General features: G+C 45.1%; 57 protein-coding genes (2 of these 57 only partly in view). 23 read left to right on the forward strand and 34 right to left on the reverse strand.

Annotated elements, in window-relative coordinates; translation table 11 throughout:
* Positions 1-955 carry the 5' portion of a cell division protein ZapE gene (zapE, locus tag BZA03_RS07855; protein ID WP_110288460.1) on the reverse strand. Its footprint begins 143 nt before the window's first position, so the window shows 955 of its 1098 coding nt (coding positions 1-955); its start codon is at positions 953-955; its stop codon lies beyond the left edge, outside the window.
* Between the two features lie 255 nt (positions 956-1210).
* Between zapE and BZA03_RS07860 the strand changes: the two genes are divergently transcribed.
* The 3 genes from BZA03_RS07860 to BZA03_RS07870 all read left to right on the forward strand — a co-directional run bounded on the left by BZA03_RS07860 (position 1211) and on the right by BZA03_RS07870 (position 4585).
* Positions 1211-1645, forward strand: a complete 435-nt coding sequence (locus BZA03_RS07860; RefSeq protein ID WP_014948358.1) for a ZapG family protein — start codon at positions 1211-1213, stop codon at positions 1643-1645.
* Positions 1646-1733: 88 nt separating this feature from the next.
* Positions 1734-3095: a DegQ family serine endoprotease gene (locus BZA03_RS07865; protein ID WP_014948357.1), complete on the forward strand. Its 1362-nt coding sequence runs from the start codon at positions 1734-1736 to the stop codon at positions 3093-3095.
* A 419-nt stretch (positions 3096-3514) separates the two neighbouring features.
* A complete protein-coding gene (locus tag BZA03_RS07870) occupies positions 3515-4585 on the forward strand; it encodes a trypsin-like peptidase domain-containing protein (protein ID WP_014948356.1) in 1071 nt (356 codons plus the stop codon).
* A 145-nt stretch (positions 4586-4730) separates the two neighbouring features.
* Here the strand turns inward: BZA03_RS07870 and murA are convergent, their stop codons facing one another.
* The 7 genes from murA to mlaF form a co-directional block, all read right to left on the reverse strand.
* Complete coding sequence (gene murA / locus BZA03_RS07875; protein ID WP_014948355.1) at positions 4731-5993, reverse strand: UDP-N-acetylglucosamine 1-carboxyvinyltransferase; 1263 nt, start codon at positions 5991-5993, stop codon at positions 4731-4733.
* A gap of 12 nt (positions 5994-6005) precedes the next feature.
* Entirely contained in the window at positions 6006-6263 is a 258-nt protein-coding gene (locus BZA03_RS07880; protein ID WP_012517351.1) for a BolA family protein, read from the reverse strand.
* A 29-nt stretch (positions 6264-6292) separates the two neighbouring features.
* Entirely contained in the window at positions 6293-6601 is a 309-nt protein-coding gene (locus tag BZA03_RS07885) for a lipid asymmetry maintenance protein MlaB (protein ID WP_014978399.1), read from the reverse strand.
* A complete protein-coding gene (locus BZA03_RS07890; RefSeq protein ID WP_014948352.1) occupies positions 6598-7263 on the reverse strand; it encodes a phospholipid-binding protein MlaC in 666 nt (221 codons plus the stop codon). Before BZA03_RS07890 ends, BZA03_RS07885 begins: the two co-directional genes overlap by 4 nt.
* 118 nt (positions 7264-7381) lie before the next feature.
* Positions 7382-7855: an outer membrane lipid asymmetry maintenance protein MlaD gene (gene mlaD / locus BZA03_RS07895; protein ID WP_014948351.1), complete on the reverse strand. Its 474-nt coding sequence runs from the start codon at positions 7853-7855 to the stop codon at positions 7382-7384.
* A 9-nt stretch (positions 7856-7864) separates the two neighbouring features.
* The gene (gene mlaE, locus BZA03_RS07900) at positions 7865-8641 is read right to left on the reverse strand and encodes a lipid asymmetry maintenance ABC transporter permease subunit MlaE (RefSeq protein WP_014948350.1); all 777 of its coding nucleotides are present in this window, start codon (positions 8639-8641) and stop codon (positions 7865-7867) included.
* Positions 8638-9438 carry a phospholipid ABC transporter ATP-binding protein MlaF gene (gene mlaF, locus BZA03_RS07905; RefSeq protein WP_014948349.1) on the reverse strand — a complete coding sequence of 267 codons (801 nt, stop codon included), beginning with the start codon at positions 9436-9438 and terminating at the stop codon, positions 8638-8640. Before mlaF ends, mlaE begins: the two co-directional genes overlap by 4 nt.
* A 583-nt stretch (positions 9439-10021) precedes the next feature.
* Between mlaF and BZA03_RS07910 the strand changes: the two genes are divergently transcribed.
* The 12 genes from BZA03_RS07910 to mgtE all read left to right on the forward strand — a co-directional run bounded on the left by BZA03_RS07910 (position 10022) and on the right by mgtE (position 19401).
* Positions 10022-10978 carry a calcium/sodium antiporter gene (locus tag BZA03_RS07910; protein WP_014948348.1) on the forward strand — a complete coding sequence of 319 codons (957 nt, stop codon included), beginning with the start codon at positions 10022-10024 and terminating at the stop codon, positions 10976-10978.
* Between the two features lie 2 nt (positions 10979-10980).
* Entirely contained in the window at positions 10981-11961 is a 981-nt protein-coding gene (locus tag BZA03_RS07915) for a KpsF/GutQ family sugar-phosphate isomerase (protein WP_014948347.1), read from the forward strand.
* Positions 11962-12510 (forward strand): 3-deoxy-manno-octulosonate-8-phosphatase KdsC, encoded by a 549-nt coding sequence (kdsC, locus tag BZA03_RS07920; protein WP_110288461.1) that lies wholly within the window; start codon positions 11962-11964, stop codon positions 12508-12510.
* Entirely contained in the window at positions 12507-13085 is a 579-nt protein-coding gene (gene lptC / locus BZA03_RS07925) for an LPS export ABC transporter periplasmic protein LptC (RefSeq protein ID WP_014948345.1), read from the forward strand. The genes kdsC and lptC overlap by 4 nt, the downstream gene beginning before the upstream one ends.
* Positions 13054-13608, forward strand: a complete 555-nt coding sequence (lptA, locus tag BZA03_RS07930; RefSeq protein ID WP_014948344.1) for a lipopolysaccharide transport periplasmic protein LptA — start codon at positions 13054-13056, stop codon at positions 13606-13608. The genes lptC and lptA overlap by 32 nt, the downstream gene beginning before the upstream one ends.
* A gap of 2 nt (positions 13609-13610) precedes the next feature.
* On the forward strand, positions 13611-14336 hold the full coding sequence (lptB, locus tag BZA03_RS07935) for an LPS export ABC transporter ATP-binding protein (protein ID WP_014948343.1): 726 nt from the start codon (positions 13611-13613) through the stop codon (positions 14334-14336).
* 73 nt (positions 14337-14409) lie between these two features.
* A complete protein-coding gene (locus tag BZA03_RS07940; RefSeq protein WP_014948342.1) occupies positions 14410-15891 on the forward strand; it encodes an RNA polymerase factor sigma-54 in 1482 nt (493 codons plus the stop codon).
* Positions 15892-15921: 30 nt separating this feature from the next.
* Positions 15922-16209, forward strand: coding sequence for a ribosome hibernation promoting factor (hpf, locus tag BZA03_RS07945; protein ID WP_012517338.1), 288 nt, complete (start codon positions 15922-15924; stop codon positions 16207-16209).
* Positions 16210-16222: 13 nt separating this feature from the next.
* Entirely contained in the window at positions 16223-16666 is a 444-nt protein-coding gene (gene ptsN, locus BZA03_RS07950; protein WP_014975727.1) for a PTS IIA-like nitrogen regulatory protein PtsN, read from the forward strand.
* 84 nt (positions 16667-16750) lie between these two features.
* On the forward strand, positions 16751-17596 hold the full coding sequence (gene rapZ, locus BZA03_RS07955) for an RNase adapter RapZ (protein WP_014948340.1): 846 nt from the start codon (positions 16751-16753) through the stop codon (positions 17594-17596).
* Positions 17596-17868: an HPr family phosphocarrier protein gene (locus BZA03_RS07960; protein WP_014948339.1), complete on the forward strand. Its 273-nt coding sequence runs from the start codon at positions 17596-17598 to the stop codon at positions 17866-17868. Before rapZ ends, BZA03_RS07960 begins: the two co-directional genes overlap by 1 nt.
* Positions 17869-18042: 174 nt before the next feature.
* The gene (mgtE, locus tag BZA03_RS07965) at positions 18043-19401 is read left to right on the forward strand and encodes a magnesium transporter (RefSeq protein ID WP_039219653.1); all 1359 of its coding nucleotides are present in this window, start codon (positions 18043-18045) and stop codon (positions 19399-19401) included.
* A gap of 51 nt (positions 19402-19452) precedes the next feature.
* Here mgtE and BZA03_RS07970 read toward each other — a convergent pair whose 3' ends face one another.
* On the reverse strand, positions 19453-20205 hold the full coding sequence (locus tag BZA03_RS07970) for a response regulator transcription factor (RefSeq protein ID WP_110288462.1): 753 nt from the start codon (positions 20203-20205) through the stop codon (positions 19453-19455).
* A gap of 222 nt (positions 20206-20427) precedes the next feature.
* Between BZA03_RS07970 and BZA03_RS07975 the strand changes: the two genes are divergently transcribed.
* Together BZA03_RS07975 and BZA03_RS07980 are read left to right on the forward strand one after the other, a co-directional pair.
* Positions 20428-21243, forward strand: coding sequence for a spondin domain-containing protein (locus BZA03_RS07975; protein WP_110288463.1), 816 nt, complete (start codon positions 20428-20430; stop codon positions 21241-21243).
* Positions 21244-21255: 12 nt separating this feature from the next.
* Complete coding sequence (locus BZA03_RS07980) at positions 21256-22104, forward strand: spondin domain-containing protein (RefSeq protein WP_110288464.1); 849 nt, start codon at positions 21256-21258, stop codon at positions 22102-22104.
* Positions 22105-22287: 183 nt separating this feature from the next.
* Here BZA03_RS07980 and BZA03_RS07985 read toward each other — a convergent pair whose 3' ends face one another.
* The 12 genes from BZA03_RS07985 to rplM all read right to left on the reverse strand — a co-directional run bounded on the left by BZA03_RS07985 (position 22288) and on the right by rplM (position 34929).
* Positions 22288-22761, reverse strand: a complete 474-nt coding sequence (locus BZA03_RS07985) for a ClpXP protease specificity-enhancing factor (protein WP_014948334.1) — start codon at positions 22759-22761, stop codon at positions 22288-22290.
* Positions 22758-23390 (reverse strand): stringent starvation protein SspA, encoded by a 633-nt coding sequence (gene sspA, locus BZA03_RS07990; protein ID WP_012517332.1) that lies wholly within the window; start codon positions 23388-23390, stop codon positions 22758-22760. Before sspA ends, BZA03_RS07985 begins: the two co-directional genes overlap by 4 nt.
* A 167-nt stretch (positions 23391-23557) precedes the next feature.
* Positions 23558-24292, reverse strand: coding sequence for a cytochrome c1 (locus tag BZA03_RS07995; RefSeq protein ID WP_110288465.1), 735 nt, complete (start codon positions 24290-24292; stop codon positions 23558-23560).
* The gene (locus BZA03_RS08000) at positions 24289-25554 is read right to left on the reverse strand and encodes a cytochrome bc complex cytochrome b subunit (RefSeq protein WP_110288466.1); all 1266 of its coding nucleotides are present in this window, start codon (positions 25552-25554) and stop codon (positions 24289-24291) included. Before BZA03_RS08000 ends, BZA03_RS07995 begins: the two co-directional genes overlap by 4 nt.
* Positions 25555-25559: 5 nt before the next feature.
* Complete coding sequence (petA, locus tag BZA03_RS08005; protein WP_110288467.1) at positions 25560-26189, reverse strand: ubiquinol-cytochrome c reductase iron-sulfur subunit; 630 nt, start codon at positions 26187-26189, stop codon at positions 25560-25562.
* A gap of 352 nt (positions 26190-26541) precedes the next feature.
* On the reverse strand, positions 26542-27984 hold the full coding sequence (locus tag BZA03_RS08010) for an amidohydrolase (RefSeq protein WP_110288468.1): 1443 nt from the start codon (positions 27982-27984) through the stop codon (positions 26542-26544).
* Entirely contained in the window at positions 27977-29155 is a 1179-nt protein-coding gene (locus tag BZA03_RS08015; protein WP_075176009.1) for a M14-type cytosolic carboxypeptidase, read from the reverse strand. The genes BZA03_RS08010 and BZA03_RS08015 overlap by 8 nt, the downstream gene beginning before the upstream one ends.
* A 75-nt stretch (positions 29156-29230) precedes the next feature.
* Positions 29231-32350: a TonB-dependent receptor gene (locus BZA03_RS08020; protein WP_110288562.1), complete on the reverse strand. Its 3120-nt coding sequence runs from the start codon at positions 32348-32350 to the stop codon at positions 29231-29233.
* A 68-nt stretch (positions 32351-32418) separates the two neighbouring features.
* Entirely contained in the window at positions 32419-33399 is a 981-nt protein-coding gene (locus BZA03_RS08025; protein WP_110288469.1) for a FecR domain-containing protein, read from the reverse strand.
* Positions 33399-33965, reverse strand: a complete 567-nt coding sequence (locus tag BZA03_RS08030) for an RNA polymerase sigma factor (protein ID WP_075176633.1) — start codon at positions 33963-33965, stop codon at positions 33399-33401. Before BZA03_RS08030 ends, BZA03_RS08025 begins: the two co-directional genes overlap by 1 nt.
* Positions 33966-34095: 130 nt before the next feature.
* Positions 34096-34488, reverse strand: a complete 393-nt coding sequence (gene rpsI / locus BZA03_RS08035; RefSeq protein ID WP_014948330.1) for a 30S ribosomal protein S9 — start codon at positions 34486-34488, stop codon at positions 34096-34098.
* A gap of 12 nt (positions 34489-34500) precedes the next feature.
* The gene (rplM, locus tag BZA03_RS08040) at positions 34501-34929 is read right to left on the reverse strand and encodes a 50S ribosomal protein L13 (RefSeq protein WP_014948329.1); all 429 of its coding nucleotides are present in this window, start codon (positions 34927-34929) and stop codon (positions 34501-34503) included.
* Between the two features lie 278 nt (positions 34930-35207).
* Here rplM and BZA03_RS08045 point away from each other — a divergent pair, with 278 nt between their 5' ends.
* On the forward strand, positions 35208-36095 hold the full coding sequence (locus BZA03_RS08045; RefSeq protein ID WP_258364608.1) for a hypothetical protein: 888 nt from the start codon (positions 35208-35210) through the stop codon (positions 36093-36095).
* Between the two features lie 85 nt (positions 36096-36180).
* Entirely contained in the window at positions 36181-36831 is a 651-nt protein-coding gene (locus BZA03_RS08050) for a hypothetical protein (protein WP_110288471.1), read from the forward strand.
* Positions 36832-36987: 156 nt separating this feature from the next.
* On the opposite strand, the gene BZA03_RS08055 is transcribed toward BZA03_RS08050, so the two are convergent.
* Positions 36988-39000 (reverse strand): TonB-dependent siderophore receptor, encoded by a 2013-nt coding sequence (locus BZA03_RS08055; protein ID WP_110288472.1) that lies wholly within the window; start codon positions 38998-39000, stop codon positions 36988-36990.
* 254 nt (positions 39001-39254) lie between these two features.
* Between BZA03_RS08055 and BZA03_RS08060 the strand changes: the two genes are divergently transcribed.
* Complete coding sequence (locus BZA03_RS08060) at positions 39255-40421, forward strand: hydroxymethylglutaryl-CoA reductase (RefSeq protein WP_110288473.1); 1167 nt, start codon at positions 39255-39257, stop codon at positions 40419-40421.
* A 5-nt stretch (positions 40422-40426) separates the two neighbouring features.
* On the opposite strand, the gene BZA03_RS08065 is transcribed toward BZA03_RS08060, so the two are convergent.
* Positions 40427-40840, reverse strand: a complete 414-nt coding sequence (locus BZA03_RS08065) for a YbaN family protein (protein ID WP_375342583.1) — start codon at positions 40838-40840, stop codon at positions 40427-40429.
* A gap of 340 nt (positions 40841-41180) precedes the next feature.
* On the opposite strand from BZA03_RS08065, the gene BZA03_RS08070 reads away from it, so the two are divergent.
* Together BZA03_RS08070 and BZA03_RS08075 are read left to right on the forward strand one after the other, a co-directional pair.
* The gene (locus tag BZA03_RS08070; RefSeq protein ID WP_110288475.1) at positions 41181-43337 is read left to right on the forward strand and encodes a TonB-dependent siderophore receptor; all 2157 of its coding nucleotides are present in this window, start codon (positions 41181-41183) and stop codon (positions 43335-43337) included.
* A 185-nt stretch (positions 43338-43522) separates the two neighbouring features.
* Entirely contained in the window at positions 43523-44731 is a 1209-nt protein-coding gene (locus BZA03_RS08075) for a PepSY domain-containing protein (RefSeq protein ID WP_110288476.1), read from the forward strand.
* A 92-nt stretch (positions 44732-44823) separates the two neighbouring features.
* Here BZA03_RS08075 and mazG read toward each other — a convergent pair whose 3' ends face one another.
* The 11 genes from mazG to djlA form a co-directional block, all read right to left on the reverse strand.
* Entirely contained in the window at positions 44824-45774 is a 951-nt protein-coding gene (gene mazG, locus BZA03_RS08080; RefSeq protein WP_110288477.1) for a nucleoside triphosphate pyrophosphohydrolase, read from the reverse strand.
* The gene (gene relA / locus BZA03_RS08085; protein ID WP_110288478.1) at positions 45752-47935 is read right to left on the reverse strand and encodes a GTP diphosphokinase; all 2184 of its coding nucleotides are present in this window, start codon (positions 47933-47935) and stop codon (positions 45752-45754) included. Before relA ends, mazG begins: the two co-directional genes overlap by 23 nt.
* Positions 47936-47947: 12 nt before the next feature.
* Positions 47948-49408, reverse strand: coding sequence for a 23S rRNA (uracil(1939)-C(5))-methyltransferase RlmD (gene rlmD, locus BZA03_RS08090; RefSeq protein WP_110288479.1), 1461 nt, complete (start codon positions 49406-49408; stop codon positions 47948-47950).
* A gap of 101 nt (positions 49409-49509) precedes the next feature.
* Entirely contained in the window at positions 49510-49890 is a 381-nt protein-coding gene (acpS, locus tag BZA03_RS08095; protein ID WP_014948318.1) for a holo-ACP synthase, read from the reverse strand.
* A 27-nt stretch (positions 49891-49917) separates the two neighbouring features.
* Positions 49918-50655, reverse strand: coding sequence for a pyridoxine 5'-phosphate synthase (gene pdxJ / locus BZA03_RS08100; RefSeq protein ID WP_014975702.1), 738 nt, complete (start codon positions 50653-50655; stop codon positions 49918-49920).
* A 165-nt stretch (positions 50656-50820) separates the two neighbouring features.
* On the reverse strand, positions 50821-51534 hold the full coding sequence (recO, locus tag BZA03_RS08105) for a DNA repair protein RecO (RefSeq protein WP_069943768.1): 714 nt from the start codon (positions 51532-51534) through the stop codon (positions 50821-50823).
* A gap of 55 nt (positions 51535-51589) precedes the next feature.
* Positions 51590-51871 (reverse strand): hypothetical protein, encoded by a 282-nt coding sequence (locus BZA03_RS08110; protein WP_014975700.1) that lies wholly within the window; start codon positions 51869-51871, stop codon positions 51590-51592.
* Between the two features lie 81 nt (positions 51872-51952).
* On the reverse strand, positions 51953-53674 hold the full coding sequence (gene recJ / locus BZA03_RS08115) for a single-stranded-DNA-specific exonuclease RecJ (protein WP_110288480.1): 1722 nt from the start codon (positions 53672-53674) through the stop codon (positions 51953-51955).
* A gap of 243 nt (positions 53675-53917) precedes the next feature.
* Complete coding sequence (gene dsbC / locus BZA03_RS08120; RefSeq protein WP_014948313.1) at positions 53918-54640, reverse strand: bifunctional protein-disulfide isomerase/oxidoreductase DsbC; 723 nt, start codon at positions 54638-54640, stop codon at positions 53918-53920.
* 359 nt (positions 54641-54999) lie between these two features.
* The gene (gene xerD / locus BZA03_RS08125) at positions 55000-55926 is read right to left on the reverse strand and encodes a site-specific tyrosine recombinase XerD (RefSeq protein WP_110288481.1); all 927 of its coding nucleotides are present in this window, start codon (positions 55924-55926) and stop codon (positions 55000-55002) included.
* A complete protein-coding gene (djlA, locus tag BZA03_RS08130; RefSeq protein ID WP_110288482.1) occupies positions 55927-56787 on the reverse strand; it encodes a co-chaperone DjlA in 861 nt (286 codons plus the stop codon).
* Between the two features lie 407 nt (positions 56788-57194).
* Here djlA and lptD point away from each other — a divergent pair, with 407 nt between their 5' ends.
* Positions 57195-57671: the 5' end (the start) of an LPS assembly protein LptD gene (gene lptD, locus BZA03_RS08140; protein ID WP_014975696.1), read on the forward strand. The gene runs 1776 nt beyond the window's last position; only the first 477 of its 2253 coding nucleotides appear in the window; the start codon lies at positions 57195-57197; its stop codon lies off the right edge, out of view.

The raw sequence follows: 57671 nt of genomic DNA on the forward strand, positions 1-57671 counted from the left end.
TTCGCTCGTAAAATTCGTCCACCATCGCAATAAAACGACGCGCCACATCGTCATTATGCTGGCCCATTTCCTTAACATTGGCTAAAAGCACGGAGTGATAGCAACGGCTTAACTCAATGTAGTCGCTCTGGCTACGGGGCCCCCCACACAGGGCATTAAAATCTATCATCAATACTCCGTCAGCGTTTCTAAGCGTCGGTATTTTTCGGTTGTTCACCTCAATATCCTCGCCTTTAGAGCCTTCTTCCGGAGCTAATTGAGAAAAGTAGCTATGCAAGTTTTCGGTGGCTTCGCCATCAAGTGGGTAGTGATAAATTTCGGCTTGCTCTAACGTTCTAAGACGATAATCAATACCGCTATCAACATTTACTACGCGGGTATTCTGATTGAGTAGATCGATAGCAGGTAAGAACCGCGCACGCTGCAATCCGTTTTTATACAAATCGTCAGGGACTATGTTCGACGTCGCCACCAGCACAATTCCGTGACCAAACAGCTCTTCCATTAACGTGCCTAAGATCATAGCATCGGTTATATCAGACACGAAAAACTCGTCAAAGCATATTACCCGCGCTTCTTTTGCTAACTTAGCCGCTACCAGCTTTAGCGGGTCTTGTGCGTTTTTAAGCTGCTTTAGTTCATCGTGCACACGGTACATAAAGCGGTGAAAATGCACGCGCATTTTCTTTTCGAAAGGCAAACAGTCGTAGAATGTATCTACTAAATAGGTTTTGCCTCGCCCTACACCACCGTAAAAGTAAATGCCCTGGATACCAGGCTTCGCATGGCCTTTCCCAAACGCTGCTTTTAACTTTACCCGCCACGTCGTTTTCTTTTCTGGTTGGGTAAGTTCATCAAACAAACGTTGAAGTTCTTTTACTGCATTTTCTTGCGCCGCGTCGTAATGAAAGTCAGACGACTGAAGATCTAGCTGATATTTTTCCCATGGCGTCATCGCCGAAACCACTCCGTACAAAAGTCAATAGCGGCGCTTGCTGCACCGACCTGCTTGAATTTCTCAATTATGACCTTAATTTTAATGGAAATCACGGTAGAATCTCACATTGAAATTCGACATACACCGAATAAATGTCACGATGTATGCGCTTTTCGGGTTCGACCTTGCTATATTCAGCGTATGGTCGAAAGCAGCTTTTAGATCGTAGAAGTAAAGGTCGGCTGCAAGATGTAGATTGATTCGGAGAATATAATGGAATTGTTAGTATCTCTTGCTTTGTTAGTAGTTGGGTTAATTATTGGCTTTTTCGCAGGTCGCTTTTTTCAACAAAAGCAGGGCGCAGGCAATACTGCACAAACTGAGAAGCAAGTTAAAGAGATCCTCGCACAGCAGGCGCAACACCACATTCATCAAACTCGTCAAAGCTTAGAGAGCATTGAAAGCCAGTGCGAAACCTTAAAGCAACAAATTGAAGAGTATGAATTGCTGCTTGAGCAAGGCAGCGATGATGACAGCAAAGTTCCTTTTTATGGGGAACAAGCAACGACGTATTTACGTAACAACCTAAAAGGGTCTGACAAATCGAGAGTTCAGCGTGTATCTGACACACAGCCAAGAGACTTCGCTAACTCGGGTTCTGGGCTGTTCGTCGGCGGATCTGATAAGAATACCGCAGAAAAACAGTAACATCGGGAACTTTATCACGACCTCGGACTCTTTTAGTGAAACCATGCTATGTCGCATATAACATGAAGGAGTGTAAGCGAACATGAAAATGTCTTTCCGCCATTGTCTATTGGCGTCTGCCGTTGTTGTAAGTTCATTGGGCTTTACTGCTAGCACACAGGCGGCGTTACCGTTCTTTTCTGATAAGAAAGATGAAGTTCCCTCTTTAGCCCCTATGCTAGAAGAAGCTACCCCAGCGGTAGTGAGCATTGCGGTAGAAGGAACACAAACCTCTACGCAGCGTGTACCCGAGATGTTTCGCTACTTCTTCGGCGCCCCGCAAGAGCAGGTTCAAGAACGCCCTTTCCGAGGTCTTGGTTCTGGTGTCATCATTGATGCCGATAAAGGTTATGTCGTTACCAATAACCACGTTGTTGATAATGCAGATGAAATCACTGTTAAGTTAACTGACGGTCGCGAGTTTAAAGCGAAAAAGCTAGGCTCTGACGAGCAAAGCGATATCGCGCTACTTAAAATAGAACCTGATGATTTAAAAGCGTTACCACTTGCCGATTCTGACGCGCTGCGCGTAGGCGACTTTGTAGTAGCTATTGGTAATCCGTTTGGTCTTTCTCAAACGGTTACCTCTGGTATTGTAAGCGCTCTGGGTCGCTCAGGTTTAAACATTGGTGGCTATGAAGACTTCATTCAGACTGACGCGGCAATTAACCGAGGTAACTCAGGTGGCGCATTGGTCAACCTTCACGGTGAACTGGTTGGTATCAACACCGCTATTTTTGGTCCTAACGGCGGCAACGTCGGTATTGGGTTTGCTATTCCTGCCAATATGATGAAAAGCCTAATTGATCAAATTGCAGAATTTGGTGAAGTTCGCCGTGGCCTTCTAGGCATTTTAGGTAGCGATATTGACGCGGGCCTTGCCGAAGCCATGAATGCGGAAGTGAACATTGGTGCGTTCGTGAGCGAAGTGCAGCCAGACTCGGCTGCTGAAAAAGGTGGTCTGCAAGCCGGTGATATTATTACTGCCATTAATGGTCGTAAACTTCATAGCTTCCAAGAACTGCGCGCAAAAATTGCGAGTATGGGCGCGGGCGCTGAAGTTGAGCTCACCGTTATGCGCAAAGGTAAGAAAATGAATGTAGATGTTGTCTTAGATGACGCTACAGACACGACAGTGACGGCTGCTCAAATTCACCCAGCCCTAGAAGGTGCAACCCTGTCTAACGGCACTGACGATGCAGGTAATGCTGGTGTAGTGGTTTCTGATATTGAGCGTGGTGCGCCTGCGGCGCGAATTGGTCTTCAATCTGATGATGTGATAATTGGCGTTAATCGCGTACGTACGTCTACGGTTGCAGAGTTTAGAAATGCACTAGACGAAGCCAAAGGCGTTATCGCACTCAATGTAAAACGTGGAAACTCTACGCTTTATTTGGTAATCAGACAGTAGCAATTTAGCTCTTCAATTACATCCTCCGCTCAGACGCGTTGGTGTCCAAGCTGAGGGTTAGCATAAAAACGGCGCTTTATAAGCGCCGTTTTTGTTTTCAAATGATAACCGTTGAAAACAGTGTGCTCCTAGCTTCCTAACGGGGCTTCTTTTCGGACTCCTCTGATAAGCCGCATTCTCGAGCTACACCTATGTCCACGTAAATAAGGCTGTATGAACAGCATGAAAGGTTTTGAAGTACATGCTAGTGCAAATTGAGTTGCACAAAATTTGCGTTTCATTACGGTAGTTTATTAAATAAAGTGATATCCTTTGCCGTAAGATGATAATTTAAGAATGTTGCGCTTTAAGATTGTGAAGTAGTGCTGAGTTAACGGCACGTATTAATTAAGTGCGACAGATAACAAAAAGTGTGATTTGTGACTGGCCGCTCAATTTTTAACTTCTTACTAAAATCTGTATTTCTTGGCGTAGCTGTTGCTGCATTACTGTTAGTTTTCCTACCCGATCTACGTCAAGGCAAAGGCCTTGCTCAAGGGTTCTTTAACTCCCCCTCAGTAAGCGCTAGTCGCGAAAGCTATTTTACTGCTCTAAGTCGCTCTGCGCCTGCAGTAGTCAATATCTACAGCGTCAGTATTGAGAACGGTTCAGGCCTATTCAGAAATCAATCTCGTGGGCGCACCAATTTGGGTTCTGGCGTTATCATGACAGAAAATGGCTATTTGCTTACCTGTCACCACGTAGTTGCAGATGCAGATAGCATTTACGTAGCGGTTCAAGATGGACGTATTTTGGAAGCGCAAATTGTGGGCACCGACCCACTGACCGACCTTGCCGTGTTAAAAGTCACCGCTGATAACCTGCACATTATTCCTCAGGTGTCAGAACCTGACACCCATGTGGGTGATGTGGTGATGGCGATTGGTAATCCTTTCGATTTGGGACAAACCATTACTCAAGGCATAGTAAGCAGAGCCGGACGAAATGGTCTATCTAATTATGTTGATTTCATTCAAACCGACGCAGTTTTGAACCAAGGTAATTCTGGTGGTGCGCTGGTAGATAGCAATGGTATTTTGCTGGGTATCACTAACGCCAACTTCCAGGTGCTAGATTCAAATAATCGCGCTCGCAATGTAGACGGCATTAACTTTGCCGTGCCTTACGAATTAGCTAAGCGAGTCATGGATGAAATTATCAGCAATGGACGTGTTGTTCGCGGGCAGCTTGGTTTTGTTGGCGGTGAAAACCGCAACCGACCAGGCATAGACGTTTCAGCAGTAGCTAAAGGCAGCCCTGCCGATATCGCGGGTATCCGCCCTGGCGACATCATAGTAGCCATAGACGGCGTACGTTTAGAAAGCGCATCAAAAACGTTGGATATGATTGCCGAAACCGAGCCCGGTACAGAACTTGAAATTGAGCTCAGCCGCGACGGGCGTTCAATTACTCTTACGGCAACGGTTGCAGAGCTTCGCGCTGGTCAATAAGTATTGTTGGAGCTGGCAGATTAGTTCGGCTTCCCAAGTTTAGAACGTGAAGATTTAATACCAGCCCGCATAGATAATAGACACAAAAAAAGCGCCAGATAGATATTCTATCTGGCGCTTTTTCGTAGAAGTGCGAAACCTTGAGTTATTCTTTCACTCTTTCAATGATGGCACCCAAGCCACCCAGCTTCTCTTCAATTGCTTCATAACCACGGTCTAAGTGATAAATGCGATTCACGTGAGTCTCACCTTCTGCGATGAGCCCAGCTATCACCAAGCTTGCCGACGCGCGCAGGTCAGTAGCCATTACCGGAGCTCCTTTAAGGCTTGAGCTGCCTTTAGACACTGCTGAGTTCGCTTCTAACGCGATTTCTGCGCCCATACGTTGTAACTCTGGCACGTGCATGAAGCGGTTTTCAAAAATGGTTTCTGTAATTACGCCCGTGCCTTCGGCAACACAGTTTAAGGTAACAAACTGCGCCTGCATATCCGTAGGGAATGCTGGGTGTGGTGCGGTTTTAACTCGCACAGCCTGTGGTTTGCGCCCTTCCATGTCTAGCTCTATCCAGTCATCACCAGTGGTGATTTTAGCTCCGGCTTGCTCTAGCTTATCTAGCACTGCATCTAATGTATCTGGCGCCGCATGAGTACAGCGTATTTTCCCACCTGTCACAGCAGCCGCTACCAAGAAAGTACCGGTTTCTATACGGTCAGGCAGTACTGCATAATCGCAACCGTTTAAGGTTTCCACGCCCTCAATGGTTATTTTATCGCTCCCTGCACCGCTAATTTTCGCGCCCATCTGAATAAGACAGTTTGCTAAATCAACGATTTCGGGCTCGCGTGCCGCGTTTTCAAGAATGGTTGTTCCGTCAGCCAGCGCCGCTGCCATCAGTAGGTTTTCAGTGGCACCCACGCTTACCATATCCATGAAAATACGCGCACCTTTCAGACGCCCATCGACTTCGGCTCGAATATAGCCTTCGTCTACTTCAATCTTCGCGCCCATCTTTTCAAGGCCAGTTAAATGAAGATTTACCGGGCGCGCACCTATAGCACAGCCACCGGGCAAAGAGACATTCGCTTTACCTTGCTTAGCTAACAGTGGGCCAAGTACCAAGATAGACGCACGCATAGTACGTACTAACTCATAGGACGCTGTAACGCTTTGTAGCGTACTCGCATCGATAACGATATCGTTAGGTGCGGGTAGTGCGACTTCAACACCTAATTCACGCAAAAGTGCCGTCGTAGTATTGATGTCACGAAGACGAGGAACGTTGGTGTAACGACAAGGAGAGTCGGTCAGCAAGCTTGTCATCAACAATGGCAAGGCCGCGTTTTTAGCGCCAGAGATGCGCACGGTACCGTTGAGCGCAGGGCCCTTTTTAATTACGAGTTTATCCACGTGCTACGCCTATTATTGAGGAATATTAAACTGGCGCTCACGCTCCCAGTCTTTTACTGAAAACGTCTTGATGGTAATTGCATGCATGCTGCCGTCTGCAATTTTATCAGCCAAAGGCGCATATACCGCTTGCTGGCGCTTCACACGGCTCATTTCGTTAAAAGCATCGCTTACCGCAATAATATTAAAATGCGAACCTTCGCCCTTTACATGGACTTCGTGAAGGTCTAACGCATCTTTCAAGATTTTTTCAATTTCAGACAATTCCATAACTTACTTCTTAATTCGCTAACGGGTGTTTATTCTACGGGTAAAAAGCTATCTGCGTCGCTTATTTTAGCAAGCTTACGTAGCTTCTCAGGCATTTTATATAGGCTCATGCTAACACCATTTTGCTTTGCATCCCTAACGGCATTAATAAGCCAAGCCAAACCTGCACTGTCTGCGCGCTCAACATCACTTAAATCAACAAGACATCTTTTATTGTTAATCAAGGTACTACGCTCATTTCCGTTCAAACTATCCCAGAAATTCTTCGACAGCGTTTCACGGTCAAGATGACCGTGAACCACTACATTGCCTTTGTCGTTTACCTCGAATAGGCTCACTCAGCCTCTCCTTCGATTTCGATTGGCTCGCCTTGCTTAAGCTCAACTGGCTTACCAATTTTGTCGCGCATTAGTGCGATAACTGCATCGATACCGTCTTGACGAAGGATTGATTCAAATTCGCTACGCTTGCTGTTTAGCATGCTGATGCCTTCAGCAACCATATCGTAGGCTTTCCACTCGTTCGTTTTACTATCTTTACGAACTTTAAAAGCAATTTTGATTTCAGGGCGGTTTGGATCTTGAACCACTGCACGCACTGTTACTGATTTTTTATCATCAAAAGATGATTCAGGCTCAAAGATGACTTCTTGGTTGTCGTAGTAGCCCATTGCCACAGCGTAGGTTGTTACCAAATATTGACGAAATACGCTGATGTACTCGCCCATCTTCTCTTGAGGTACTGACTTAAAGTGTTTACCTAATACCATAAAAGCAGCGAATTTGTAGTCGATATGAGGTACTAATTCTTCTTCCATAATAGTGCGTAGCATTTCAGGATCAGCTTTGATCGCTGCTTGGTTCGCTTTGATGCGCTCAAACGTGCGGTTTGCTACGTCTTGAACCAATTCATACGGGTTTTGTTCATTAACTTCTTGTGCATTCGCTATGCCCGCTACAGACATCATGAAGATGCCAAGTGCTACCATAAACTTTTTCAAAATTACTCTCCTAACTTAAAACTCTATTTAGCAGACCTGATGGCAATCTAATAAGTTTCATCACGCCGCTGGAATAAATTAAAGACCTGGTAATATACGTCTGGCCGTAATACTGCGATTAGTCTTCGTCGCTTCCGCGATTAAATAAGAACTGACCAATGAGATCTTCAAGAACCAAAGCTGACTTAGTATCCTGAAGGTAATCGCCATTCTGTAAATTAGCGACACCGTCGAAAGAGAAGCCAGGTTGGAAGCCAACATACTGTTCGCCTAGCAAACCCGAGGTCAAAATAGACACAGAGCTGGTTTCTGGAAAGCCGTTGTATTCATTTAAAATTGACAGCTCAACCACTGGCGTAAAATCTTCTTGGTCTAGCGTAATCGATGACACACGGCCAACCGTTACCCCACCAACCTTTACTGCCGATCTCGGCTTTAAGCCGCCAATATTGTCGAATTTTGCATATAACGTGTAGGTATCGCCTTCGGTGGCTACCGTTTGGTTTGCTACTTTCAGTGCCAATAACAACAACGCACCGATTGTAAGCATGACAAACACACCAACCATTACTTCCGTTTTATACTTACTCATTCCGCTCCCCTACTCGATACCAAACATAAGGGCGGTTAGCACGAAGTCCAGCCCTAATACTGCTAATGATGAATAGACCACCGTTTCGGTAGTCGCTTTGCTGATCCCTTCCGATGTTGGAATAGAATCGTAACCTTTAAATATGGCAATCCACGTCACAACCAAGGCAAACACGAGGCTTTTTATTACGCCGTTTATGACATCCTGGTTCCAATCTACTGTCGATTGCATAATTGACCAGTAGCTGCCTGCATCAACGCCTAACCAATCAACACCCACTAAGTGGCCGCCTAAAATACCAATGGCACTGAAAATAATGGCAAGCATAGGCATCGCTAACATTCCCGCCCAAAAACGCGGTGCGACAATACGTCGTAGCGGGTCTACCGCCATCATCTCTAAACTACTCAGCTGCTCAGTGGCTTTCATTAAGCCTATTTCAGCTGTTAAGGCTGAGCCAGCTCGCCCAGCAAAAAGCAATGCGGTCACAACCGGACCAAGCTCTCTTAACAATGAAAGTGCGACCATGGGGCCTAAGCTACCTTCTGCGCCATAATCAACCAAAATGGTGTAGCCTTGTAGCGCCATTACCATGCCGATGAATAACCCCGACACCATAATAATGAGTAGCGACTGAACGCCCACTACATACAATTGCTTAATCACCAGCGGTACATTTTTAAGCCGAGGAACAGCGATTAACGCACCGAATAACATAAGAGCTGCTCGACCAACCGCAGTGACCTTCCCTATCGTTTTAGCGCCTATTGATTGGAAGAACTTCATTTATCTGCCCCCAAGAAGCTTGCTTTCAAATCAGGTGCAGGATAATGAAATGGTACCGGACCATCTGCTTTTCCTTTCAAGAACTGTTGGACTAATTCAGAGTCACTTTCTTTGATTTGCTGCGCCGTTCCTTCACCGATAACCCGCTTGTCAGCTAAGATATAAATATAATCGGCAATGGTCAGTACTTCAGTGACATCATGAGTCACCACAATACTGGTTAGATTAAGTGCGTCGTTTAATTCACGAATAAGCTTAACCAGCACACCCATTGATATAGGATCTTGTCCGGCAAAGGGTTCGTCGTACATGATCAAATCTGGATCTAGTGCAATCGCCCTAGCCAAAGCAGCCCTGCGCGCCATACCACCAGACAATTCACTAGGCATTAATTGAGCTGCACCACGCAATCCTACTGCCTGTAGCTTTAAAGCGACAATTGTCGCAATGACGTCTTCAGAAAGTTTTGTATGTTCGCGAAGTGGAAACGCCACGTTATCGAACACACTCATATCGGTAAAAAGCGCTCCACTTTGAAAAAGCATGCTCATTCTACGACGTGTCTCATATAGCGTTTTTCTCGACATAGAAACAATCGAATCGCCGTCGAATCTAACGTCACCTTCATCTGGCGTTAACTGCCCGCCAATAAGGCGCAGCAGCGTGGTTTTACCTATACCACTTGGCCCCATTACCGCAGTAATTTTGCCTTTGGGTACCTTTAGCGATATCCCATCATAAATGATGCGATCAGCGCGCTTAAAGGTAAGGTTATCTACTTCAACTAAATGATCCATAGTTACTTAAATGTCGACCCCTGACGTTGGATTGAGACCTTATAAAATAACGCGTTCAATCCACTTAGAAAATTTTAAAATTATAAGAGTAAGTGAGTATTCAATTTCTGTGCCTTCACTTGATCCCCTCTTAAGGTTTACTGCACAGTTTACTTTATGAGCGCATAAAATCAAAAAAGTTTACTCTCCAGTGTACTTTTTTGAATTTCTATCGCCAGACACGGTATAGAACACCTTGTCTGGGCGGTGTGATTTAAGGGCATTGTACGCTTTTTCAAGCCCCTCGCCAAAGTCAAAAAGTTACAAGTTATGTTCGATTAAGACGAATGTTAGGTATCTCACGCCCAAGTGCCCATCTAGTATCCTACAAGCCTCCCAAATCAATCCTAATACCATCCTATTTTGTTGTTTCTTAACTGAAACTGAATATGAAGTCTTGTGTGTGTAAGTGCGACCTAATTTGCGTATTCAGCGGAAATTTACGTCAATTGACAGTATTTGGCGAAAATAAAACGCTGCGAGCATAGGCAAATGGCACTCTTTTTGCGACAATCTAGCGAAATACTTTCTATTACAGGTTGTTGTGCTTTTAAACATTGTCATTTTTCTTGTTGGGCTGATTGTACTGAGTTGGAGCGCTGACCGGTTTGTATATGGCGCCTCAGCTTTAGCAAAAAACATCGGCATTTCTCCAATGATGATCGGACTAACGATTGTCGCTATGGGATCTTCGGCACCTGAAATTGTGGTTTCCGCCATAGCCTCCGCAAATGGCAATATGAACACCGCCGTGGGTAACGCGCTAGGTTCTAACATCACGAACATCGCGCTAGTTTTAGGTATAACCGCGCTAGTGAAACCATTGCTTGTTTCATCAACAACATTAAAGCGCGAGCTTCCAGCACTCCTTATCATCTCATTGATTGCTATTGGCTTTATGTTTGACGGTGAACTTAAGTCTTATGAAGGCATTATCCTACTAGGCCTGTTCATTTTCGTACTGGCAATGATGGCGTGGTTGTCGCTACAGGTAGATAAAGAAGACCCTCTGGTTGCGGAAACCGCAGATGAAATCCCCAAAGGCGTTTCAAATACGTCAGCCCTCATTTGGATTGGTGTAGGCCTTGTAATACTGCCATTAAGTGCTCACTTTTTGGTGAACTCAGCAGTAGAAATTGCCAGATACATGGGCATTTCGGATTTAGTTATCGGACTAACAATTATTGCGTTTGGTACAAGTCTACCTGAACTAGCAGCAAGTGTTGCGGGTGTACTGAAAGGTGAAGACGATTTAGCACTGGGTAATATCATCGGGTCAAATATCTTCAACCTACTTGCCGTTCTTGGCATGCCCGGCTTAATCGCGCCTGGTATCCTGGACCCTGACGTCTATAACCGAGATATGTACGTAATGCTTGGTTTAACATTATTATTGTTCTTGTTCAGCTTCGATTTAATCGGCAAACGTACAATATCAAGAACAAATGGATTCATACTTCTGGCTTGCTTTATCGGCTATCAATTCTGGCTATTCGGATAATCATGAATACACAAACTCAGATGAACTATATCGACTCAGCGAAGCGCGTTATTGAAATTGAAACACAGGCTATTGCTAATCTGGCAGAACGCTTAAACAATGAATTTATCGCTGCCTGTAATATTCTCTTTGCCTGCAAGGGTAAAGTTGTCGTGAGTGGTATGGGAAAGTCTGGGCATATCGGAAATAAAATTGCCGCTACGCTTGCCAGTACAGGGACTCCTGCATTTTTCATGCACCCTGGTGAAGCCAACCATGGCGACTTGGGCATGCTAAGCAAAGGCGATGTCTTACTCGCCATCTCTAATTCTGGCGAGACTAACGAGCTAGTTAACTTATTGCCCGTAGTTAAGCGCTTAGGCATACAGGTGGTCGCCATGACCAACAGTGCTTCCAGTTCATTGGGGCAACACGCAGATGTCGTACTTGATATCAGCGTTGAAAAAGAAGCGTGTTCGCTAGGTCTTGCTCCTACGTCAAGCACAACCGCCACACTGGTTATGGGTGATGCGCTTGCGGTAGCACTGCTCGACCAAAAAGGTTTCACCTCAGATGACTTTGCGCTTTCGCACCCAGGCGGTAGTTTAGGCAGAAAACTTCTGCTTAAAGTTAGCGATATCATGCTAAGCGGCAGTGATATCCCCCTTGTCCATGCCAGTGCTTCTGTCGCTGACGCACTGCTGGAAATATCTAAAAAGGGATTGGGTATGACAGGCGTGATAGCGGCAGACGGTACGCTGACAGGCGTCTTTACGGATGGCGACCTACGACGAATCCTCGATGCCCGCGTAGACGTACACAGTGCGACAGTAGAAGAAGTAATGACTAAAGGCGGCAAGACTACCACCGCAGGTCAGCTGGCTGTAGAAGCCCTGAACTTGATGGAAACCCATAAAATTAGTGCGTTAATGGTTACTGACGATAAGCGCAAACCTGTTGGGGCTTTTAACATGCATATGCTACTAAAAGCAGGAGTGCTTTAAATGACAACCACCTTGTACACGGAAATAAATGACTCGCTTTTCGCAAAACTAGCCAAGATAAAGTTGCTGGTATGCGACGTTGATGGTGTGTTCTCAGATGGCCGAATTTACTTAGGTAACGACGGTGAAGAACTTAAAGCATTCCATACCCGTGATGGATATGGTGTAAAAGCGCTAGTGAGCAATGGAGTGAATGTCGCGGTTATTACTGGACGTCGCTCTGCCATTGTTGAAAATAGAATGAAGGCACTGAATGTTGCACATATAATTCAAGGCGAAGAGAATAAAGCAGACGCGCTTAGTGACCTGATGAAACGCCTTGAGTTAAACACTGACGAAGTGGCTGCGGTAGGTGATGACATGCCAGATACGGGTATGTACAAGCACGTTGCGGTTAAAATTGCGGTTGCCGATGCCCATCCTTACGTAGCAAAACAAGCAAACTGGATTACGACCCTTCCCGGTGGGTTTGGCGCTGTCCGAGAAATATCGGATACCATTTTGCAGGCCAAAGGGATAGCAAATGAGATTTTTGGAGCTAGTGTATGAGTCTGTTTGGCTTTAATCGCTTAGGATTAAGTATATCGGCGCTATTTATTCTGGCGATGCTGATGTACATCCCTACGTGGATGGAAGAGCAGCCTGAAACGCAGGGGAATCGTGAAAACGATGCGCTAAAGCCCGCCTACAAAGCAAAAAATCTAACCACTACGCTGTACAATCAAGACGGTGAGTTAAATCACAAAGTATTTGCAGAGTCGATGGAGCATTACGACCAGCTTGGCTTTGTATTGTTTCAGCAACCTAAATACACCCTTTATACAGAAAACGCGTCATCACCATGGGTGGTAACCGCTGATGAAGGTACACTATACAATAACGAGCTAATCCAGCTGGAAAACCAAGTTAATATTGAGAACCAAACTGGCGATGACTTTGTCAGAAGTATATCGACCGAGTACATTCAAATTAATTTAGAAACCAAGCAAATGACATCTGACCAACCCGTTGAAATACTGGGCACCCAATATGTCATTTTAAGTAATGGGTTTAACGCGAATTTACGCACACAAGAATACGAGCTTTTAGATCATGTACAAACCACTTATTCCCCTAGCAACTAGTTTATTGCTTGCCATCGCTAGCGGTGCGGTACACGCCAGTGAAGATGATTTTTCGCAGCCCATAAAAATAGGCTCGAACACCCAGTTTATCGACGGTAAAAATAAAACCGCGTTGTACAAAGACGACGTACTCATAACTCAAGGCTCTTTGGTTATTGAAGCTGACGAAGTGGAAGTAATTGCCACTGACGGTGGTGGTCGTGAAATATTTATTGCTAGAGGGAAGCCTGCAAGCTATTCCCAGCAATTGGAAGACGGCACGCCAGTTTCAGCAAAAGCTAATGAAATACGCTATGAAGTGGTGAACCGAACGATTTCTCTTGCCGGAAACGCAGAGTTGAAACAAGACACCAGTAAAGTACAGGGTGACAACATCACGTTCGATATGATTACCGAGCAATTGCTAGCGACTGGCGGCGCAGGTAAGGATGGTGAGGGTCGAGTGACCACAGTATTCACACCTGAGACCATTCGCAAAACTTCGTCTAAGAAAGACAAAAAAGACAACGAGGGCAATGAATAGCAATGGCAACTTTGAGCGCTAAAAATCTTGCTAAGGCTTACAAGTCAAGACAGGTTGTACGAGATGTAAGCCTGTCTGTCTCAACGGGTCAAATTGTTGGTCTTCTTGGCCCAAATGGCGCTGGTAAGACCACCACATTCTACATGATTGTTGGTTTAGTGAATCTGGATAAAGGTAAGATTGAAATCGACGACAATGAGCTAACTCATCAGCCCATGCACGAGCGTGCACGCCGCGGAATTGGCTACCTACCGCAGGAAGCCTCTATTTTCAGAAAGCTCACCGTGCATGAAAATATCATGGCCATTTTGCAAACCCGTAAAGATTTAAATTCACAACAGCAAGAAGAAGAAGCAGATGCGCTACTTGATGAATTTAATATTAACCATATACGTAATAGTACGGGGATGAGTTTGTCAGGGGGCGAACGCCGTCGCGTTGAGATTGCCCGCGCTCTGGCAGCAAAACCGCAATTTATTTTGTTAGACGAACCATTTGCTGGTGTTGATCCAATATCAGTTAATGATATAAAGAAGATAATACAACATCTTCGCGATAGGGGGATTGGAATCCTTATCACGGACCATAACGTACGAGAGACATTGGATGTTTGTGAAAAGGCGTACATTGTGAGTCATGGCGAGCTTATTGCGCAAGGAACGGCGGAACAGGTTTTAAGTAATCAAAAAGTAAGGGATGTATACCTAGGCGAACAATTCAGGCTATAGTTAATGTAACCGAATTGTCATTTTTCAGTTTCGCTCTGGTATATTCAATTTAGAGCATTTAAATAAGACGTAGATGAAACCATCTTTACAGCTAAAATTTAGCCAACAACTTACCATGACACCACAGCTTCAGCAGGCCATTAAACTGCTGCAGCTTTCTACACTTGATCTTCAACAAGAGATCCAAGAAGCGCTCGATTCTAATCCGCTATTAGAAGTTGAAGAAGGTAACGACGAGCCGCAACTAGAAAAGAACAATATCGACAACGATGACAGCGGCTCTGAGGCCACTGCTTCTGCATCTAGTGACACATTAGAAGCCGGCGATGCACTTGAGAAAAACGATCTTCCCGATGAGCTGCCAATCGACAGCACATGGGACGAATACTATTCTGCTTCATCTTCTCCAGCTCCAGGTCCATCCAATGACGACGAGCAAATCTTCCAAGGTGAGACTACTGAAGATATTCAAGAGCACCTTCTTTGGCAAATGCGCCTTACCCATTTCTCGGATACCGATCGCGCAATCGCTACAGCAATCATCGACTCTATTGACGAGTCAGGTTATTTAACCGTTACCCTTGACGATATTTTAGAAGCGGTTAACGATGATGATATGGAAGAGCCGATTGAAATGGACGAAATAGAATGTGTGCTTAAGCGCATTCAGATGTTCGACCCTATTGGTTCTGGCTCTCGCTCTCCACAAGAATGTTTGATGGTGCAATTGCGCCAGTTTTCAGAAGACACACCGTGGCTTGCTGAAGCAAAGCAACTGATTGAAGAGTACTCTGACTTACTGAGCAGCAAAGACTATCGTACGCTTATGCGTAAAAGCCGATTGAAAGAAGATCAGCTACGCGAGGCAATGCGTTTACTGCAAACCTTGAATCCTCGCCCAGGTAGTGCTTTAGTTACTAAAGAGCCTGAGTACGTTATTCCTGATGTCTCAGTAACCAAGAAAAATGGCCGTTGGGTGGTTGAGCTGAACCCCGACAGTCTGCCTAAGTTAAGCGTAAATCAACAATACGCTGCAATGAGTCGCCGTGCCAAGAATAGTAGCGATTCACAATTCATCCGCTCACACATGCAAGAGGCTAAGTGGTTCATAAAGAGCCTTGAATCTCGTAACGAAACCTTAATGAAGGTTGCAAACTGCATTGTGCAGCAGCAAATGGGCTTTTTTGAGCACGGCCCGGAAATGATGAAACCAATGGTGCTAAATGATGTCGCAGAAATGGTAGATATGCACGAATCCACTATTTCGCGAGTGACAACGCAAAAGTACATGCATACGCCACGTGGAATCTTCGAATTGAAGTATTTCTTCTCAAGCCACGTTGCAACAGAGTCTGGTGGTGAATGTTCATCTACAGCGATTCGTGCATTGATCAAGAAATTAGTGGCCGCTGAAAAGCCTAGCAAGCCGCTAAGTGATAGCAAGATTGCTTCATTGTTGGCCGAACAAGGCATTAAAGTTGCCCGGCGAACAATAGCAAAGTACCGGGAATCGTTGTCGATCCCGCCGTCGAACCAACGCAAAAGCCTTATTTAATCGGGCTTAATAATATAAGGAAGACGAAATATGCAAATCAACCTTACTGGTCATCATGTCGAAATCACCGACTCTTTGCGTAATTATGTCGATACGAAGTTCAGCAAACTTGAACGTCACTTTGATCACATTTCTAATGTGCATGTCATCCTGAACGTTGAAAAATTAAATCAAAAAGCCGAAGCGACCGTTCATTTAAGTGGCGCTGAAGTATTCGCATCCTCAGAAAATACCGACATGTATGCGGCGATTGACAGCATGGTTGATAAACTCGACCGGCAGGTAATCAAGCATAAGGAAAAACTGAAAAAACATTAGTAGTTAATTAAGCATGGATATACAAGCCATCGTAAGTCTGGACCGCACCGAGTGTGCGGTTCAGTGTAATAGTAAAAAGCGAATTCTTGAGATCATCGCTGATATCGCTGCCAAGCAAAACGAGAACATTGATCAGGCAACGGTACTCAACAGTTTGATGGCTCGAGAGCGTATGGGTAGTACAGGCATTGGCAATGGTATCGCCCTGCCCCACGGACGCCTACCGGGCCTTGAGAAAGTGATTGCCATTGTTGTAACCAGCACTCCAGCAATCGACTTTGACGCCCTTGACGAGAAACCCGTAGACATCTTTTTTGCGCTACTCGTTCCCGAGGAACAGACCGAAGGACACCTTCAAACGCTGGCCACCGTGGCTGGTAAACTAAGCGACAAAGAAACGATTAAAGCAATACGTCGCGCAACGACAAGCGACGATATTCTATCTGCATTAAGTTAAACATTAAGCGCCTATTAACCGTTTAGTAGGCGCCTAATTCAACAACGCGTATGTGATAAAACCAGAGTATTAGGGAGAAAGTAGGTGAAGCTGATAATAATCAGTGGTCGTTCGGGGTCTGGTAAGTCTGTCGCACTTCGCGCATTGGAAGATTTAGGTTATTACTGTGTTGATAATATCCCGGTAAACTTACTTCCCACCTTAACCCATACAGTTGTTGACGAGTACGATCAGGTTGCGGTAAGTATCGATGTGAGAAACTTACCTAAAAATCCTGACGATTTGGTAGAAATTCTAGACTACCTGCCTTCTTCGTGGTCGATGACCATTGTTTACATTGACGCGAGCGATGATGTACTGGTTAAGCGTTTTAGCGAAACACGTCGTCTTCACCCTCTCGCCAAGCTTAATAAATCGCTTTCAGAAGCCATTAAAGCCGAGTCTGCCCTACTTGCTCCTATTGCTGAACGCGCAGATTTATATTTAGACACAGATAAGCTTACCATTCACCAACTGGCTGAGTTAATTCGAGAGCGTATCCTAGGTAAGAAAAGCTCACGCCTTGTGCTTGTGTTTGAGTCGTTTGGCTTTAAGCACGGTATTCCTAAAGATGCGGATTACGTTTTTGATGCCCGCTTTTTACCTAACCCCCACTGGGAGCCCGACCTTAAACACCTGACCGGATTAGACGCACCAGTAGAAGTATTTTTGGGGTCGCAGCCTGTAGTGACCAAGTTCATTTGGCAAATTCAGAATTTAATAACGACATGGCTGCCTCATTTAGAGCGCAATAACAGAAGTTACGTAACCGTAGCAATTGGCTGTACTGGTGGCCAACACCGTTCGGTTTATATCGCACAGACCCTGTCGAAAACCTTCAGTGAAATACACCCTGATGTACAAATTCGCCATAGAGAGCTGAATCAGTAATGACTATTCAAAAAACGCTAACTATCGTCAATAAGTTAGGGTTGCATGCAAGAGCGGCGACCCAACTGGTTAAACTGGCGAATCAATTCGACGCTAAAATCATCTTAAAAAAAGGCGATAAGGAAGCAGACGCAAGCAGTGTATTGGGATTAATGATGCTTGAAAGCCATCAAGGTGAACAGGTAGATGTAATTGTGGACGGCAGTGATGCTGTTGATGCACTTGCAGCTATTGAAGAACTTATTGAGGGAAGATTTAACGAAGACGAATAGTCTTATTTGCCCAATCCATTGACCAATAAATCAACACTTAGCGCAGTTATCTTAAAATCCTGCGCAAAACCTACGCAATTATCATGACAGACTCATCATAATTGCGATATTCTACGCCCACTCAGGCTCTATGGCCTGCATTGTTCATCTTTTAGCTTGTAGGAATAACGCCTTATGGCAGAAGCGCTTGTTTCTAAATACGTACAAACTCAGTTACGCGCACTCAACGCTGCGTTGACCAACGGTCAATTCGTATCTGTACGTAAGCTTCTGCTTGAATTACCACCTTCAGACGTCGCCCACATTCTTGAATCTAGCCCTAGCAGAACCCGTGACGAATTATGGGAGCTCATTGATGGTGACTTTCACGGCGACATTTTAGAAGAACTTTCTGACGATGTTCGAAACGGTATCATTACAAAGATGCTTCCCGCTAATGTGGTTGACGCACTTGAAGAGATGGATACCGATGACTTAGCAGAGACGCTAAGCAGTCTTCCAGAGCCAGTACTGGCCGATATTCTAGATTCGATGGATGCACAAGATCGCGTGCGCGCAGAGCAAGCGCTGTCTTACGGTGAAGAAACCGCTGGTTTCATCATGAACACCGACACCATCACATTACGCCCTGATGTGACCATTGACGTGGTTTTGCGCTATATCCGTTTAAAAGGCGAGCTGCCAGAGAATACGGATACGTTTTACGTAGTAAATCGAACTGACAACCTTGTTGGTATTGTTCCAGTTACCCGTTTACTCACCGCAGATACCGACGATAGAGTGTCTGACGTTATGGACGAGGAATCTGAAGCGATTCCTGTGAATATGCCCGACGATGAAGTGGCAAGCCTGTTCGAGCGATACAATTGGCTTTCAGCACCTGTTGTAGATGAAAACCATCGCTTAGTGGGGCGAATTACCATTGACGACGTGGTTGACATTATTCGTGAAGACGCCGAGCACTCGATGATGAGTATGGCGGGTCTTGATGACGACGAAGATACCTTTGCTCCGGTTATGCAAAGTACTAAACGCCGCTCCGTGTGGCTGGCCGTTAACTTGGTCACTGCGCTGATGGCTGCTATGGTGAGTGATTTATTTGAAGCAACGCTCAGCCAACTAGCTGTGTTAGCTATTTTAAATACCATCGTGCCGAGTATGGGAGGCGTGGCTGGTAACCAAACGCTGACCCTGGTTATTCGCGGTATGGCACTAGGCCATGTAAATGCCAGTAACTCACGATGGCTTATCAGTAAAGAGATATCCATCGGCTTTTTAAACGGTGCTATTTGGGCGGTGCTTATTGCCTCTGTCATCGCGTTATGGAAACAAGATTACATGCTGGGCGTAATTATTGCCTTTGCCATGATGGTAAACATGATTGCGGCTGCTTTAGCGGGTGCAACCTTACCTATGATCATGAAGCGTCTTAAGATAGACCCTGCGCTAGCTGGCAGCGTTATCTTAACTACGATAACCGATGTAGTGGGTATTTTTGCTTTCTTAGGTACTGCGACGCTGTTTCTAATTTAAGTTAATTCTGAACTCTCATGCCTGATAGGGCATGGGTAAGCTAAAAAATACTCATGCAATAAGCGCTTTCGCTATGTATCCATTGACGTTCAGCTTGTAACCCACACCCCAGACGGTTTCTACTAGCTGTCCACCATTTTCAATACTGTTGATTTTATCAAGCTTAGTGCGTAACCGATTTATATGGGTACTCACCGTGTGCTCGTAGCCTTCGTGGTTATAGCCCCACACCTCACTGAGCAATTGATTGCGAGAAAAAACTTGGTTTGGATGACGACAAAAATAATCCAGTAGCGCAAACTCCCTAGCCGTTAGCGTTAGCACTTGGCCATTTAAGGTTACGCTATGAAATCGCTGGTCGACTTTAAGGGGTCCTATTTCGATGCGCTCTTCACTACCTTGAGATGGTCTTACATGTTCTTGGCTAGGCATACTCCTACGCATATGGGAGCGAATACGGGCAGTAAACATGCGTGCATCAAATGGCCCTGATAGATAATCATCTACGCCTACTTCATAGTAGTTTGCTTCATCTACCTCTTCGTCGGCCACATCGTCTGCCATCGCGTCACTTTCCACCGCCATCACCCAACTTTCTGGGTTCGTCTCAACAAGGCCTTTTATACGATTAAGGCAGATAATATCTCTATGCGACTCAACAATAATAAGCGAATAATGTTGCGCCTTAAGCAAAGACTCTGCGGATTGAAAATTAGAAACTGCGTCGTAAAGAAAGCTATGCTTACTTAAGCATTGCGATATGTTCTGTTGAAACATATTTCCACTGTAGATGATAAGGATCATATCTCGCTCCTAATTCGCCAATAAAAAACAAGACCAGTGCGTTCGTGGTTTTCTTTCACAGTGATTACAATTTTTTTATAAAAAATATAAATTCAGAATTTATAACAGCACTGTTATTTATTGAGACGAATCTGTGTGCGTTTTGTGAAAGTTCTGTGATGAATTGGACATTTTACTGCCCTAAATTTTTATGCGATTTAAGCCATAAATAAGGACAATAAAATGAAATTCACTAAACTTGCTAGCGCAACGCTTTTGTCGCTAGCAGCAGTATCAGTAAGCCAAGCTGTCACTTTAGACATTGAAATTACCAACCTGACTCAGGCGCAGAGTTTTACGCCGCGCTTAGTCATAGCTCACGATGACACCGTCGATGCCTTTGAAGTTGGGCAACCTGCGTCATCAGCTCTAGCGTGGTTAGCTGAAGCGGGTGTTATTGACGACGAACAAAATGCTGATTCAAGCGGCGCAAACTTTGAAGCGTTACTCGGCCCTGTTGATACCGACAATGGTTCAAATACGTGGCACCGTTTTGGCGGACTTCTCGCGCCGAAAGCTACGTTAAGCTATCCCTTCGATACTATGGACAAGCCATATCTTTCGCTACTTTCCATGCTAATACCTACTAACGACGCTTTTGTTGGTATGGACAGTATTGAAATTCCAACCGAGCCGGGTACCTACACTTATTACCTTAATGCATACGATGCCGGTACTGAGCTTAACGATGAACTAAATAGTGCCCGTACAGATGTTGTTGAAGCTGGAACCGGAAATGCGCTGGGTGGATATGGCGTACCGGGTGTTGCCGGTGGCGGCGCTCCAACTCGTATTGTTGATTTGGGTACAGGTGGCACGGGTGTGGGTGCACAAATCGTTAATGGCGAAATTGAAGATGGTGAAGATGGCCCAGTACACATCCACCGCAATGCGCTTGGTGATACTGATAGCGCCGCTGGTGCAAGTGATCTGGACTCTACCGTACACCGTTGGTTGAACCCAGTAGCACGTATAGTTATTACTGTTCCTGCATCTTAAGGAGCCAATACGATGAATAATCCAATAATTAAACTCAGTACATTATTGATGCTTTCAGCGCTTCTTGCTGCCTGCGGCGACGATGGTGATACAGGCCCTCAAGGACCAGCGGGTCCGCAGGGGGAAGCAGGTACTGACGGACAAGATGGTACGGATGGCCAGGACGGTTCGGACGGACAAGACGGTATTAATGGTAATTCAGCGGTTTATACCGTACAAATTACCAACTTAACCTACTCTCAGCCCTTTGCACCTGCCGCCGTCATATTGCATGAGTCAGGCTTCCATTCATTTAATGAAAGCGAGCCAGCCAGCATGGGCATTGAAATAATGGCTGAAGGCGGTGACCCGTCTATGGTCATTACTGAAGCCATGGACTCCACGGACTTTTTGGATGCGCAAAACTCTGGGGGCATATTGGGTCCTCGCTCAATGGGCGCAGAACTAACTCTTGTGGTTCCAGAACTCGATGCTGACGACCTTCGCCTTACGGTAACGACCATGCTGGTCAACACCAACGACGCATTCACCGGCTTAAACGCTGCGAATGTAAGCAACATGGCGGTTGGTGATATAAAAACGTTCATGACAGTGACTTGGGATGCGGGTACAGAAGCAAACACAGAAACCGCAGCTACTATGCCAGGCCCTGCCGCTAGTGCAGCGGGTGGCGGCGGAGAAGCTGCGGGCTATGATGTGGTGAGGGATGATCTTGCCGATGCAGTAAGACTTCACCAAGGTGTAGTCACTAGTGCAAACGCTGACGATCCAAGCCGTGAGGGCCTGTCTACATCGGTACTAACCGAGGCCCATCGCTTTGATTTCCCAACGAGCCGCGTGGTGATAACCCGAACCCGTTAAATGGTCAAACACAGTACACGTGAAAGCGCCCTATTACGCAGGTAATGGGGTGTTTTTACTTTTGTGCGAAGGGGAAACGGAGATAAAACTTAACGGGAATAAGAAAGATAAGCGCTGGCTTTGCTGAGTAGATAAACTTCACAAAACCAGGCTAATACGTTATTTGATAAGCTATTTAATAAGCTACTTAATAACTTTGAGGGTAGGCTTACCCTTCTTAGGTGGAACAGGTGCGTCTTTCACGTCGCTTGCATCAGCATCTTCCAGCGACGTCGGGCCGCTAGGTTGAGAAACATCTTCAGATGTTTCTGGACGCTCTTGCTGCGCACGAGCCACATCTTCTTCAGTGGCGAATACTGTACCTGCACCATTTTCTCTTGCGTAAATAGCCATTACCGCTTCACAAGGCATACTTAATCTTCTAGGTTGCCCAGAGAAGCGCGCTTGAAACGATAAGCCATCTAAATCAAGAGAAAAGTTAACACACGCACTAGGTGATACGTTTAAAACGATCTGGCCGTCTTTAACGAATTCCTGCGGCACTTCAACCAACTCGTTGGTTGCATCTACCACAATGTACGGCGTTAAGTCGTTATCAACAATCCACTCATAAAAAGCCCTAAGCAAATAGGGCTGGTTTGACGTCATAGATGTCATAGCGGGTTGTGGATCTCACGCTCTTGGTCAGTCAAAGACGCTTTAAATGAACTACGAGAGAAAATACGGTTCATGTAAGCGTTAATTTCTTTGCTGCCAGCACCGTTTAGTTCAATACCTAGTGCAGGTAAACGCCATAATAGCGGAGCAAGGTAGCAATCAACTAAGCTGAACTCTTCGCTCATAAAGTAAGGCATTTCACCAAATACAGGCGCAAGAGATAGCAAAGCTTCACGCAGCTCATTACGTGCTGCTTCTACATCACCTTCGCCACGGAAAATACGGGCAGCAAGCGAGTACCAGTCTTGCTCGATGCGGTGCATCATAAGGCGGCTCTGACCACGTGATACTGGGTAAACCGGCATAAGTGGTGGATGAGGGAAACGCTCATCAAGGTATTCCATGATGATGTGCGACTTGTAAAGTACAAGCTCGCGATCAACTAGAGTTGGAACAGTACCGTAAGGGTTAAGCTCCAACAGATCTTCAGACAAGTTGCTAGGATCTGTGTAGCTGATTTCAACACCCACACCTTTTTCTGCCAACACAATACGCACCTGGTGGCTATAAATATCAATTGTGTCAGAGAACAACGTCATAATAGAACGTTTATTCGCGGCTACGGCCATTCAATTTCCTCCGTCGAGAAACAAGTTTACGCTTACAAACGGTAAGCTTATTACGTTAACTCGTGCTACCTGAAGACCCTATTTACTAGGATTTTCAGATAGCACGAGTAAATACCAAAAAAGGGGGCGAGAAGCCCCCTTTTCATATTATACATAAATCTGTGCGATTAGTGCACTTCTCGCCAGTATTCTTTCTTCAGTAAGTAAACAAATACAAACAATACTGCGATAAAGATAAGTACCCACTTACCGATTTTGTGAGATTCAAGTTTAGAAGGCTCACCTGTGTACTCTAGGAAGTTCACGATATCGGCAACAGCTTGGTCGTACTCGTCAGGAGACATTGCGCCAGTACCATCTGACTTAATGCCTACATAACGCTTAACCATCTCTCCATCAACCATTTGCTCTTCATAAGTACGTGTTGGCGTACCTTGAAGTGGTTGAAGTACGTGTGGCATACCTACTTCTGGGAATACTGTGTTGTTCACACCAAATGGGCGGCTTTCGTCAACATAGAAAGAGCGCAGGTAAGTGTAAATCCAGTCTTCGCCACGAACACGAGCCACTAGCGTTAGGTCTGGTGGAGCAGCACCGAACCAGCCAGCAGCGGCTTCTTCTGGCATTGCACGGGTAATGTAGTCAGACACTTTTTCACCCGTGAACTGCAGGTATTCTTGACCTAGTTCGTCAGGAATACCCAAGTCTTGGAATGAACGCTGATAACGCTGGTACTTCATCGAGTGACAGCCTAAGCAGTAGTTCATGAACAACTGTGCACCACGCTGTAAAGACGCCTTATCGGATAAGTCGATAGGCGCTTTATCAAGGTGTACGTTTCCACCTGCCGCAAGCGCTACGCCAGGTAGGAAGAAGGCTAAAAAGCACATCATTTTTTTCATTTAGAAATCCTCTCTGGCACAGGTTTAGTGTTTTCGTTTTTGCTGTACAAGAACAATGCAATGAAGAAACCGAAGTACATTACTGTAGCAACTTGCGACGCAATGATTTTCCAGTTTTCTTGTGGCGTACCACCTAAGTAACCTAGGAAGATAAACACAATTGCAAACACAATAAGGTTTACTTTGTGCAGACCACAGCGATAGCGCCATGACTTAACGCGACCACGGTCTAACCAAGGCAGAGCGAATAGCGCAGCAATTGCACCGAACATAGCTAGTACACCGAACAACTTATCAGGTACCGCTTTCAAAATTGCGTAGAACGGCGTGAAGTACCACACTGGGAAGATATGCTCAGGTGTTTTCAACGGGTTAGCAATTTCAAAGTTAGGATGCTCTAGGAATTTACCGCCCATTTCAGGGGCAAAGAACAACACATAAGTAAATAGCGCTAAGAAAATACAGAATGCCACAAGGTCTTTAAGTACGATGTGTGGGAAGAACGGCAATACGTCATCAGCAATGTCGTACTTGCTTGTGTAGTATTCATGGATTTCATATTTGGTCTTTTCAGACTCAGGTAGTGAACCTTTCTTGTGCTTAATTGCAATACCATCTGGGTTGTTAGAACCCACTTCGTGTAGCGCGATAATGTGAAGGAACACAAGAATAACGATAACTAAAGGCAACGCAATAACATGTAATGCGAAAAAGCGGTTAAGTGTTGCGCCAGAGATAACGTAGTCACCCTGTAGCCAGATAACCAAATCAGGACCAACAACAGGGATAGCGCCAAATAGCGATACGATTACCTGTGCACCCCAGTAAGACATTTGTCCCCAAGGTAGTACATAACCCATGAATGCTTCAGCCATAAGCGCTAGGTAGATAAACATACCAAACACCCACAGAAGCTCACGAGGCTTCTGGTAAGAACCGTAAATCATGCCGCGGAACATGTGTAGATATACCACAATAAAGAACGCTGATGCGCCAGTACTGTGCATGTAACGAATGATCCAACCGTAGTCGATCTCACGCATGATGTATTCAACAGAGGCAAACGCGCCTTCTGAAGATGGAACGAAATTCATGGTCAACCAAATACCAGTAACAATTTGGTTTACCAAAACGATAGTAGCTAGAAAACCGAACACATACCAAAAGTTCATGTTCTTTGGAGCAGGATATTGAAGAGCGTGCATATTCGCAACGCGCATCATTGGGATGCGTTCTTCAATCCAACCTAGGAAAGCATTCATAATAATTAAGCCTCCGCTTCTGAACCGATGATGATGTTATTGTCATCAACGAATTGATATGGCGGTACAACCAGGTTCAACGGTGCAGGAACGTTTTGGAATACACGTCCAGCCATGTCGAATTTCGAACCGTGGCACGGGCAGAAGAATCCATCTGGAACGCCTTCAACCACTTCTTCAAATGCACCGTCTTTAAGATGCTGTGGAGAACAACCCAGGTGAGTACAGATACCAACAAGGATAAGGTACTCTTCCTTCATTGAACGGAAACGGTTTTGAGCAAAGGCAGGCTGCTGCTCAGCTTCAGAGTTAGGATCTTTCAGCTTATCTTCGTGCGTGCCTAATTCTTCAAGAATTTCTGGCGTACGACGTACAATCCACACAGGCTTGCTTCGCCACATCACACGTACTAACTGTCCAGGCTCAATCCCGCTGATATCTACTTCAACGTCAGCACCGGCGGCTTTCGCTTTGGCGCTTGGATTCCAGGACGCAATAAAAGGCACAGCAGCACCAACGACACCTACACCACCAACTACCGACGTGGCAACGGTCAAGAACCGACGACGAGTGTTGTTTTCTGGCTGGTTTTCATTGTGTGCAGACTCTGTTGCATCTACAGATACATTGCTCATCCACATTTCTCCAGGTTTGGATAATTATGATGTGTAACCCAAGCTTATACTGGTTTTATCACGCTTGCGTCATGCATCATATGGCTTGTCATGACAGCGACGTAACAGTAAAAATTTACTGGTTTACGAAGTCACGAAAGTTTTCAAAATTTTCGACCGCAAATGATAAAAGAAAAGCCCTTATAAACACAAGGTTTTACTGATATTTAAGCGATAAATTAATCTAGAGCTTAGATAAAGATTTAGCGAGTGATATGAGTAAAATCAAGAAATTGCCACATATCTGAGCAATTTCTTGATTCAATATTAAAACATTGTTAGCTATAAAAGTGTTTTAATCAGGGTTATTTAATTATTTCCTGTAGTCCAATGCAGGTGCTCTCTGTCCAATCATAGGTATGTAATTTGCGGTTGATGAGCGAGTTTTAAATTCATTTTTAGCATTCTTAAGGTGAACTGGCTCTTTAAGTATAGAAATTGCCGTTTTTGTTAAAACCTCTGCTGCTTGATACATTCCTTTATGGCCTATTTCCATCCCACTCATTGATGACGCTTGCCAAGTATGAGGAGGCGTGCCCTTAACCCATGTCGCAGCAGACAGGCCAACAGTAGGAATCTGCCAACTGACATCCCCAACATCTGTAGACGCAGACCATACTGCTACTTCTGAACTAAACTTCTGTGGAACGCCATGCTTTGAGCTATCAAACTCCATATTACGGGTACTGCTAATTTTTTTACCAAACTCAATTTCGTCTTTGGTGAGTGGTATTTGAGGTGTTTCGGTGAGTAAATCATGCATTAGTGAAGAAAGATAAACGTTTGGAAGCACATTCCAAACACCTCCTGTAACTTCAGACTCTACTCTAGTTTGTGTTCCTAATGCTGCACCTTCGGCAGCTAGCTCAAGTCGCTCCCAAAGCGATAGAACAACATCTGGTTTCGCTGACCTGACGTAGTAGTACACTTCCGCATAATCGGGCACGATATTAGGGGCGGTGCCACCATGTGTAATCACGTAGTGAATTCTAGTCCCGTCTGGAACATGCTCTCGCATTAAGTTTACCATCATGTTCATCGCCTCAACGCCATCTAAGGCAGAGCGCCCTTTTTCAGGTGCCGCTGCAGCGTGTGCAGCTTCTCCGAAGAACCGAAACTTACCACTCTTGTTCGCAAGTGATGATGAAGGAGAAGCAGACGATGAATCGGAAGGGTGCCAATGCAACGCAACATCCACATCTTTAAACTTACCTGCTCTTGCGAGGTATACTTTTCCAGAGCCCCCCTCTTCTGCAGGTGTTCCATAAACTCTCACTGTACCCGTTGCTGAGGAGTTATCTAAGAAGTCTGCAATATTCAAAGCTGCGCCTACTGCACCGCCTGCAAACAAATTATGACCACAAGCATGGCCAGGCTGTACCAGACCGCGTTTCATTACAGGCTCTTTGTGCGTCTTCGCAGCTACTCCCATCCCTGGCAGCGCATCCATTTCAGCTAGCAGAGCAATTATCGGCTTCCCATACCCATACTCCGCTATAAACGCTGTAGGCATGCCAGCAACGCTTTGTGTGACAGAGAAGCCGCGTTTAGATAGTAGTTCTTGCATCAAGCTAGTACTTTTGTCTTCTAAAAAACCAAGTTCAGGTTCACTCCACAAAGCTTGGGCCAACGTTTTCATCTCGCTCTCGTGAGAAAAAGAAACAGTCCCTACATTATGCTTTTTTGCTTCGAATTGTGCGCATAATGCAACGTTAGACAGAAGCATTAATGCGCCAACAAGAAATAGTTTACTCATTATTTTTCGAACCTTCCGTTGCTGTGTGTTTGATGTCAAAACCTTCTGGCGGGACAGAAAGTAAAGCGGGAATGAGAGCATTTGCGGCTTTTCTTGCTACATATCGCGTTTTTTCATTTGGCTCGTTATCCCCTACTTCGTAAGTTACACCATGGACATTGTATGTGTCAGCGATAAATTGCTTAAACACTCCCTTACCTGGTGACGTGCCGGGCTTATCAAGAACTTTGAATATACCTTTTGTTTTTTCTTGTAGCTCTTCTAACCAATCTACCACTAATTCACTAGGCGCTAGCGGCTCAGAGGAAGGAATGGTGTAAAAAACATTTCCGTGGGTAGAGTGAAAGTCCATCCCAAACACAATTTTTCCACCTTTATCTGAAATCGTATCCAAAAATGTCTTTACTGAAGCGGTTTCAGGCTGAGAGAAGTCGTTCCAATCTCGATTAAGATCCTTATGGCCAAGACTATGGCGCCAATGACCATTAGCAACACCATCGGGGTTAATGTTTGGGACCACGAGTACATTAAATCGTGACAAAAATTGCGTTTCGCTAGCTGTTTGTTTTAAGAACTCTTCTAGAAAAGAGAACATTGCTACAGCCCCGGTAACTTCCGGTGGGTGTTGGCGTCCTACGAAAACAACCCATTCGCTATTACTGGGGCGTGAAAGTGTAAAAGCATCTATTACTCTGTTCTCGGTAGACTTGCCAATAGTAAATAGGTCAATATCAAACTCGCTTTGTTTCTCCTTCAACCATTTTTTATATTTCTCGTTTAAAATAGGTGGCTGAGCTGAAACAAAGAGGGGCTGTTTCGAGCTTTCTAAAGCTATAATCATCCCTCTTTTGTCCGTATCAAAAGGTATGGGCGTCCAGTGCTTTTTGTCTCTGCTCATTTTTGGAAGATATCTTGGCGAATAACCATCAAAACTAAGCACTATCTTTAGCTCTAATTCATTTTTTGATGTGACACTAAAATAGTACCAAGGGCTAGGGTTGATGGGTTTGTCTTCAGGTAAAAATGTTAAAACATACTCTCCATTATCGGTGAGTTCACAACTATCTAAACGTCCCCCTTCAAAATCCGCTGCAAATTCAACGTCACTGAAATTACAAGCTGCCACAGGTAAGGACAAGCACGAAAAAGCGAATAATAAAGCTCGAATCATAAATTTCTCCAAAGAAAAGGGCGCTCAGTGAGAACGCCCTTTTTAACTAGTAAGTATGTTTAGAATGAACGCAGGTTAGAACTTATGATTTAGAGTTACATAAGTGTATCTTCCCATTGATGAATGCAACGCACTATTGAAACCGAATGTCTCGTCTGAAAAAGGCGGTTCTTCGTTAGTTAAATTTCGCATACCTAAGGTTATCTTAGTGGTACCAGTAAGAAGTGAATCCTCACTTAATGTAAAACTCAAAAAAGCATCAATCGTCGACCAATCATCTAACACATAAGTAACTAACTCACCTTCACCATTGGTGTAATTCAGACTTGTATCTTCGACATCACTTACGAACCGATACTTCAATCCCGCTCTTACTGCACCTAGTGAATAAGTTAAAGCAAGGTTAGCTCGCCATTTTGGGCGTTCATTTTGCCTTATTAGAGAGCCATCACTCCCGAAAATAGAAACTAGTTCACCCTCATACAAAAGTGCTTCATTCCCTTCGTTTTGAGCTGCAACAACAATATCTGTAACAGAGTCAGAGCCCTGATCAAACTTCTTCAAATTTGCTGCATTTAAGTTGATTGAGAATTTTCCGATATCTGTTTCCAATCTGTAATCAATACTGTAGTCGATACCAGATATTTCTCGGGGGAGGAGGTTTGTATAGTCATTACGAACAAACAATATCTCACCGTTCTCGTCACGCACTACGTTATCGTTTTGGCTTCCTTGAGACCGAAGCAATGCATCGTAGAGAATTTGAGTTTGGCTATTTAAAATCCCTACTGTGTTCTCCTGCTTTATTTCCCACCAATCGAGAGTGAACGTCAAGTTCTCAGTTGGTGTAATGACTACGCCAAACGAATAATTTTCACTTTCTTCGGGACTCAGCGTGTCACTTCCATTTCTTAGCTCTAAAGTACCTCTATTACTTTGAGTGACTGGATCTACTCGCGTATTTGATCTTGCAACATCAACTGCGGTAACTTGCGGTAACCCTGGCGCTTTGAAGCCGCCAGAATACGCACCTCGAAATAGCGCGTTCTCGTTGACTCTCCATGCTAGAGCAAACTTAGGTTTAAAAACGCTCCCTACATCAGAAAAATCTTCATAGCGCCCTGCAACCTGCAAATTTAAGCTCTCAATTAGAGGTAAATCAGCGATTAGTGGAATCGCAAATTCTGCAAAAGCGGATACAACGTTGCGGCTCCCGCTTGCATCCGGCGTAGGACTACTGCCCAGCACCTGACTTGCAATCTCTGTGGATGTTAGGCCTACCAGATCAGTAAAAAACAACGTGCCATTCAAGTCGTCACTACGTTTATCAAAAAAGCTTTCATAGCGATATTCCACTCCTGCGGCAAATCCAACTTCGCCAGCAGGCATAGAAAATAAATCTGGTCTGGAAACTTTGGCATCGATCGAAGCAAGCTCAGTTTCAGATTCGCGCTCAACATTTATCATAAAACTTTCAATTACACTCTGAGGGACATCAGTATCATCTACGGAGTTAGGGTCGCTTAAACTTGCGCCACTAAAAATGTTGTACGCTGTTGATTCATCAGTGCTATTTACTGCTTCTTGAAAAAGGCTCGTGTTAATCCGATTTGCAGAATCAAGTGTGTTCGCTTTTGAGTACAATACTGCTGAATCAAAATCCCAGCTTCCTAAATAGCCTCGTGTACCTGCTAAGAGGCGATAGCTATAATCATCCACTTTTACATTTCTTGGTCCAGTATCTATTGGACGGTATCGACGAACAGTAACCTCTTCTCCAAATGGGTTGTAAAATGCATCAGCAGACACTGTAAACCGTTGAGCTGTTAAATTTCCCGATTGTTCCCGAATACGCTTTGCAGTTGCTGAGTAATAAAGCGCTTCTGCATAGATTTCTACATCATCGTTCAAGTAATGATTGACAAGGGTGTATAAATTTAACCTATCAACTTCTGAACTTAAGCTACGTTGACTATTTGAGTCAAAACGAAGATCTCTAGGTGTGGACCCTGAGGCGGCGCATATATTGTTATTCACCACTGCAGCACATTCACCGAAAGAGGAAGGCTGAATATGAAAGGTTCCCAGTGAGTCTGATGAAAACTCTCCCCAAGGAGTTACCGTCGTGCGGTTATCTAATTGTGTATCTCCGACAAAATCTTCAGGAACTTCTGAGTAATCACGCAAATCTGATGTCGCGGAGTAATCTCGCTCATTAGCCATTACCATATCTCTATGGTAATACCCCCCACTAAAAGTTACATGGGTACTGTTGTCATTGAATAACCACCCAGCTGCACCAGAAAGATTTACCTGGTCTCTACCAGTACCTTGGCTACTCCCGTATTGCGCCTGAACTTCCGCACCGACATACTTTTCATCGAGAACGTAGTTAACAACGCCAGAAATTGCATCTGTACCGTAAATGGCTGCGGCACCGTCTCTTAAGACCTCTACTCGCTTCAAACCTTTAACTGGAAGCGTGTTAGAATTAACGGTTGTTACAGGAACTAAATTTTCAGCTTGGGTGCCTGGATGTAATACAAGACGGCGACCGTTTAATAAAGTAAGAGTGTAGCCCGTCCCTACTCCTCTAAGGTTCACAGATGATACATCGCCACGGGCGTCATTGACGCCACCAACAACTCGCTCGCTATTAAAATTTACAGCGCCTTGTTGGGGTAGTTCGGCAAGAATTTCAGCGCCACTGGTTAAGCCGAGACCATCAATGTCTTCAGAAGACATCGTAGTAACTGGAAGCGCTCCAGTGTCTTGCATTCCACGAATATTAGATCCCGTTACTTGGACTCTCTCAATACTGGCTTCTTGGTTGAGGGGCTCGTTTGGTGACCCATCGCTACTTTGTTTCTTCGCTGGGGTGTTAGGCGAAATGTTTTGAGGTACAACAATAAACGTACTATCGGACGTCTTTTTATAGATGTAATCACTATCTTTAAGCAGTTGCGAAAGCGCATCCTCAACACTCATGTCACCCGATATACCAGAGACAGACGTTCTCTTAATTTTTTCGTCTGAAAACAGTATTTGAATTTCACTCTTTTCTGCCAATAGCAACAATGCATTATCGAGTGTGGTGGCTTCTATGGACAGGCCTTCTATTGTTTTTGCGTTCGCGCCGTTCGATATTGCTAGCGCAATGCAAAGTGCGAGTGTACTTGTTGTTTTTGGCAACATCATGGCTGCTCCTTGTATATTTATTATGCGTCCTTTGATTAATACGCAGCCAGAATTAAAAGCCTCCGCTATTTTTTCACTATTTTTATATTTTTTTCAGTTTCTTCTATTTTTATCGGCAACGTTGCTTCCAACGCTGTCAAAATCGCATCGCCATCTGTTAGTTTGAACACACCGCTAATTTTGAGGTTTGCCGCACTTGCATCAATTGTAATTTTTTTGCTTCTATAACGATTAAAGTTATCAATTACATTTTCTAATTGTTCGTCGTCGAAACGTAAATATCCAGAACGCCAGCTATGCGCTTTTTCAACTTTTTCATCATTTTGCTTTGTAATAAGTGAACTAGACGCTTTAAAAGAAGCGACGGCTCCTGCCTCAAGATAAAGAGGCGCTTGATCGGGTAGGCTTGTGAGCGGATTTTCACTTTCGACAGCAACAATACCTTCAGCTACAGAAATGTCGAATCCGCTCTCAGATAGCTTTATATTGAATTTAGTCCCTACAACTCTAACAATCTTAGAGTTAGTATAAATAAGAAAGGGTCTAGATTTATCTTTAGCAATATCAAAAAAAGCTTCCCCTTTTTCTAGCCATAACTCTCTTCTATTAGGCGTGAAATTGACTTTAACTTCAGTCGCCGTGTTTAAGGTAATTTGAGAACCGTCGGAAAGACCTATATTGCTAACCTCGCCAATTGCGGTTGCGTAGTGCTGAACAAGATTCAATGAATGTTCAAGTACTGTATCTTCCCTTTTCAAAAATAAAAATAAACATGCAGTGACCAAAAATAAACTGGCTGCAATATATCTAAAGTGATAAAAGCGTCTTTCAAGCTTATCTCGCCAACTACTTTTTTGAGGTAATTCAGGAGCAGCTTCCCATATTGCTAATGCTTGTTCGAACGCAGCCTGATTATCATTACTCGCTTCACACCAAGTAGTAATTTCTGTCTCTTCTTTGGCTGTTAGTTCTCCGCTATACAAGCGGGTTACATATTCACTTGCCTGCTGACTGATTAAATTTTGCCTATTTAGCTCAGAACTCATTAGTCTAAAACCTTATTTCTGATTGCAGTCAGCGCCGCTGCTATGTATTTTTCTACTGTGCTAACGGATACACCTAACGTATCACTAATTTCACGATAGGATTTCCCCTCTACACGACATAGTATAAAGGCTGATTTATGGTAAGGGTTGATACCATTTAAAACGTGCTCAATTTCCGAGAGTTTTTCGAATATTCCAGCCTGTTTTTCTGGCCCGTGGTCTTTTTTCCCATGGTCAGCTTCTGAAAAACTTTCATGCGCATCACGTGCTCGAACTTTTGCTCTTCGTTCTCGGTCAATAATCAAGTTGGCAACAACGGTGAAAAGAAAGCTTCGAAAAGTATCTTGTCGCTCTTCTGACTTAGCCGCCAGTCCTTCCATTGAGAATAGCTTTGCGTACATTTCTTGTAAAATGTCTTCGATTTCATGCGTGCTAGCCCGAGCACGAACGCGAATAAATCGACGAAGCGCAGACTCATGCTCTCGCACTAACGCATACAGTGAGGAATTGTCGTCTTGTTCTGAGACCGTTACTGGCGGCTGGGCTTTGAGGTAAACTACTTTCACATTTTCGACATAGTTGAATTTCAATAAGTACTTATACGCAGCTTAAACCAAAACCCTCCATCTTTTCTGCCTTTAGAAAATAAAAAACCCGGCATAAGCCGGGTTTTTGCAAATACAAAAAACGTAAAAATTAACGCTTTGAGAATTGTGGACGCTTACGCGCTTTGTGTAGACCAACTTTCTTACGTTCAACGCGACGTGCGTCACGAGTAACGAAGCCAGCTTTACGAAGTGCTGGACGTAGTGCTTCATCATACTCCATAAGAGCACGAGTAAGACCGTGACGGATTGCACCCGCTTGACCGTTAGAACCACCACCTTTAACAGTGATGTATACGTCAAACTTTTCAGTCATTTCAACAAGTTCAAGTGGCTGACGAACAACCATGCACTCTGTTTCACGACCAAAGTACTCGTCAAGAGCGCGTTGGTTTACTTTAATGCTACCTGTGCCTGGACGTAGGAACACACGAGCAGTAGAACTTTTGCGGCGGCCTGTGCCGTAGTATTGAGTATCTGCCATGTTAATAGCTCCTTAAATGTCCAAAACTTGTGGTTGCTGTGCGGTGTGCTTGTGCTCTGCACCTGCGTAAACTTTCATTTTACGGAACATTGCGCGACCTAGAGGGCCTTTTGGCAACATGCCTTTAACTGCTTTTTCAATAACCATTTCTGGCTTGTGAGCAATTAGTTTTTCAAAGTTTGTCTCTTTAAGACCACCTGGGTAACCAGAGTGCGCATAGTACATTTTGTCTTGCGCTTTACGGCCTGTTACCGCAACTTTCTCAGCATTGATTACTACGATGTAATCACCAGTGTCCACGTGAGGTGTGTACTCTGGCTTGTGCTTACCACGAAGGCGTAGTGCGATTTCAGAAGCCAAACGGCCTAGAGTTTTGTCTGTGGCGTCTACCACATACCAGTCACGTTGTACCGTTTCTGGCTTAGCAACAAAAGTTTTCATTTTCAAATTCACCCGAATAATATCGTCGTTACTGATTTCTGAACACCAGAAATCACCTTAAAATCAACACAATGACCCCTTCGAGCCGGCTGATTCTTCCACCTTCCCAAAGGTGGGCGTAACTGGGCAGGGCGCGAATTATACAGGAATTGAAGGAAATGCGAACCCCTAAGAACAAAAAATATGGATAAAATTCCATCATCTGCCGATGACATAGAAACCGATTTGAGGTAACGTCAAAACGTTGTATTTGGAACCGTTATAAAAACAAAATGAAAATGTCTCGCTTCGTAGCTTCAATGATGATGCTACACACGCTACTTATGGCCAGTGTAAATGCTGAGGAGTTAGTATATACACGTGCGTTTGCCGATGATGATTATGGAAGTTATCACGTAGCTGTACTCAATGCAGTTTTCGCAGCAACACCTGAATACGGTGATGTTGCTTTAATCCCTCACCCCCATCCTATGAGTCAGAGTCGTCAGCTTGTTACTTTGCTAAAGGGCGATGCGGATGTAATGTGGAGTGTCACCAACAGTAACCGAGAGCAGCGTCTTCTGCCCATTAAGTTACCACTGCTGAAAGGTTATTCAGGTTATCGCGTATTGGTGATTAACCCTTCTGAGCAGGCCAGTTTTGCCCAACAAACCGGCGAAGCATTAAAGCAATCAACCATGGTTCAAGGCGCAGATTGGCCAGATTTAAATGTACTTAAAGCAAATGGCTATAACGTAAGCGGTGAAGATTGGAGCCTTTGGTTCCATTCTATGTACTCTATGGTAGATAAGGGACTAGTTGACGCTTTCCCGAGAAATATCATTGAAGTACACCGTGATCTTACCCGACATTCTGAGAAAGCTATCACTTTAGAGCAGCATCACCTTCTCTTTTATCCCAATTACGAATACTTCTTCGTAAAGCCCGACAACATTGCTTTGGCTAATAGACTTCGCGTTGGCCTGATTAGGGTACTCGAATCTGGTGAACTTGAGACTATTTTCAACCGGTTTGATGCACACCGCAAAGCACAACGCATTGCTGACGGCAAAATGCGCAAAGTTCACATGCTGACGAATCCATCAATAGATTACACCCTACCCTATGCACGATGGGATAAACACACCGATCTTGCTATCAATACGCTGAAGCAAATCCAGTATTAGTCACAGGCTTTTCTATTCGTAGCGACACCTACTAAAGTGTTGCTGCGTTTTTTTATTTAATCAAACTCATTTGTTTGGAATTTTCATGACATTAAAAAAACGACTTTTTTCTCTTTTCATTGCAGGCATAACATCAGCGTCGCTTGTATCTCCTGTATCAGCCTCTTCCAGTGAATTACTTGAGCTTCAACAACAGTGGGCAACAGTGAATTATCAACTAGATGGCGACGCGCAACTTAGCGCATTTTCAGAACTTATTGAGCAAGCTAAAGCGCTCGTAGAACAATCGGGAAATAGTGCAGAATCGCTTACTTGGCTGGCTATTTCTCAATCCAGCACAGCCAGTGCCAAAGGGGGGTTAGGCGCCTTAGACTTTGCTGAAAGTGCGAAGGAAAATTTGGAACGCGCCATTGATAAAGAAGAAACGGTGCTAGACGGCACGGCGTTAACCGTTTTAGCGGCCCTTTATCACAAAGTACCAGGTTGGCCTGTCAGCTTCGGTAGTGACAAGAAAGCTGAAAAATTGTTTAAGCGCGCTCTTGAAGTTAGTCCACATGGCATGGACCAGAACTTCTTTTATGCAGAGTACCTTTTCGACGAAGGCGAATACAAAGAAGCCCAAACTTTTTTAACCCGCGCTCAAAACGCGCCTGAAAAAGCCAACCGCCCACTAGCAGATAAAAAACGTAGAGAAGAGATCGCTGCGCTTCAAGAAAAGCTAAATACTAAAGTTTAGCCGGCCTGATTAGTAAAGGTGGTTCAGTTATCTTTAACGTTCCACCTTTACTTTACACACTCCCCTTACCAACGATAGCTTATCACTTTTGCCTTGTTGTCTTTGCTTGCCAGCGCGTTTCGGGGAAGTGCTTTTTCACTTTCTTCTCAGCTTTACCTAGCCGCCAAATTTAATGCGTACACCCGCATTGGCAATAAAGCCATCATTGCGTGACCAGATATCGGTTGTCCAACGTCCACTTGGTGTCTGTGACTGTAATAATAAAGGATGCTCATCGGTTTGCTGAACATCAAGTAAGTTTTCTAAGTTTAAGAACCAGCTGTAACGCCCTGTCGTTATTTGCCCAAGTAAACCTAAATGCCAATAAGGCTTGGTATGCGTGATGTATGGATTATCGTCTACTCGCTGTACGCCAGTGTAATAAGCCTCAAACCCTACCATAAACTTGCCGTGCTGCTCCCACATTGCGACAAAACCAGCAGAATGCTGCGGCGTTAGCGCAAGCTTTCGTCTCCCTGAAGCATCGGGAACTTCTTCTGTGGCGTCTAAGTAAAGATAGCTCGCTGTTAGCTTCAGGTCTTCCCAATAATAACGAAGTAAAACTTCCGAACCTCGAATTTTTGATTCACCTTGCGCGTTCACCAAACGTACATTCGTAGACGGAGTGCCATCGCTACTATCCACAGCTTCTAATCGCGTTACGTTATCTACATTTGAGCCAAATAGGGTAAAGCTTGTCTCTATATCATCAAAGCGATAGGTTACGTCTAATGATGCGGTTTGCGCCTGCTCTTCTTTAAGCCCTTCTACAGGAAGTAAGCGTGATAACCCAGCAGCCTCGATTTCCTCAACAAACGGCGTAGGGGCGAAATAGCCTTCGCCGTACGATCCTCTAATGGTGACATCACCTGGGCGATATAAAAATGAAACTCTAGGGCTAAATTGAGTACCGTATTCACTGTGGTCATCTAACCGTGCACTCCCAGACGCTGTAAATTCATCACTTACTTGATAGTCCACTTGAGTAAAAACCCCTGGAACTTCAAAGCTGTAGTCAAAAGACGCAAACGTCTCAGAGTCATAAATATTAGATTGGTAGGCTACGCCCACCAGCCAATCACTCTTTTCGGTGTAGCCCGCTAAGCTGGTTTCAGCGAGGTAGCTTTCATGCTGATCATTTTCTACACCTGACAACTCATTGCCAAATCGATGCTCATGCTCCTGTGACATCGCTGAAAAGCGTGAATTAAGGGTAAGCGTATCGCCAAGCGTTTTTTCAAATACAAGGCCACTATCGATGCGCTCAGACTCAAGTCCGCGGATAAAAGGAGCTGCCGTTTCTCCAATGCCTACAGTCGCATCTCCTACAGTTCCGCCTTGTCGGTTTTCCGTCATATATCCGGTTGTGAAGTATAGACGCTCGCCATCATCGCCTTCCCAAAAGACGCGAGGTCTTACCGTATAACGCTCATAACCCGCTAAATCGGCCCAACCGTCATTATCAATATCTTCTTCACTTTGATGGTGCGCGCCAGCTGTCACAGAGCCGCTTAGGCTGTCACTAAAAGGTGTAGCCATGTAGGTTGTAAAATCCTGGCCGTCACGGGTGGTGAAATTTACCAACGCTTCTCCTTCAAACTCATCTTTTGGGCGACGAGAGACAAGGTTGATAACACCACCAAGTGCTGAGCCACCATACAATGACGATGCGGAACCTTTGATTATTTCAACGCGCCCTAAGTCTGTAGGGGGAATTTGAAGTAAGCCTATTGATGCAGATTGGTTACCGTAAAGAGGTAACCCATCAGAAAGGAGCTGAGTATAACGGCCATATAGACCTTGCAAACGAATATTTGCACTGCCAAGGGCAGGTGATGTAGTTTGCATTCTGACACCGCCAGTCTCGGCAACAAGCATTGAAATGTTACCCGGTCGCATCGCGGCTTTCTCTTGAATTTCTTCTCTATTAATCAATTCAACGCGAACAGGTTGGTCGTCTGCTATGCGGCCTGAACGAGTAGCCTGAACTACTATCTTTTCGACGTTTTCTTCCTCGTGAGCGTCATGTTCGCTATGTTTGTCTTCATGAGCATGTGACACAGAAGAGAGTGAATAAAATGCAGTTAACGCTAAGAGGTAAAGCGAGGGCCTGAAAAATGTCGCTGGCATGATCGTCCATAAAATCCATTGTATGTAGGGCGCGCATTACATCATAGTCTGCCATTAAGCTCACACAATTTTGCCTTGTGAAATCATGCATTCAAAGCATACTCCTTTATATTCACTGGCATTCTCTTACTGGCGTATACCCTTTTTAATTCTGAAGTCCTTCTTATAGGCTACGTTTATCCCCATGTATAAATTGTAAACAGTTCTCATTCGGTATCAGCACTCCTATTATGAAAGAAAAAAGGAGTGGCCCAATGCCTAAAATCCCACGTTCCTCAGACAACGACTATACAGATGACATGAGCCGAACACGCCGCGAATTTATTGCGCGTGAGACCGGCACTCAGCTAAACCACTTAGGACACTATTCCATACCGCCCGAAACCTTGTCGGGAAACATAGAAAACTTCGCAGGCGTTGCACAGGTTCCTATCGGCTTTGCAGGCCCGATGCTAGTGAACGGAGAGCACGCTAAAGGCGAGTTCTACGTTCCAATGGCCACAACAGAGGGTACACTAACAGCCAGCTACAGCAGAGGCATGCGTCTAGCAAGAGAAGCAGGCGGTATAACGACTACCGTTATTGACGATGCTATGCAGCGAGCGCCCATGTTTGCGTTTTCCGATGCACGTGAAGCACTCGCATTTGGTAGGTGGGTCGAGCAAAACTTTGAAGCCATTAAACAAGCCTGTGATAGTACCACCAGCGTGGGCAAGCTGAGGGATATTGAACAATATGCTGCCTCCAAGCTTCGTTGGCTTAGGTTCAACTTCACCTGCGGTGATGCAGCTGGGCAAAACATGGTAAGCAAAGCTACCAAAGCAGGCTGCGAGTGGATACAGGCAAACTACTCGGGCCCTATTGAACACTTTGTGCTGGCTGCAAACCTTGATACCGATAAAAAGCACTCGCACTTAAACTCGCTGCATACCCGCGGAAAGCGCGTTGTAGCAGAAATCACCTTGCCAAAACAACTTATGACGGAGATTATGCATTGCCCGCCAGAGGCTTTGTTTAAACAGCGCCAATATTCAAATATGGGCGCATTGATGGCAGGCAGCGTTAACAATGGTGCGCATTTCGCTAACGGCATTACCGCCATGTTCATCGCTTGCGGGCAAGATGTTGCTAATGTGGCTGAGTCGTCGGCGGGGTTTACCTACGCTGAAATTATGCCAAATGGTGACTATTACTTCTCTGTTACTATTCCATCGCTCATCGTTGCTACCTATGGAGGTGGAACGGGTCTGGCTACACAAAATGAATGTTTAAGCGTACTTGGGTGCACAGAAAAAGGTAGCGTTAACAAGTTTGCGGAAATTGTTGCCGCGACGGTGCTATGTGGCGATCTGTCTCTGGGTTCTGCTGTTGTAGCGGATGAATGGGTAAGCAGTCACGAGCGACTAGGTAGGAACCGTTAAAGGCGCTAAACAGCAGGAACGTTGGGGCGCGTAACAACAAAGTACGCGCCTATTCCCATGAATAGACCTATGCCTATGTACGCTGGAATAGGCATTGAGGCGAACAGGCAAACCAGAATAAAGCTCACCAACATACTGCAGCACGCTATGCATTTCACTTTTTTCGAAATTGCACCATATTTTCGCCACGCAACAAGACTGGGGCCATATTTAGGGTGTTGAAGTAACCAGTTTTCAAGGCGCGGTGAAGATTGAGTAAAACAAAAAAGCGCACCTATCAAAAAAACAGTTGTTGGCATTACCGGCAAGAATGCGCCGATAATACCTAGAAGGGTAAAAAGCAACCCGAGTGATAAATACAGTACTTTTTTCATGAAATAGTAACGCCCAATCCAGTCCAACTCCTTGGTAAGTGTCATGACTTAACACCAGCGACACACCCTTCCAATATGCCAAATTTATACTCAGATATTAGATAAAGTGGATCTACATTGCTTTGTCGTAAATCAAACCTACTCTATAACCATACGCCAAAATAATGAAGTTTCCATCTACATTGGTCTAATTTACTTTGATGCGAATTGACACCTATCCATCTACGTTGCTGCACACCATAACTCTCGCTTACTGATATTGATTACAACACGACAAATGGCATACAACTATAGATAAACGATAATAAAAACTGTTATCATTTATACTAAAGTATTGGCTTTTCATCATGCTCCTTTTATCACACAACACTTGGATTTTTTTGCAATGAAATATTTAGCCGCGTTAATAGCTGCTTCGTTGACCTCCCCTGCTTTATCACAAGACATTGAAACCTCTTCGGATACACGTGAAATATCACCCGCGAAATCCGACCAAGTAGAGCGTGTGGTAGTGACTAGTAGAGCGATCAATCTATATCGCAATGGTAACTCATCTACAGGTAAGTTAAGTGTTGACCCACTTAATTCGACCCAACAAATCACTACAATCAACGAAAGCTTGATACGCGATCAGGGTGCGCGCAATGCAAAAGATATTTATCGTAACATTGCTGGTGTTAGCCAATTTAGCTATGCCGGTGTAACCGCCAGGGGTTTCAGACAAGAGGAAATCTTCTTCGATGGCTTACGCGGAGACCCTTATGTAGGTTTTAACGTACCTCAACTATTTAATATCGAGCGCGTAGACTTTTTAAAGGGCCCTGCCGGAATGCTCTATGGACCGGGAGCGCCAGGTGGCTTGTTCAACTACGTCACAAAAAAACCTACGTCAGAATTCGACGCCAACGCTAGAATAATTGCTGGTTCGCATGCTCGCTTTGGAGGCTCAGCAGAAATAAATGGGGCAATTAATGACGACCAAAACGCCCGTGCAGGTGTTTTTTATGAGCAGCAAGATACTTATCGAGACAACAGCGACAGTGAAGTATTTATCTTCGATTCTGGCTATACATACGACCTTCAAGGCCACCTACTAACGCTTCAGTACACTCATTACTCACAGGATTTGGGCGCTAATCGACTGCGCGGAGTGCCCGTCGACGACAGCGGTAACTTTCTCACAAATCCAGACTGGAATCATAATGAAGCCAGTGACTTCCTAAATTTGCGCTCTGACTCTGTTCAGCTCTCTCTAGAAGGACAGCTTAACGATGCAGTAAGCTACAATACACGTTTGCGCTACATAGATAATGAACAAGAGCAGAACTACCATGAGCCACGTGCTCTTATTGATAGCGATGGAGATGGGAACATAGACCTTGTCGGCCGTGAATTTAGAGATCAGTTACGCGAACAAGAGCAAATTAGCTTTGGCGCCAACTTTGTATATTCAGGTGAGTGGTTGGGTGCAGACCATAGAACGGCGTTCGGCATTGACCTTTATAAAGGAAAAGAGGACGCGCTTTTAGGTGCTGCGGCTTTTCAGCAGGATTTCGTTCTTCGTTATCTAAGCGGGACTTCACTTGAATCAGATATCATTCCACTAACGCTTACTAACCCTAACTACGGTATAACGCAGTCTGACAACTACAATGTACAATTCAGACCATTGAGCACAACCGAGCAAACGCGAAACGGTGCCTATGTACTGAATGAACTCGCTTGGGAGCAGTTTACCTTTGTTGCTGGTTTGCGCTACGACCAGTTTGAAGATGAAACGTCTAGTGCCATTTTCGACGATTCAAACGTAAGCTTCAGGGTTGGTGGTATTTATAAAATTAGCGCTAATATTTCACTTTATGGTCAATGGGCAGATTCATACGAACCACAGTCGGTAAGTAATCAGCAAGTTCAGGCGGGTGGACCATTTGAACCAACGACCGGAGATATTATTGAAGGTGGTGTGAATGCAGAGCTGTTCGATGAAACCACCTTACTGCGATTGGCCGTGTATCAAATCACTAGACAAAACCTCCTTCAGTCTACCGGCGAAGACCCTGAAGGCGACGGCATTGATAATGTCGCGCCCGTGGGTGAGGTGACCAGTGACGGATTCGAAGTTGAGGTTATCACTGACATAACGCCAAATTGGATCTTGAGCGTAGCTTATGGCTACAACGACGCAAGAATCACCGCAGATAATGGCGGTGGCGGTATTAGCAATAGTGTCGGCGACCGCTTCGCTAATGCGCCTCAGAATCAATTTGGTTTCTGGACGCGTTACCAAATACCTGAGTGGGATCTTGCCTTTGCCTTTGGTGGAAACTATGTTGACGACCAACTGAGCCTGTCTGGTCAGAACGTGAAGTCATATTTCATTGCAGATGCGTCGATAACTTGGGAAGTAGACAACTACAGCGTACTATTTAGAATAGATAACCTATTTGATAAAGAGTATGCCGAATCAGGCTTTATTGAGCGCACAGGTCACTTCCCCGGAAACCCAAGGAACGGTTTTGTAGAATTCACCTACAAGTGGTAGACACTGCGTTTTTTAAAATTCGGGATTGGCTATGCGCATGAATTCTGCTTAGAGTTCTGTTTATAAGTAGCGCTTTTGAGTTAAATTCTTGCGCTTAGCCCTTCTTTCTTTCAATTATACGCCATGCTTTTTACTATGTTCCCTGCAGCAGGCAGGGCTTGCCTTTTACCTTACACAAGTATTTCATGACTAACGATAAAACCGCGCAAAGAAAGTACCTAAAGAAGTTATACAACTTGCACGCGTGGGTAGGTTTTCAGCTCTCACTTGTGCTTTTTATTATTGTTGCAACGGGCACTATTGCTACGGTATCCAATGAAATTGATTGGCTTGTGTTTGAGGAAATGCGCACGTTTAATACGCCTCCTAGCGATCTAAACAGCGCCGATGATGAAATTGTTAAGTGGAACAGTATCTATGAGGCTACGCTTAACTATGCAGAACAAGCTAAGATAAAATCCATCACGACCATGGGACATGATAATTTCACCTACCGTGTCAGAGCAGAATTCCCCGATGGTCATGACCGCTTTATCCAAGTGGATCAGTACACCTATGAAGTGACAGGTGATATTCCTATTTTAACGATTCAGCGGTTCTTCCGAGACTTTCACCGCTATCTGTTTATGCCTAATTATCTTGGCTTACCAACGGTTACCTTTTTCGCATTCATTCTTGCTATCTCGCTGTATACGGGCCTAAAAACAACCCGAAACTGGAAAACCGCCATCACCCGTCTCCGCCTAAACCAAGGCCCAAGAATACTACTGAGCGACCTTCATAAACTGCTTGGGCTGTGGAGCCTCTGGTTTTTCGTTGTCATTGTCATAACCAGTTGGTGGTATTTATTTGAATTCGGTGCCGCAGTTGCAGGCAATCGATTTGAACCTCGCCCACCTAAGGCCACCGTCATTTCAAATTATGAGCAAGTTAACCCTGTATCAACCACGCAGTTTTCCAGTGCGTTTCAGAAGGCATCGCAAGCCATTGAGGACTGGCAGATCACCGGTGTACTATTTCCTACCTCAGACACAGCAGCACTGCGATTCACAGGTATAGGCAATAACCCTTTACTACGTGAGCGCGCGCATAAAGTAGATATTGATATAACCAATCAGCGTATTGTTGGCGTACAAGAGCCCAAAAGTATGGCCTGGACTAACTACCTCAATGAATACGCAGACCCGCTGCACTTTGGATACTTCGGTGGGCTTTTGACTAAGTTAATTTGGTTTGTATTTGGTGTTGGTTTAACAACGCTTTCTGCAACGGGGGTGATGATGACATGGAAGCGTACGAAATCATCAGCTCTAACCAAAACACAAAAGCGAACGCTGCCCATATTACTTCTGGCACTAGTCTATTTTGTCTTTTGGCTGCAGCGGTATTTGTAATTCGTTCTAACTGAAGACTCACATACCTCTGCACCAGCGCGGCATTCACGTTATCAGTCTAAGCAGCGCTTTTAGTATGCTGCGACGTACAATTACTTAGTGTTAGACGACTGCTTAACCTGCTGCCACAGCGCTTCCATTTCATCAAGCGTCAATGCGTCGAGCTTGTCGCCCTGTTCAGCCGCTAAGCGCTCTACGCCTTTAAAACGGTTAGCAAACTTGTTACTGGCGTTTCTAAGTGCGGTATCAGCATCTACCTTGCAATGTCTTGCCAAGTTAACCATGGCAAAAAGTGCATCACCAATTTCTTCTTCAATTGCTTGTTGGTTGTCATGCATATCATTGCTTGAAGGCTTTTCGTCAGCACTGCTTGCAGACAGTAGGCGTTGCTTCGTATCCAGCTCTTGCTGAATCTCTTCCACTTCCTCACGCACTTTATCTATGACAGGTGCAGCATCAGGCCAATCAAACCCTACCTTTGCGCAGGCTTTCTGCAGCTTTTGCGCATACATGAGTGCCGGCATACCTCTAGGTACGCTATCTAAAATACTGGTTTCTATTGCGTCATCGCCCTGCTTTAAACGCTGCTTTTTAAGCTGCTTTTCTTGGGCTTTGATAGCATCCCACTGCGCGTTTAAAGCACTGTCGTTCAATTGGGTACGTTCGACTGTGACGTTTTCATTTGTATCGCTGACACCTTCAGATGCAAGCGCATTCGCAAACACATGAGGGTGCCGGCGCACCAGCTTATCGCTAATGCTTTGCGCCACATCATCAAAAGTAAATGCGCTAGATTCACTGGCTATCTGTGCGTAGAACACCACTTGAAACAGCAAATCACCCAACTCATCTTTAATGTCATGCATATCGCCAGTAGCAATAGCATCAGCCACTTCGTAGGCTTCTTCTATGGTGTAGCGAGTTAGGCTTTCCATGGTTTGTTTTACATCCCACGGGCACCCAGATTGCGGGTCGCGCAGCTGCGCCATAATGTCAAGCAGCCGCTGCATTTCATTAAGCTTAGCTTTGTTTGCGTTTTGCATCAGTCACACCTTTAAGCTGTCGCAATCGGGTTAACACTTTTGATACGGTGTCGAGATCGTGCACCTCTATCGAAATGGTGATAAGCGCCGTCTGTCTATTTTTATCACTTAGGCTGTTCACGCCTAAAAGCGGCACGTTTTCATTCGCCAATACCGTAGTAATATCGCGCAACAGGCCAGTTCTATCGTGACAAAATATATCAATACCCGTCTCAAAACCTACTTTAAGCTCTTGTGACCAATTCACTTCTATCTGACGCTCAGGGTGCTGTGACAACAAGTGTTGCAGCTGGTCGCAGCTTTCTTTATGAACGCTTACACCACGGCCTTGTGTGATATAGCCTAAAATCGCTTCGCCGGGAACCGGCTTACAGCAGTTCGCCAGCTGGCTCATTAAGTGACCCACGCCCTGCACCACCACTGCATCTTTTTTGCCCGTCCCGGCCGCAGTTTTGCGCGTTTTAACCTTAGGACTAATTTCGGGTTCTGGGGCTGGGGGCTCCTGCAAGTGATGAATAAAGTTAATCACCTGCATAACGCGTACATCACCGGCACCTACCGCAGTGTACAAGTCATCGAGGGTTTGTAAGTTAAACTTCTCAAATGCTTCATTGGGTACTTTGGCAGGTAAGTGGGCACGCTGAAGTTCGCGTTCTAGTAGCTCTTTACCGGCAGCAAGGTTTTTGTCTCTGTCCTGCTTTTTAAAGAAGGAATGGATAGTGGCACGCGCCCGTGATGAATGCACATAGCCAAGACCTGGGTGCATCCAGTCGCGACTTGGGTTTGGCTCTTTTCCGGTAAGTACTTCTATCTGGTCGCCACTTTGCAGTAAATAAGTGAAAGGGACTATTCGCCCATTCACTTTTGCGCCAATACAGCGATGTCCCACATTACTGTGAATATAGTAAGCAAAATCAAGCGGCGTAGCGCCTTGGGGAAGGTCAATAACATCGCCTTTTGGTGTGAACACATACACCCTATCGTCAAACACCTGGCTGCGAAGTTCTTCAACCAAATCGCCAGATTCGGCCACTTCCTCTTGCCACGCTAATATGCGACGAAGCCAGTTTATACGCTCGTCATAGCCTGACTGCTTGCCCGTACTGCCCTCTTTATATTTCCAGTGAGCGGCCACACCCAATTCTGCATCCTGATGCATTTTCTGCGTGCGAATTTGAATCTCTACCGACTTCCCTTCAGGCCCCACGATAACCGTGTGAATAGACTGGTAACCGTTAGGTTTTGGGGTTGCAATGTAGTCGTCGAATTCGTTCGGTAGGTGCTTATAGCTGGCGTGAACCGTACCAAGCGCCGCGTAACAGTCTTGAAGTCGCTCGGCAATAATACGCACCGCACGAATATCAAAAAGCTGCTCAAATGTAAGGCGCTTTTTCTGCATTTTTTTCCAAATGCTGAATATGTGCTTAGGACGGCCGTAAACCTCTGCGCGAATTTCTTCGCTATCAAGCAAGCCCTGCAAGTCGCCTACTATGGTTTCTATGTACTCGGCGCGCTCTCTGCGCTTGCCGTCAAGCTGATGAGCTATTTGTTTGTAGGTGATGGGATGTAGATAGCGAAACGCAAGGTCTTCAAGCTCCCACTTTAACTGACCAATGCCCAAACGGTTTGCCAGTGGCGCATAGATGCTAGCGCATTCGCGGGCCACCATAACGCGGGTTTCTTCGTCGGCTTTTTTAACCTGTTGCAATGCACAAATGCGTTCTGCCATTTTGATCACAACGGCACGCACGTCTTCTACCATCGCCAGCAGCATACGACGAATACTGTCTATGTGCTGTTCGTCCGACTTTTCTGCAAAGCCAGAGCCTTTTACTTTACGCGCATGTAACGACTTGATGGCATCCATTCGGCGCACGCCAACGATCAGGTCGCGTATTTCCCCGCCGAATTCTTCATAAATATCGTCTTCACTTAAGGCGTGCTGTTCGCAATATGGAAAAACCAAGGCTGCCTGAAGCGTTGCGTCATCCATATTGAGCTGACACAAAATCTCAACCATTTCCTGACCAACCAACAGTCGCTCTGGAATAGATGACACTGCACTTAGTTTTTCTTTTGTTTCTGCACTTAACTCAAGGCTGTCTAACCACGCTTCAAAGGGTGGTCGGTCGGCTTGGTGGACCTTTCTTGTCGATACCATATCCTTTACTCGTTACTGCTGCTTTCGCGTAAACAAGGCCATCATTTCCATGTGATGGGTGAAGGGGAACATTTCTGCTACGCCCGCTTTTTCCATTTCATAACCTCCCTCTATCAACACCTTCGCGTCTCTAGAAAACGTACTTGGGTTGCAAGAAACATACACTATCGTTTTTGGTAGTGCTTTTACAAGCGCATGACAAACGGTCAACGCCCCTTCTCTTGAGGGGTCGAGTAGTACCTTATCAAAGCCCAGCTGTAATGAAGCCTCGACGTTGGTCTTATCAGCCAAATCTAAATGCAGCCACTCTACACTTTCAATGCCCTGTTGCTGTGCATTGTCTTTGGCGCGGCGCACCATCTCTGCCACACCTTCTACCGCCTGAACCTTTGCACCTAACTTAGCAATAGGTAAAGTAAAATTGCCCAGCCCGCTAAACCAATCAGCGATACGTTCGTTGGGCTTTGGGTTTAGCCATCCTATTGCCTGATTAACCATTTTTTCGTTAACCACTTTATTAATTTGAATAAAGTCGTTAGCACTAGGTGAAATTGAGCAGCCATTTACCGTGTTCATCACCATATCAGTACCACGGCCCACACTGCGAATTTGCCCCTGCTTATTTTCAAGCTTTAATTCAATACCGCAGACACCAACTGATGAACTCGTGTTCACCAATTCGCTCACTGCATCAATAAGCTCAGCTTCAAGGGCTTTGGTGTGTTTAATAACAAGATGCGAGGTGTTGTCGCCTGCAATAAGGCTGATATGTCCAATATGACGCGCTGACTCGAACCCTGTAAGCGCATCTCGTAAAGGGCCAATAAGTTTAGATAGCGGGTCGACCAGTATTGGGCAGGTTTCTACATTGATAACGTTACTGCTATTTGCTTCACGAAAGCCCAACTTAATTTGATTGGGGTTGCGGGCATCTATAGCCAGCCTTGCTTTTCTGCGATATTGAGGGCGAGGACCTGCTAAAGGTGCTTGCCAAACGTGTGGCTTCATTGCAAGGTGACGTTCCATCATCACTTTAAGAGCTCGGTCACGTTGCTCAAGGGCAGCGTCAGGCTTTATGTGCTGTAGCTGACACCCACCACATACATCAAACACAGGGCAAAAAGGCGCTTGTCTTGCATCACTTGGCGAGTGAATGTTTGTCGCCCTGGCGTTAATGACTTTCTTTTTGCTAGATACCACCTCTATGTCGCAGGTTTCTCCTACAAGGGCACCTTCAACAAATACCATCGGATTGCCGCGCACTACGCCATTGCCCATCCAGTCCAAATCTTCAATGGTGACCGTGTTAGGCTTTTGACTTTCACTGGTATCCGCTGCTTTTTTGCTTTTCCCAAATCGAAGTCCTGCGACCTGCGCGTTGGCTCTGGCATTCCCTTTTTTTGAAGCGCCACGCTCAGTAAGCGACGTTTTGCCTTTTTGCTTGCTGCGAGATTGTTTAAAAAGGTTTGCCAAGTGTGACTCCGGTTACTTGCTTTACGTGGTTTGATGTTAGTAGAGATTTTTGCGCGCGCTCACCAAATAGAAGTCGCCTACGTGGGTTAGGGGCAGCTGCTCTATTCAGACTCTAGTATAACGGTGGCGACAGCATAATGCTGCTCATCTGAAATACTGACCACGCTTCGCGTGATACCTCGGTTTTTGCACATTGCAGCAAACTCGCCAGAAAAATGAAGCTCTGGCGCACCTAAATCGTTATTGCGCACTTCTATATGCTGCCAGCTGATCCCGTTTCCAATCCCTGTACCAAGGGCCTTCACTGCCGCTTCCTTGGCGGCAAAACGTTTGGCTAAGAAGCGAACTGGCGTACCGTGCTCGCTAAACTGCTGCCACTCGGCAGGCGTAAGTACTCGCTTGGCTAAGCGTTCATTAGCGCCATCGCCTTTACCAAGTCGCGCTATCTCTACAATGTCAGTACCTAGCCCTGCAATCGCCACGTTATCTACACCCTTTTGAATCTAAGGTTAAATGCCTGCTCGTGCTTCTAGCATAAGTTTACGCATATCAGCTACAGCCGTATGAAGGCCATCAAACGCGGCGCGAGCAATGATAGCGTGGCCAATATTAAGTTCGATTAACTGAGGGATAGCCGCAATAGGCTTAACATTGTGATAGTGCAAGCCATGACCGGCATTCACTTTAAGCCCTAAGCTATCGGCGTACTCGATACCTTCAACTAAACGCGCTAGCTCTTTATGCTGCTCTTCTTCGCTGGTGGCTTCTGCATATTGGCCTGTATGAATTTCGATGTAAGGAGCGTTACATGCTGCTGCCGCGTCAATTTGCGCTTTGTCGGCATCAATGAACAACGACACCAAAATGTTCGCATTAGCGAGTCGCTCGCACGCCGCTTTGATGTTTTCAAAATTCCCTGCCACATCAAGACCACCTTCGGTAGTCAACTCTTCGCGCTTTTCAGGTACTAAGCAACAAAAAACAGGCTTCACTTCTTCGGCAATTGCCAGCATTTCATCGGTTACCGCCATTTCCAAATTAAGTCGGGTATTAATGGTTTGCGCTAAAATGCGTACATCGCGGTCTTTAATGTGACGGCGGTCTTCACGCAAATGAACCGTAATGCCGTCTGCACCTGCACGCTCGGCAATATCCGCTGCGTGCACTGGATCTGGGTAATGCGTACCGCGCGCATTGCGTAGCGTTGCAATATGGTCGATGTTAACGCCTAATAAAATCGTGCTCATTTCACCACCTAACCTGTAAGAGCGATAGAAGAGGCCAGCTCTTCCTGTTTAATACGTTGCTTTGAGGGTAAAAATACCCTTTTAAGGAAAGTCGCAATTGTAGCAAATTTTTTTGTAGAACGTGCTTATTAAGCGTTTGAGTTAAGAGAAAATAATTTAATGCTATTACCGCGGCTTGGGCATAAAAAGCTCGCGGCTTTTAAGTGGCTTTTCACCAATTAGCGGCTTCAGCAAGTCCCGGCAAAGCACCTTAGCCACTTTTTTACTAAGCGGCGTAAATTCCCCCTGTGACAAACTAAGCAGCGCTTGTCCAGGAAAGCCTCGCATACCGCGGGGACCAGCCATATCGTCAGGCAGTCGCACGAACCCTGCGTCTATCTGAAAATGATAACTACCGGTTTCTTCTATGGGCAATTCGTACTCGACGTCGGTGGTGAAGTCGGGCAACAACCCCATTTCGTCAAGCAGTGCAAATTCGAACTGACGTAAGGTCACTTCTATGTCGCTTTCATCTCGAAGAGACAGCAGCGCATTTTCATAAGCATTGTGAACGCCATCGCTGGCAAGCCCCGCCGGCATAACACGATTAGTTAGTTCGTTAACGTACATGGCGCAAAATAACGCCGTTCCCACAAGATTGATGGAGGGTGAAACACTTTCAACGTGACGTAAATTTTTTAACTCCGACTTTCCGCTTAACTGTAAACGAAGATGCTGAAAAGGTTGAAGCAGGCTTTTCTTGTCAGATTTACTATTCTTCACCCCTTTCGCTACCGCACTAACACGCCCTTCTTCTAGGGTAAAAAAGTCAACAATATAGCTGGTCTCCCTGTAAGGGCGTCTATGCAGTACATAGGCATTTAACCATTCATTATTCATTGTTGCTCACTGTGTGTTAATTGTTGTCGAAGTGGTGCCTGTGGCAACGTTAATATCAGCTGCGCTTAATTCGTACCACTTTCATGGTTTCAAACTCAATGCCAGCCACCTCTTCAACGTGGCGATAGTAGGTTACGTTCACTCGCGCGCCTTTTAAGCTTTGGTATTGCTGTTTACGCCGATAGATAAAAGGGACATCAATACCTTCTAGCATAATGGTGTGGCGAATCCAGTCGCTGTCTTTCTCTTCTCGCTGAACGTGGGAAATCACTTTTGCATTGTCGGTTTGATTCAGCTGACTATGCTTATCCACCAGCTTTTGTCTTTCGCTTTTCACCTTTGTCCCTTCTTTCCACAACTTTACGCTTATTGCTCGTTAGGCTGACTGGCCATCCGTCTGCGTGTGAACTCGCTCCTGCTAACGCGCTTCTATTTGCTCTACAATAAGTTGCACGGTTTCCTGACCGCGAAATACGTTGATATCAAGTCGATAGGCAATATGCACGCGTTTGACCATGGCATTCGGCCATGATTTTAAATCAACGTTAAACGCAATAGCATCGACCTCGTTAGCACCGTCACTTTTTAACACCATTTTTAGGTGCTTTTGGCCAACTAAGCGCTGGTCAAGTAGTGCAAATTCACCATCGAATAGTGGTGATTCAAAGCCCTGTCCAAACGGACCTGCTTGACGCAGTAAATGCGCAAAGGGTAAACACAGCTCTTTCGATGACAAGTCACCGTCGGAAAGTAAAGCATGATTTCCATCAAGCTTTGCCATGTGCGCTCGCGCAATATCAACAAAAGCCAGCTCGAAGTCTTGAAGCTTAGCTACGGGCAAGCTTAATCCAGCGGCCATGGCATGCCCGCCAAATTTTTCGATAACGCCAGGGTAGCGCGTATTAACTTCATCAAGTACATCGCGAATGTGCACGCCGGGAATTGAGCGTGCCGAACCTTTAATGATCTCGTCGTCTTGATGGGCAAAAGCAATAACGGGCTTAAGGTACTTTTCTTTCAAACGCCCTGCCACAATACCAATAACCCCTTGATGAAAGTCTTCGCGATAAACCACCAGTGCGCTTGGCATATCGCCTTCATCCAGCGCCATTTGCTCTAGTACAGTTTCCGCTTGCGCTTTCATGCCGGTCTCAATTTCACGGCGTTCTTTATTAAGCGCATCGAGTTCCGCAGCGATCATTCGCGCTTGAATGGTTTCATCTTCTAATAAGCACGCAATGCCTTGGGACATATCGTCTAATCGACCCGCGGCATTAAGCCTTGGCCCAACCACAAAGCCTAAGTCAGTTGAGGTTAAGTGAGCGCAATCGCGATTCGCTACTTCGACCAATGCTTTAATGCCAGGTCGACACTTACCCGCCCGAATCCGCTGAAGGCCTTGATGAACTAAAATTCTGTTATTTTTATCCAGTACCACCACATCGGCCACGGTACCAACCGCAACAATATCAAGTAGCGACGCTAGGTTTGGTGGCGCTAACCCCGCTCTTTCAAAATGCCCTTGCTGCTGTAACTCGGCTTTAAGTGCTAGCATGATGTAAAACGCAACGCCAACCCCAGCCAAATTTTTAGAAGGGTATTCACAGCCAGGTTGGTTAGGATTTACTATCGCATCAGCAGGAGGTAGAACATCGCCTGGCAAATGGTGATCGGTAACAACAACCTGCATTCCCAACGACTTTGCATGGGTCACACCGTCAATACAGGAAATGCCATTGTCCACTGTGACAATAACCTCTGCTCCCTGTTTGGCAGCTTCATCCACAATAGGCACGCTAAGTCCGTAACCAAAGTCAAAGCGGTTAGGCACAAGAAAATCAACGTTGTGATAGCCCATGGCTCGAAGCGCCAATATACATACCGATGTACTGGTTGCTCCGTCGGCATCAAAATCGCCCACAATAATAATACGTTTATTTTGCACAACAGCATTGGCGAGAATTTGCGCGGCCTGCGGCATCCCCTTCAAGACATTGAAGTGTGTTAGTCCTTTTAGACCATTCTCCAAGTCATCTAAATTCGCAATATTACGACCGCGATAAATTCTATCGATAACAGGATGTAAGTCGGAACTAAGCGAGGCGCCGGTAACCTCACGGCGAACAATAGGCAATATCATGAAATACCACTAACCAATACTGTAAATGCAGTTGTCGATGCCAGTTCAAATAGGCTTTAAATAAAAAGACTGGAGTCGGGACACTCGATAATTAGTGCAGATTCCAAGTAAACGCCCGTGTGAACTGCAAAGCAAAACTGTACGAAAAAACGCTAGAAAATATGAGGACGAATCATACCGCAGAAAACAAAAAAACGCACAAAGCGTGCGTTTTTATTATATTTAAGGTTAAGGACTGAATGGCTATTCAGCTTCCTCCAATGCTTTAGCAAGCAACGCAGCTGGCTGATAACCAGGAATCAATGAGCCGTCTGGCAGTACGATATTTGGCGTGCCATTCACGCCTAATTTTTGACCTAACATGTACTGCTCTGCCACTTTATTTTTACAGCTTGCGCTAGCTACGTCGTTACCCGCTTTAGCTTTAGTTAACGCTTTTTGCGGGTCTTTCGCACACCACACCGACACCATATCGTTGTAGTTTTCACTGTTTAACCCAGAACGTGGAAACGCAAGGTAGTGTACGGTGATGCCCGCATCGTTGAGTTCATCAATCTCGTTGTGAAATTTACGGCAGTAACCACACGTAATATCAGTAAATACGCTTATTTCATGCTTTTCGTTTTTGGCCTTAAACGTAATAGACGATGATTCCATCTCTTTTACGCCTTCTTTGCGCAGCCCAGAAAGTGCCAGCTCTGTTTCGTTACGCATCTCTTCATCAATGTTAAAAACACGAGCCTGAAGCAGATACTGCCCGTTTTCACTTACGTAAAATAAACCGCGGTTTGTTGATACCTGAACCAGCCCTGATACTGGAGAGTCAGCAATGGTTTCTACATCTAACCCTAGCATTGAGGTTAATTTATCACGGATAGCCGCTTCATCAGCCGCTTGCGCACTAAGCCCTAATAGAGAACCTGCCGCAACTACACTGGCTAACAATACTTTCTTTACTGCTTTCACTAAATACTCTCCATTTTGCCATTTAAGTTCGCTTGTACTTACTGGCTTAACATGCAACTGCTTGAATCGGTATCTTTCCATTTAAAGCAATTGCTAAAAATTTTTACATTCATAACGTTCAGACCGTAAAACTTAGCAAAAAATTGCACGTTAAACGCTAATTTTCTTTTAACCTCAGTACATTTAACGTCAACATTTAAACTCAGCCGCGTTAAAGCACTAACGGAAAATGTATTTTCTAAACGTTTTGCATGGCTCGTATCCTACCATAGACCTTTTTATTTTATATACGTCGTCACTGAGCCTCGTCGTATACAGGCCCCAATTTATAGCATTCTTTATTTGTATATTTAGCCAATTTAGCCACGTGGGTGATGACTGTGGATTAAATTTTGAAGTCGCTCTGTCGCTACATGGGTGTATATTTGAGTCGTTGACAAATCGCTGTGCCCCAACAGCATTTGTACAACACGTAAATCAGCACCGTGATTCAAAAGGTGTGTCGCAAAGGCATGACGCAACGTGTGGGGAGAAAGGTGCTGCTCAATTCCCGCTTTCACCGCATAGTATTTAATGCGATGCCAAAATGTTTGGCGCGTCATTTTCTGTCCACGCTTGCTTAGAAATACCACATCAGAAGCTTTACTGGCGAGTATCGGTCTGGCTGTTTTAATATAGGTCAGCAGCCATTCTATTGCATCTTCACCAAGGGGCACTAAGCGCTCTTTATTCCCTTTACCCACAACCCTAACTACGCCTTGCTGAAGGCTTATTTGATCCATTGTTAACCCAATAAGCTCACTTACACGAAGGCCGGTCGCGTAAAGCACTTCAAGCATGCTCTTGTCCCGACATTCAATAGGGTCGTCGGTAAGGGGGGCATTTAGCAAATCTTCAACTTGTTGCTCACTGAGTGAAGAAGGCAAAGCTTTGGGTGTTTTCGGATTAGACAGCGCGGAAACTGGGCTATCAACGCGAACCTGCTTACTAATTAGGAATACGAAAAACGCCCGGATAGCGCTAAGCGCACGTTGGGTGCTGCGTGTGGACAGCCCCTTGTCGTGACGATAGGCTAAATAGTCCTGAAGCTGCTCAGTGGTCAGCACAGCGATATCTTTTACGCCTTGATTGTTGCTGAAGATAGCAAGCTTAGTAAGGTCGGTGCGATAGCTCTGCTGAGTATGATCGGACAGTCCTTTCTCAAGCCAAAGCATCTCGATAAAACCATCGATATGCGCCTGACTCGCTGCAGGCACATAAGTTAACTCACGATGAGTTTTTGCCATCTAAAAGCCACGCTTTTGCTTAATCAGCTCGTAGGCTGATTGAATATCTTGCGCTTTCTTTTTCGCAATTTCCATTGCCTGTTCAGGTAGCCCTTTAGACACCAGCTTATCGGGGTGATGCTCAGACATGCGCTTCCTGTAGGCACGCTTTATTGTCTTTTCATCGTCGGATGCCGCCACACCTAATATGTGATAGGCATCATCTAAACTTTGCTGTTCTGAATAGGCTGATTGGCTGTGCTGACGTTGACCTGAATGAGTGCGTTGTCCTGAGCCAGAGTTAGACCGCTGCCTAAAGCGTATTTCAGCTTCATACATTGAAATTAGATAATCTAAATCACGACGCCTAAAGCCTAGTGGCTTCGCTACTTTTTCAAGTACGTTGTATTCTTCCTGTGAAAGCTGACCGTCGGCGAAAGCGGCTTGAATAAGAATCTCTAAGAATACTTGAAGAATATCCCGTCTACCGTGGCTGGCGTCGTAAAAACCTTTCAACGTATCGACTAAAGGAAAGTCTCGCGCTTTGCCTTCTCTAAATGCATCCTGAGCTTCACGACGGGCATCCCCAGTTAAACGCATCTCCTCCATTAATGCTGTGGCGATTTGAATTTCTCTGTCCGTTACTTTACCGTCAGACTTAGCAAGATGGCCTAACGCACTAAACAAACTATGAAAGAAAATAGCTTGCTGCTTCAGATTGTCCTGATCGGTAAAAAAGCGCCCAAAGCCACCTAGCTGATTGAAGTCTTGGCGATAGGCTTTATCAAAAAAGTGCCCGACTAACAGCCCTAAGATCGCCCCAGGTATTTTAAGAAACATAAAGCCGAACAAGGCGCCGAGGATTTTTCCCCAAATTGACATCGCGTCATACTCCGTTGGTGCACTGTTTAGAAAGTTGATGTTACTGTAGTGAAATCACGCCGTGCAGAGCGCGTTATACCAATCATCATATCAAATACATAAGTTAATTAACTAGGGCTTGTGCAGCTTGAAATCAAGCTTACTGCCACTAATTGCCTCCGTCTTTGATGTGTTGTGCATATAAAAGTGCATTTTTTTGTCTGAATGGTTGGTAATTACGACAGAAGTGCTTAGAATTGAGCGCTTATATAAATAGTAATAGCGAGTGAAAGCTACATTAACTCTTTGCCAAGAAGTAATGTGCATTATCACTGTTTTTTTAAACGTTATGTCGAACTAACCGAGACGGACGTCGTCTTACTTGGGTTTAAAAGCAACATACAACAAAACAGGCCGCCCATTAACGCATGAAAAACACCTGCGCCATGCTTGTTTCCGCGACTCTTTTGCCTACAGTCGCGTTTGCACAGGAAACGACAGCTTCAAATTCTAAACCAACGTCAGATGCAGCCCCTCTTGCATTCTGCTCAGTCGAACCTGTTACTTTCAGTAGCCAGGCATTAATGCCCAAAGGCCACGTTAAAGTTGAAGCTAACCGTACTGAAATTATCCAAGATACCGTAGCGCTGTTTTCTGGTAATGTTGATATCACGTCAGATACTGCGGTAATTAGTGCATCTCAAGCACAAATTAACGGAAGTGGCAGAGACCTTATTGCGAAAGGCGACGTAACGTATCAAGACTCGCAGTTAAAAGTAGAAAGCGATGCTGTGACCCTTCGCTCTGAAGAAGAGCGCTTAGAAATGCAAAATACCCGCTATCAGCTGACGGGTTTTGTGGGTCAGGGAGCCGCAAAAGATATTGTATTAGATACAGACACGGGA

Source organism: Alteromonas sp. I10 (assembly GCF_003201515.1).
In the GTDB taxonomy this organism is placed as follows: Bacteria; Pseudomonadota; Gammaproteobacteria; order Enterobacterales; family Alteromonadaceae; genus Alteromonas; species Alteromonas macleodii.

Bases quoted from the DNA above. Each gene is read 5' to 3' on its own strand.
- BZA03_RS07860 (WP_014948358.1), top strand. From the start codon at position 1,211: ATGGAATTGTTAGTATCTCTTGCTTTGTTAGTAGTTGGGTTAATTATT.
- BZA03_RS07865 (WP_014948357.1), top strand. From the start codon at position 1,734: ATGTCTTTCCGCCATTGTCTATTGGCGTCTGCCGTTGTTGTAAGTTCA.
- BZA03_RS07880 (WP_012517351.1), bottom strand. From the start codon at position 6,263: ATGGAATTGTCTGAAATTGAAAAAATCTTGAAAGATGCGTTAGACCTT.
- mlaD (WP_014948351.1), bottom strand. From the start codon at position 7,855: ATGAGTAAGTATAAAACGGAAGTAATGGTTGGTGTGTTTGTCATGCTT.
- mlaE (WP_014948350.1), bottom strand. From the start codon at position 8,641: ATGAAGTTCTTCCAATCAATAGGCGCTAAAACGATAGGGAAGGTCACT.
- mlaF (WP_014948349.1), bottom strand. From the start codon at position 9,438: ATGGATCATTTAGTTGAAGTAGATAACCTTACCTTTAAGCGCGCTGAT.
- BZA03_RS07915 (WP_014948347.1), top strand. From the start codon at position 10,981: ATGAATACACAAACTCAGATGAACTATATCGACTCAGCGAAGCGCGTT.
- kdsC (WP_110288461.1), top strand. From the start codon at position 11,962: ATGACAACCACCTTGTACACGGAAATAAATGACTCGCTTTTCGCAAAA.
- lptC (WP_014948345.1), top strand. From the start codon at position 12,507: ATGAGTCTGTTTGGCTTTAATCGCTTAGGATTAAGTATATCGGCGCTA.
- lptA (WP_014948344.1), top strand. From the start codon at position 13,054: ATGTACAAACCACTTATTCCCCTAGCAACTAGTTTATTGCTTGCCATC.
- lptB (WP_014948343.1), top strand. From the start codon at position 13,611: ATGGCAACTTTGAGCGCTAAAAATCTTGCTAAGGCTTACAAGTCAAGA.
- BZA03_RS07940 (WP_014948342.1), top strand. From the start codon at position 14,410: ATGAAACCATCTTTACAGCTAAAATTTAGCCAACAACTTACCATGACA.
- hpf (WP_012517338.1), top strand. From the start codon at position 15,922: ATGCAAATCAACCTTACTGGTCATCATGTCGAAATCACCGACTCTTTG.
- ptsN (WP_014975727.1), top strand. From the start codon at position 16,223: ATGGATATACAAGCCATCGTAAGTCTGGACCGCACCGAGTGTGCGGTT.
- BZA03_RS07960 (WP_014948339.1), top strand. From the start codon at position 17,596: ATGACTATTCAAAAAACGCTAACTATCGTCAATAAGTTAGGGTTGCAT.
- mgtE (WP_039219653.1), top strand. From the start codon at position 18,043: ATGGCAGAAGCGCTTGTTTCTAAATACGTACAAACTCAGTTACGCGCA.
- BZA03_RS07970 (WP_110288462.1), bottom strand. From the start codon at position 20,205: ATGATCCTTATCATCTACAGTGGAAATATGTTTCAACAGAACATATCG.
- BZA03_RS07975 (WP_110288463.1), top strand. From the start codon at position 20,428: ATGAAATTCACTAAACTTGCTAGCGCAACGCTTTTGTCGCTAGCAGCA.
- BZA03_RS07980 (WP_110288464.1), top strand. From the start codon at position 21,256: ATGAATAATCCAATAATTAAACTCAGTACATTATTGATGCTTTCAGCG.
- BZA03_RS07985 (WP_014948334.1), bottom strand. From the start codon at position 22,761: ATGACATCTATGACGTCAAACCAGCCCTATTTGCTTAGGGCTTTTTAT.
- sspA (WP_012517332.1), bottom strand. From the start codon at position 23,390: ATGGCCGTAGCCGCGAATAAACGTTCTATTATGACGTTGTTCTCTGAC.
- BZA03_RS07995 (WP_110288465.1), bottom strand. From the start codon at position 24,292: ATGAAAAAAATGATGTGCTTTTTAGCCTTCTTCCTACCTGGCGTAGCG.
- BZA03_RS08000 (WP_110288466.1), bottom strand. From the start codon at position 25,554: ATGAATGCTTTCCTAGGTTGGATTGAAGAACGCATCCCAATGATGCGC.
- petA (WP_110288467.1), bottom strand. From the start codon at position 26,189: ATGAGCAATGTATCTGTAGATGCAACAGAGTCTGCACACAATGAAAAC.
- BZA03_RS08010 (WP_110288468.1), bottom strand. From the start codon at position 27,984: ATGAGTAAACTATTTCTTGTTGGCGCATTAATGCTTCTGTCTAACGTT.
- BZA03_RS08015 (WP_075176009.1), bottom strand. From the start codon at position 29,155: ATGATTCGAGCTTTATTATTCGCTTTTTCGTGCTTGTCCTTACCTGTG.
- BZA03_RS08020 (WP_110288562.1), bottom strand. From the start codon at position 32,350: ATGTTGCCAAAAACAACAAGTACACTCGCACTTTGCATTGCGCTAGCA.
- BZA03_RS08025 (WP_110288469.1), bottom strand. From the start codon at position 33,399: ATGAGTTCTGAGCTAAATAGGCAAAATTTAATCAGTCAGCAGGCAAGT.
- rpsI (WP_014948330.1), bottom strand. From the start codon at position 34,488: ATGGCAGATACTCAATACTACGGCACAGGCCGCCGCAAAAGTTCTACT.
- rplM (WP_014948329.1), bottom strand. From the start codon at position 34,929: ATGAAAACTTTTGTTGCTAAGCCAGAAACGGTACAACGTGACTGGTAT.
- BZA03_RS08045 (WP_258364608.1), top strand. From the start codon at position 35,208: ATGTCTCGCTTCGTAGCTTCAATGATGATGCTACACACGCTACTTATG.
- BZA03_RS08050 (WP_110288471.1), top strand. From the start codon at position 36,181: ATGACATTAAAAAAACGACTTTTTTCTCTTTTCATTGCAGGCATAACA.
- BZA03_RS08055 (WP_110288472.1), bottom strand. From the start codon at position 39,000: ATGCCAGCGACATTTTTCAGGCCCTCGCTTTACCTCTTAGCGTTAACT.
- BZA03_RS08060 (WP_110288473.1), top strand. From the start codon at position 39,255: ATGCCTAAAATCCCACGTTCCTCAGACAACGACTATACAGATGACATG.
- BZA03_RS08065 (WP_375342583.1), bottom strand. From the start codon at position 40,840: ATGACACTTACCAAGGAGTTGGACTGGATTGGGCGTTACTATTTCATG.
- BZA03_RS08070 (WP_110288475.1), top strand. From the start codon at position 41,181: ATGAAATATTTAGCCGCGTTAATAGCTGCTTCGTTGACCTCCCCTGCT.
- BZA03_RS08075 (WP_110288476.1), top strand. From the start codon at position 43,523: ATGACTAACGATAAAACCGCGCAAAGAAAGTACCTAAAGAAGTTATAC.
- mazG (WP_110288477.1), bottom strand. From the start codon at position 45,774: ATGCAAAACGCAAACAAAGCTAAGCTTAATGAAATGCAGCGGCTGCTT.
- relA (WP_110288478.1), bottom strand. From the start codon at position 47,935: ATGGTATCGACAAGAAAGGTCCACCAAGCCGACCGACCACCCTTTGAA.
- pdxJ (WP_014975702.1), bottom strand. From the start codon at position 50,655: ATGAGCACGATTTTATTAGGCGTTAACATCGACCATATTGCAACGCTA.
- recO (WP_069943768.1), bottom strand. From the start codon at position 51,534: ATGAATAATGAATGGTTAAATGCCTATGTACTGCATAGACGCCCTTAC.
- recJ (WP_110288480.1), bottom strand. From the start codon at position 53,674: ATGATATTGCCTATTGTTCGCCGTGAGGTTACCGGCGCCTCGCTTAGT.
- xerD (WP_110288481.1), bottom strand. From the start codon at position 55,926: ATGGCAAAAACTCATCGTGAGTTAACTTATGTGCCTGCAGCGAGTCAG.
- djlA (WP_110288482.1), bottom strand. From the start codon at position 56,787: ATGTCAATTTGGGGAAAAATCCTCGGCGCCTTGTTCGGCTTTATGTTT.